Here is a 57,671-nt window from a genome sequence, read left to right as displayed (position 1 = left end):
CCGCATAATTTCACAACGACCAATTGTATCTGCTATACCGGAACACACGATAATGATACGCTCAGGCACTGGTTTGAGACCATTCCGGACTGGGAGAGAAACTATATTTATCAGTATACCTCGAGATCCGGAAATGACTGGTACGCAATGCCGGAGCTTCTGATCAAGCGTGCCATGGGCACCATTGCGGACACGGTAATTATACCTGCGGCAGATTATCTCGGACTGGAGGGTGAAGCGAGGATCAATCAGCCTGGTACCAGCGGTGCGAACTGGCAGTGGAGGATGCAGGAGGACGCTTTTACGGAGCATGAGAAGCAGGTGATGGCTGAGATTGTCGGTGTCTACGGGAGATACCAAAAGGCTAATCCAAAGCCGGAGCCAGCAAAGGAAAAAGAAGCAGAAACTGAGGCAGAGGTGGAAGCGGAAGCACAGGCATCTCCGGAGGCAGAAAAAGAATAACAAAAACAGAGCTCCGGGCAGTGAAATCTGCCCGGAGCTCTTGACTTCTCAAGATGTTTATTTGTTTCTTTAAACTCTTTTTTCCTTTGGACGCTTAATTTACCGAGAAGGTTGCAGGTACCTCATTACCGGCGAGGTCCTTGACATAAACCTGCAGTGTATCGGTTTTCATGGAAAACATGACCGTCCCGGTGGATTTGTTGACATCGGTCGGGCGAATGTTGTCGCCATCGCCGTCGATCGCATAAATGGAATCAAAGTCCACGCCGGACTGGTTGTCACTGACGGTAAACTCAATGTAGCCAGCGCCAAGGTTTACGGAATCCTCATCAATGACCGGCGGGGTTTCATCCAGCAGATTGACCTGTGTGCGGCAGGTTTTAATCATGCCGTTTACAGAGGTTGCGGTTACGGTCAAGGTACCATTATCATCCAGTATTGCTGTATAATCAGATCCATCCTTGGTGAGCTCGATGGGCTCGCCCTCGAGAGTTGCCGTCAGATTTTTTAATGGCAGCAGTCCGCCGGGCTTTACAGAAACGGTGGCGGTTTTGTAATCGGTCGTATTGGGATCCGAGACCTCTACGGAAGGTGAAGCGGTCACAAGTAAAAAGATGATGCCGTTGATTACAATGTACGGAACCAGGAAACCGAACAGGAAACGCAGGATGCCGCTGCCGCTCTTTTTCTGCAAGCTTCTTCCGTAGGTATCGTATTTAAGATTCTGATAGGAAGACTTTCTGGACATGTTTCTCCTCTTTTTCACATCATTATGAATTTAATCAGTATAACAAAAACAGCCTTGCCTTACAAGGTTGAACTTGCTATACTGATTTTATCATAAGTCAGTTTCGATTTTCTTTTGACTTCACGTCAAATTTCTTAAAGTCAAAATCGAATCCCGTAAACTTTTCACTATGATTTTAATGATCCTATAAGGATCTTAATTTGTTTATTTTATATTCAAGATCCATCATCAGATCCACATTTTATCTTATCATACAGGAGGCAAAATGAGCGACGAACGCAATGAGCAGATCTCTCTCCCGGAATCAGAGCCGCAGCATGCGGAGGCATCGGAGAGCGCCCAGGATATGAAACCGGTTCGTAAGACGACTCGTAAAACCACGACACGGAAATCCGTTTCCAAAAAAGCTAAAGACAAGCAGGATTCCAATAGCAACGACTCCGATCCTCAGGATGCAGATCAAAATAGTCCGGAGCAAAATAGTCCAGACAGCAAATCTTTAGTCAAAAAGCATCCGGTAAAGCATACTTCGACTGAAGATGATCCCGTTGATGGGCATCCGGATCCAAAAGAAATCAAATCCGTAACAAAATCTACTACCAGACGGAGCCGCAGTACAAAAAAGGCGGTGAAGAGTGCAGAAGACGCTGTAACCGATACTGCAGCCGAAACAGCAGGCAAGCTGGATCCGGTGGATGCCAGGCAGGAAGGCGCAGAAGATTTCCATGCCAAAGGTAATGGGGACTCTGCTGTAGAAAGCAAGGGTGGAAATACAGGATTGGAGACATCTGCCACAGCTTTGGATGTGAATGCTTCTGTTTCCGCAGCTTCCACTGACAACGCTTCTATCGAGGCATCAGTGCCTGCAATAGCGACACCTGCTGAAAGCGCTTCCACTATTGAGTCAGCGATGGCAGCTTCGGTAGACGCGGGATCTGCTTCCGTGGCGTCTGCTTCTAACGGAACGGGAACAGCAGCGGCATCGAAGGAAACCGCAAAAAGACCGGTGCGGAAGCATACTACCCGGAAGCAGACAGTGAAGGAGTCGACGATTCATCGGACACAAGAGTCCGGGGATGCTGCAGTGTCAGGAGATGTCAAAGCATCCACACAGGAGGATAAGCCGGCGAATAAAGCGGACGCGAAAAAACACACGGTACATATCATTCGCAGAAAACACCCGGTAGCGGCGGCAGAAGCGGCGCCCACAGCACAGACGACCACAGCTTCTGCAGCAACCGGAATTGCAGCTTTACCGGCGAACCGGGCAGACAGCCAGATTCCGGAAGCGATACGTAGGGATGTACCGGAACAGGCAGTGGAAAACGCGTCAGAGCCTATAGAGGGTCCACGGACAGAGGACACGGCGGGAGAGCAAAAAGAGGATGCACGCGGAAATACCGCGCCGGAGGAGAATAAGGGCGAGAATGAGCCTTCCATCATGCGGGATCCCAATGCCAAAGCGTGCGGCGGTATCCTGGAGGTGATGCAGGATGGATTTGGCTTTATCCGTTCCGAGAATTTCCTGCCGGGAGATCATGATGTCTATGTCAATCCGCAGATGATCCGCCGATATAACCTTAAGACCGGAGATATGCTGCGCGGGTATTCCAAAACCAGAAATCCCAATGAGCGCTATGGCGCGCTTATGTATGTGGAAACCGTTAACGGAATTTCTCCGAGAGATGCGGCGCGGCGTCCGGATTTTGACCGTTTGACACCGATTTTTCCGAATCAGAGGATCCGGTTGGAAACCGAGGGTGTTAAGGCACCGACCTCACTCCGCATCCTGGATCTCCTGGCTCCGATCGGCAAAGGACAGAGAGGTATGATCGTTTCGCCGCCTAAGGCTGGTAAAACCACACTTTTAAAGCAGGTTGCCAAGGCAATTGTACGGAATGAGCCCAAGATGCATCTGCTCATTCTCCTCATTGATGAGCGTCCGGAGGAAGTTACGGACATGAAGGAGGAGGTTGAAGGCGGTATGGTGCAGGTCATTTACTCCACCTTTGATGAGCTTCCGGAGCATCACAAGAGAGTTGCGGAGATGACGATCGAGAGAGCCAAGAGGCTGGTGGAGCAGGGAGAGGATGTTACCATCCTTTTGGATTCCATTACAAGACTTGCGAGAGCTTATAACCTTGTGGTTCCGGCATCCGGCAGAACCTTGTCCGGAGGTCTGGATCCTGCAGCGCTGCATATGCCAAAGCGTTTCTTTGGTGCAGCTAGAAATATGCGGGAGGGTGGCTCGCTTACCATCCTTGCAACCGCACTGGTGGATACCGGCTCCCGTATGGATGATGTAATTTATGAGGAGTTTAAGGGTACCGGCAACATGGAGCTTGTGCTGAACCGTGAGCTTCAGGAGCGGAGGATCTTCCCTGCGATTGATATCCTTAAGTCCGGAACACGCCGGGATGATCTGCTTTTGACGGAGCTTGAGCAGAAGGCGCTGGACATCATTCACAAGGAAACCTCAGATGAAAAGAAGGGCTCTGCGGAGGATGTCATTAATCTGTTTGAGCGCTCTCAGAATAATAAGGAAGTCTGTGAGTTCCTTGTAAATGGTAAGCCATTTACAAGACCCGCGGCTCCGCAGGGGAAGCTTGTCGTAAAGGTGAACCGCAGGATCTGACAAAAACTTAGGGCGAGCCGCATGGCGGTATCGCCCGGGTAGCAATGACCGGGCTTTCCGCTTTACAGACATGTTTGGACCATGGGCAGTACCGCCTGTGTATAAAGTTTGCCGGGATAAGTTAGTCGAGAGAGATCACGAGGCATATAAATTAACCGGGAGGGGCTTGCCTTTTCAGATGCTTTATGTTATCTTGATTAGGCTTATGCTGGTTGTTGTACAGAATCAGCAGAGAAACTTAAACTAAGTGACCGGTACTCCGGTCAACGAGAGCGCATGGTTGGAAACCATGCAGAAAGAGGTAAATCATGAGAGAGGGTATTCATCCTAAGTATTACCAGGCGACCGTTACCTGCAACTGCGGTAACACTTTTGTAACCGGATCCACAAAGCCGGAGATCCACGTCGAGGTTTGCTCCGCTTGCCATCCGTTCTATACCGGCAAGGAGAAGTCCGCTTCTGCTAAGGGTCGTATTGATAAGTTCAATAAGAAGTTCGGTCTTAATAAGTAATTATTGCAGGTTACAAGACATGAGAGACAGGGGATACGCTGAGGCGTGTCCCCTGTTTTGATATTACAATCGCCAATGTCATATAAAATTCATATGTGCTTTATTGAATTGTCCTTGCTATTCGGTTACACTTAGTAGCATGGAAAATACAGAAAATATCAAAAACAAGACAATAGATGCGGCTAAGAAGTCCTGCTGTCAGATCTACAGCGGAATTGGCGGACAGGCCGTGATTGAAGGCATCATGATGAAAAACCGGCAGGAGTATTCCGTGGGAGTGCGTAAGCCGGATGGCACGATTGAAGTAAAAAAGGACAGCTATACATCTCTTACAGACCGGTATCCGGTGTTGAGACTTCCGTTTATCCGGGGCGTTTTTTCCTTCTTGGATTCGATGATCCTTGGCATGCGCTGCCTTACCTACTCGGCAAGCTTCTTTGAGGATGATGAAGATTCCGAGCCATCGGGGCTTGAGCTCTGGCTGGACAAGGTCTTTGGAGAGAAGGTCGAGCAGGTGATTTCCGGGATTACCGTTGCATTTTCCTTTGTGGCGGCTATCCTGATTTTTGTGCTGCTGCCGACGCTTGCGGTAAGCTTTTTAAAACGATTCATTGCGTCGGAAACGGTCATCGCACTTCTGGAGGGTCTGCTCCGTGTGGCGATTTTTATCCTTTATATCAAGCTTGTTTCCCGCATGCCGGATATCCGGCGGACCTTTGAGTATCATGGAGCGGAGCATAAGTGCATCAACTGCGTAGAGCACGGACTGCCGCTTACGGTGCGCAATGTGGCTGCGTCCTCCAAGGAGCATAAGCGCTGCGGCACAAGCTTTATTGTTTATGTCATGCTGATCTCCATTCTGTTATTTATGGTGATCCGTGTGGACAATCTTATGCTTAAATTCTTAAGCCGTATTATCCTGATTCCGGTGATTGCCGGTGTTTCCTATGAAGTACTCCGCTTTGTCGGTCTGCATGACAACTGGTTTACCAAGCTTCTGTTTATCCCGGGGATGTGGATGCAGGGGCTTACCACCAAGGAACCGGATGACAGCCAGATTGAGGTTGCCATTGCGGCAGTGGAAGCGGTGTTTGACTGGAGAGCCTTTGAAAGGGACCATTTCGGACTGGAGGCAGAATGACCTTTAGGGAGATGCTGAAGCAGGCGGAGGCGCGCCTTACAGAAGCGGGTGTCACGGATGCCGGGTATGATGCGAGAGTCCTGCTGGAGCGGGCGTATCATCTTGATACGGCAAAATATCTTGCGGTGTCCGGAGAGACGCCGGAGGAGTATGTGAGAGACCCCGCAGTGAGACAGGCTGCGGCAGAAACATTCGCCAAGGACCTACGGAAGCGGGCGGAGAGGATCCCGCTGCAGCAGATCCTCGGCGAGGTGGAGTTTTACGGACACGTATTTAAGGTGAATGCATCTGTCCTCTGCCCTCGTCAGGACACCGAGGTGCTTGTGGAAGCTGTGATCCAAGATCCTGCGCCCGGTAGTGCGTTGCTGGATCTCTGCACCGGGAGTGGATGCATTGTAATCAGCATCCTTGCAGCCAGGGAGATTTCGCATGCATTGGGAATCGATATTTCCGAGGAAGCATTGAAGGTTGCGGAGTTTAACCGAAGACAGGTGCTGGAGCCGGAAAAACAGGACAGGCTTACGTTGCTGCGTTCGGATCTTTATGAAGCAGTGCCGGAGTATCTCAGAGAGCGTAAGCTTCCGGGCTTTGACATCCTGGTATCCAATCCGCCGTATATTCCAAGCAGGGTTGTGGATACGCTGGAGCCGGAGGTCCGGGAGCATGAGCCGAGGCTTGCACTGGATGGTGCCGAGGATGGGCTTCTGTTTTACCGGAGACTTCTTAAGGATGCCAGATCGTTTCTTAATCCGGGCGGTCGGATCTATTTTGAGATCGGCTACGATCAGGGCGAGGCAGTGCGCCGGATGATGGAGGACAAGGGATTTCATGATGTGGAGGTCATACGCGATTTCGGCGGTAATGACCGGGTGGTAAAGGGATATGTTTGAACGATTAAAAGATATGGAGAGACATTATGAGGAAATCATGAAGTCTCTCACGGAGCCGGATATTGTATCCGACATTACAAAATATACAAAGCTTATAAGAGAGCAGGCGGAGCTTGAGCCGATTTACAAGGCATATAAGGCATATTGCGAGGCGGAGGCACAGGAGCAGGATGCGCTTACGCTGCTTGCGTCGGAGCAGGATGCGGATCTCCTGGAGATGGCAAAGGAAGAGCTGCAGGATGCCAAACAGAAACAGGCGGAGCTTGCGGACAAGATCAAGCTTCTTTTGATTCCCAAGGATGAAAACGATGATAAAAACATCATTATGGAAATCCGCGGCGGCGCCGGTGGCGAGGAGGCAGCGCTTTTTGCCTCGGAGCTTTACCGGATGTACATTTCCTATGCCGAGCGGCGTGGCTGGCGGACGGAGCTTGTGTCTGTCAATGAAACCGGTCTGGGCGGATTCAAGGAAGTCGTGTTTATCGTCAACGGCAAAGGGGCATATTCGCGCCTTAAGTATGAGGCAGGAGTGCACCGCGTACAGAGAGTGCCGGAAACAGAGAGCGGCGGCAGGATCCATACCTCTACGGCAACAGTTGCTGTTATGCCGGAGGTAGAGGATGTCCAGGTCGAGATCAATCCGGCAGATATCAAGATGGAGGTATTCCGATCCTCCGGTGCCGGTGGACAGCATATCAACAAGACCTCCTCTGCGGTGCGGCTGATCCATATCCCGACGGGACTTGTGGCAGAGTGCCAGGAGGAGCGTTCGCAGCTTCAGAACCGGGAAAAGGCAATGCGGCTCCTGCGTGCAAGACTGTATGAAATCGAAGCGACAAAGCAGCATGAGCAGCTGGCGGATGAGAAGCATGAGCAGCTGGGAACCGGCGATCGTTCGGAGAAAATCAGAACCTATAATTTTCCGCAGGGACGGGTGACGGATCACAGGATTAAGCTCACATTGTATTCGATTGATGACATTATGCATGGCAATCTTGATCTTGTCATTGATCCGCTGATTACGGCGGATCAGGCCGCAAAGCTTGCAAAGCTTGACCAGGATCAGATTCTATAGGATAACGCAGGAAGTGTGATGACAGTGGAGAATAATACATCAGGCAGGATGGAACAGGCGGGAGAGACTAAGGGCAGAAGTCGGGCAGCAGGCAGGAGACGTGGCTCCCGTCGACCCGGAGAGCAGAAAAAGCATCGCAGTGCGCCTGTCCTTATCGCGCTGCTCTTACTTTTGCTGATCGGCTGTATCGGTGGCGGATATGTATACGTAAAAAAGTATATGCCGACCAAGGAGCGCGCTGATCTGAATGAATATTTTGATAATGTTGCAGGCAACAATATCCTCATTTATCTTAATCAGGAAATTGTAAAAAATGATAAGGGCTATCTCGTCATCGGCAGATACCAGAACGGGCAGGTCTATCTCCCGTTTGACTGGGTTATCGGCACTCTGAATCGCAGATTCTACTGGGCATCGGATGTAAAGCAGCTGTTTTACTCCGAACCGGAGGAAACCATCAAAATTTCGGAGGGGGATCCGGCGCAGGATGGTGCGCAGGCCTTTTTTTGGGATGGCAAGGACCTGTTTCTCAATGTCACGCTGGTTTCCCAGTACACAGATATCCGCTATCATGCCCATACCGATCAGACCAACAAGCGTATTTTTATCTTTGATAACGATACCCCGGAGAAGCAGGCGACACTGAAAGGAAAGGAAAGCGTCCGCGTGCTGGGCGGTGTCAAGAGTCCGGTGCTGACAGACCTCGCCAAGGGAGATACCGTTACGGTGCTGGAAACGCTGGAAAACTGGAGTAAGGTTTCCACCAATGATGGTTATATCGGCTACCTTCGTAATAAAAAGCTCTCGGAAATTACCGAGGTGACTCCGGAGGACAATTTTACCGCACCGGTATTTAAGCATATCCTGCGGGAGGACGGCAGCAAGGTTGTAATGGGCTTCCATCAGATCACGACGGCAGCAGGTAATGCTACATTTGACACGGTTACCGCCAATGCAGGTCCGATGAATGTTATCGCTCCGACCTGGTTCGTGCTGACCACCAGTGAGGGAGATTTCCTGAGCTATGCTTCAGAGGACTATGTTTCCAAAGCGCATGCCAAGGGCTATCAGGTCTGGGCAACGGTCAACAACTTTGATTCCGGTAAAATCGATACCTCGGTGCTGCTGCCAAACTCTGCGTTACGCGAGCAGCTGATCAACGGGCTTATATCCACCGCCCAGCAGGTTGGTATTGATGGGTTGAATATCGATTTTGAGCAGATCCCCCAGTCACTCGGCAGAGACTATGTGCAGTTTATGAGAGAGCTCTCGATCGCCTGCCGTAAAGCCGGAATCATACTCTCGGTGGACTGCTATGTACCGTATAATTACAACAGCTATTATGATATCGGGGAGCTTGGCACATTTTGTGATTATGTTGTAATTATGTGCTATGATGAACATTACAGCGGAGGTGAGGAAGGCTCCGTTGCTTCCATCAGTTATACAGACCGCGGCATCCAGGAAGCGCTTAAAAACATCGCTCCGGAGCAGATCATTATTGCGGTTCCATTTTATACGAGAGTCTGGATTACACAAAACGGAAAGACCACATCGGACGCGATGGGGATCAAGCAGGCAAAAGAATGGGTTACCTCCAAGGGCATCGAGCTTAAATGGGATGAGACGACCGGGCAGAATTATGGAGAAATCCAGGACGGTGACAGCGTAAAGAAGGTCTGGATGGAGGATGAAGATTCTCTGAATCTAAAGATTAAGCATATCCGCGAGGCCGGTGTCGGTGGTGTTGCCGCATGGAAGCTTGGCCAGGAACCAACAGGCTTCTGGGATATCCTGAACCTCAATATGCAGGAGATTCCGGAGCCCGGTGCCAACGGATAAAATGTAGATTAACATGATAAGATATGTCAAAACCGACATATTCTGAGTATTGTTTGCAGATGGCAGAAGCAAAAGCGAAAGCAGTGCATGTATGCATCCTGCTTACAGAAAATTTCAGGAAAGAAGATACAGATTATAATGGAAACCATTGTTAAAGGCATTGAAGGTGTGAAGCAGGCAGCGGAAATTATCCGCCGCGGAGGGCTGGTTGCTTTTCCGACAGAGACGGTCTATGGTCTCGGCGGCAATGCGCTGGATCCCGAGGCATCCAAAAAGATTTACGCGGCAAAGGGCAGACCGTCGGATAATCCGCTGATTGTGCATGTCGCGGATATCGAGCAGGTAAAACCGCTGGTAAAAGAGTTTCCGGAGGGTGCGCTCAAGCTGATGCAGACCTTCTGGCCGGGACCACTCACGATTATCATGCCAAAGTCCGACATTGTTCCGAGGGAAACCACCGGAGGTCTTGACACGGTAGCCATTCGCTGTCCGAGAAACCAGTGTACGCTTACATTTATCAGGGAAGCAGCACTCCCCATTGCGGGTCCCAGTGCCAATACCTCCGGGAAACCAAGTCCGACAGAAGCTTCCCATGTGCTGAATGATTTAAACGGAAGGATCGACATGATCCTGGATGACGGACCGGTCGGCATTGGCGTGGAGTCGACGATTATTGACCTTACGGGTGAGGTACCGACACTACTTCGTCCGGGCGCGATTACGATTGAGGAGCTGGAGACGGCTCTTGGCACACATGTGGAAATCGACCCGGCGATCATTGCCAGAGGTGTCAAGGAGGGTGTGCACCCCAAGGCACCGGGCATGAAATACCGGCATTATGCGCCGAATGCAAGGATGTCGCTGGTAACGACGAAGCTTCTGAAGGAAAAGGATTACCAGGTAAGCCCGGAGGAGCGGAAAGCTGCAGATCGGCAGATTGCGGATTGCATCAATCAGAAAACCATGCGGGCGGCTGCGGAAGGGAAACGGGTCGGAGTCATTTGCTGTGAGGAAACCAAAGCGCTCTACCATACATCCTGCGGCGACAAGAGCGTTGATCTTAAGGTGATCGGATCCAGGCAGGAGCCGCTTTCCATGACGCACAATCTGTTCCGTATCCTCCGGGAATTTGATCAGGATGCGGTGGATGAGATCTATTCCGAGAGCTATGGAGACCAGGGAGTGGATTTTGCGCTCATGAACCGGATGCGTAAGGCTGCCGGCATGTCGGAAATTGTTATAGAGTAACAGCATGGAACGATCTTTCAAACGATCGTAAAGCTATCATAAAGCGTAACAGGATCTGGGGATCTGGAAAGGATTACGGTATGGACTCCGGTAAAAGAAAAGATTATATCACGTGGGATGAGTATTTTATGGGTGTTGCGGAAATGTCCGCAAGACGCTCCAAGGATCCCAGTACGCAGGTCGGAGCCTGCATTGTCAGCAATGATAATAAAATTCTGTCCATGGGCTACAATGGATTTCCCAACGGATGCTCGGACGATGATTTTCCATGGACCAAGATCCATGCTGAGGATGATCCCTATGATGCCAAATATTTCTATGCCACGCATGCAGAGCTCAATGCGATTTTAAATTACCGCGGTGGTTCTCTCGAGGGTGCCAAGCTCTATGTCACGCTGTTTCCGTGCAATGAGTGCGCCAAGGCATTGATCCAGGCGGGGATCCGGACCTTGATTTACCGTTCGGACAAGTATGCGGATACGCCAAGCACCAAGGCTTCCAAGCGAATGCTGGATGCGGCAGGTGTCCGTTATTATCAGTATCAGCCAAGCGGCAGAAAGATCGAGCTTGAGCTGTAGGCTAAGAGAGGGCACAGTGCAATGTTTATAAAAGGAGAAACCAAGGAAGCAAGAGACCGGCGTGTGCAGGAAATTGTAAAACGTCTGGATGCACACTATGGCAGTCATCCGCCGATTTTTCTTAAAAATGAAAACCCCTGGCAGCTTTTGTTTGCTACCATCCTTTCCGCGCAGTGTACGGATGCGAGAGTCAATATGGTAACAGAATCATTATACCGGAAATATACCTGCCTTGAGGACTTTGCCAAAGTCGATATCAAGGAACTCGAGCAGGATATCAAACCCACCGGCTTTTACCATAATAAGGCAAAAAATATCAAGGCATGTGCAGCGGCGCTTCTGGAGCGGCATGGTGGCGTAGTGCCGGATGATATTGAAGCACTTACCAGACTCCCCGGAGTCGGACGTAAGACAGGTAACCTGATTCTGGGAAATGTATATCATAAACCATCCATTGTGGTGGATACGCATGTAAAACGGGTATCCAACCGTCTGGGGCTTGCAGATTCTGCGGATCCGACCAAAACGGAATATCAACTGATGGAGGTGCTGCCGGAGGATGTGTGGATCCGCTGGAATACCCACATCATTTCCCTTGGGCGCGCCATCTGTCACTCGCAGAACCCGGAGTGCAGTGTATGTTATCTGAGAGATTTGTGCCCCTCTCGTGACGGAAATGACCCGGAGACCTGGAGACCGGCATCGGAGCGGAAAAAAAGAGGAGTCACGTATGACGGATTGTGATATGTGCAGCAACTTCAGCTATGATGAAGATCTGGACGAGTGGTGCTGCGAGGCGGATATGGATGAGGATGATATGGCGATGCTCTGGAATCATCCGCATGCGCATTGTCCGTTCTGGCATTCCGCGGATGAGTACCGGACAGTGAAGCATCAGTCAATAGGGCATCTGCCGGGATACAGCGACGCAGGACATTTTACAGCACCGCATACAGATTTTGACGATGACTATGATGGTGAAGCGTAGGAAGTGAAAAACGAAACCAAATCCTTCACAAAATAAAATCGCACAAAATAAAATAATAAAGTGAGTGAAGTATGACGGAGCCAGCCGGATTTCCTGTTAAAATCCGGCTTGACAATTTCTGAACATATGATAATATACTCATATGAACAGAGATTCATTATAAAAAAGAGGTACGACATGTCAGAATTTATGGATGAACAAAAATTTAATCATCTGATTCAAAATGTATCTGAGGATGAACTCTGTGATCTTGCGGAGCTGTTTAAGGTTTTTGGAGACTCTACACGAATCAAGATCCTTTATGATCTGTTTCAAGGGGCAAAAAACGTAACAGAAATCTGCGAGGATCTTGAGATGAACCAGTCGGCGATTTCTCATCAGCTTAAGATCCTTAAAACCTCCAAGCTGATTTCCTCACGGAGAGAGGGAAAGGCGATCTATTACATGCTTGCGGATGATCATGTCAAAACCATCATTGCCATGGGTAAGGACCACATTGAGGAGTAAGATCCGACTCATCGATGATGTGATGTGAAAGAAGGCAAGTGCTTTCATTGCTGTTTTACTGCCAGATCAAGGCAGAGAAATGGAGAGCTTTATGAAAAAGAAGTTTAAGTGCGACATTGACTGTGCTAACTGTGCTGCCAAGGTGGAGGATGCCATCAAAAAGCTGGATGGCGTAAATGATGCCAAGGTGAACTTCATGATGCAGAAATTTACGTTGGATGCCGATGATGCACGTTTTGATGAGATTTTAAAGCTTGCAGTGGAAACCGGCAGAAAGATCGAGCCGGACTTCTCCGTAGAAGTCTGAGCTGCAGCATCTTACCTGCTCTATGTATATTGCGGCGCGGAATCCCTGAAAGGAGCCGCGCCTTTTATCTATCGCTATCTATAAAAAGGAGATACCTATGACGCCTAAGCTCAAACAAGAACTCCGGAAGATCCTTACAGGCATCGGAATTTTCTTTGTACTGCTGATTCTTGATAAAACTGGTGCGGTTCCAGTCGTTTTTCACAACCGCCTGTTAAGCTTTTTATTGTATCTGATTCCCTATTTTATCTGTGGATACCCGGTTGTTCGCAAGGCGCTGCTTGGGATCAAAAACCATCAGCCGATGGATGAGTCGCTGCTTATGGTGATTGCGACCATAGGCGCATTTGCCACAGGGGAAAACTCTGAGGCCTGTGCGGTCATGGCGTTTTATCAGGTGGGCGAATGGTTTCAGAGCTATGCTGTCGGTCAGTCCAGGAAAAATATCGCGGATCTTATGGATATCGTCCCGGAGGAGGCCAATGTCGAGCGGGCAGATGGCACCGTGGAAACGATAGACCCGGATGAGGTCTCTGTAGGCGATATCCTGGTGATCAAAGCGGGAGAAAAGATCCCGGTGGACGGCGAGGTGCTGTCTGGTGAATCCATGGTCAATACCGCAGCATTAACCGGTGAGTCTGTGCCACGTTCGGTACATCCAGGAGAGCAGGTGATTTCCGGCTGTATCAATGGCGAGGGACTGCTCCGGGTTAAGGCAAGTAAGGAATTTGAGGATTCTACAGTTTCCAAGATTCTGGAGCTTGTGGAAAACGCATCGGAAAAAAAGTCCAGAACCGAAAACTTCATTACACGATTTGCGAGAGTGTATACACCGATCGTTGTTTACGCGGCAGTCGCGCTCGCCATCATTCCCTCGATCCTTACAAGAGATCCTGCGACGTGGATTTACCGCGCCTGCACGTTCCTCGTGGTATCCTGCCCCTGTGCGCTTGTGATCTCCGTACCGCTTGCGTTTTTTGGAGGGATTGGGGCCGGCAGTAGAAACGGTGTACTGGTCAAGGGATCCAATTATCTTGAGCTTCTGGCACGGCTGGATACCGTGGTTTCCGATAAAACCGGGACGCTGACAGAGGGAAATTTCAAGGTTTCAGAGATTTTGCCGGCGGAGGGTGTGGATCCGACAGAGCTTCTCCGGGCAGCAGCGCTCGCCGAGGGCATGAGCACCCACCCGATTGCGGTTTCCATCCGTGAGGCACTGTCTGCTGCATCAGACTTTGAGGTAAATACCCGTCTTGTGACGGAAACGGAGAATGTCTCCGGGCAGGGTCTGATCGCCAGAGTCCAGGGAAGAGCGGTGTATGTAGGAAATGCAGGTCTCATGACGGCGCACAGTATCAGCTTCCATAAGGCACAGGACCCGGCGGCGACGGTTGTTTATGTTGCCGAGGAGCAGCGGTATCTGGGCGCAATTCTGATTAAGGATCAGCTTAAACCAGAAGCAAAGGAAGCCATCCGGGAAATGAAGGCAGAAGGTGTCCGGAATATCGTCATGCTGACCGGTGATCGGCAGTCCGTCGGAGATGCTGTAGGTAAGGAGCTTGGGCTTGATACGGTTTATGCGGAGCTTCTGCCGCAGGATAAGGTCAGCAAGGTAGAGGAGCTTCTCAAAGGGCTGGACCAGTGCGGACATCAGCAGGGTAAGGCAGAGCTTGCCTTTGTAGGAGATGGCATCAATGATGCTCCGGTGCTTGCAAGAGCGGATGTCGGTATCGCCATGGGCTCTATGGGTTCGGATGCAGCGATTGAGGCGGCAGATGTGGTTATCATGGATGATGACCTCCGGAGGATCCCTCTTGCGATCCGGATTGCACGTAGGACAGTGGGGATTTCCACACAGAACATCGTCTTTGCTCTTGTAGTAAAAATCCTGATTCTGATCCTTGGTGCGCTCGGTATTGCCAACATGTGGGCGGCTGTATTTGGAGATGTCGGGGTTGCGATGCTATGCATCCTTAACTCCATGCGACTCCTCCGGATTAAACGGAGCATCGGAGCTGATCAATGAGCGCCTGCATACTATCGGAGAGCGACAGGTCCGAGCGATACACCAGATTGATGTCAGACTGAATCTGCTTTGTCTCCCGGAGAGAGAGGTAGCAGTTGTACCGGCTGGCTGGATTATGACAGTATTTCCGATTTTTCCGTAAGATGATCTGAAATATACTATAGCCTCTGTGGAATAGCCCGATCATTAACTTTCATGGAGGAGGGGCTATCCGTGGAAGAACTCTGGATATTGATCCAAGATCATTAGATGTGTAATATAATACATATATGGTAAAGGAGAAAAGTATGGATTACGCAAAGGAATCACTGAAAAAGCATTATGAGTGGAAGGGAAAAATCGAGATTAAGACACGCGCATCGGTATCTACATCGGAGGAGCTTGCCCTTGCCTATACACCGGGAGTGGCAGCACCTTGTCTTGAGATTCAGAAGGATGTCAATAAGTCCTATGAACTGACCAGAAGGTGGAACACGGTTGCAGTTGTTACCGATGGTACAGCAGTCCTTGGTCTTGGCGATATCGGACCCGAAGCAGGTATGCCGGTAATGGAAGGAAAATGTGCTCTCTTTAAGGCATTTGGAGATGTGGATGCCATCCCGCTGTGTGTACGCTCCAAGGATCCGGATGAGATTGTGCATACCATTGAGCTACTGCTTGGATCCTTTGGCGGCATTAATCTGGAGGATATTTCTGCTCCACGCTGCTTTGAGATCGAGGAGAAGCTGAAAAAGATTTCGGACATTCCGATCTTTCATGATGATCAGCATGGAACCGCAGTCATTACCCTTGCCGGTCTTATGAATGCGCTCAAGGTGGTGCATAAGGATATCAATGAGATTAAAATCGTCACCTCCGGCGCGGGCGCTGCAGGCATTGCCATTATTCGCCTGCTTATGGCAATGGGGCTTAAAAATGTGATCATGACCGATCGTCACGGTGCAATTTATGAAGGGAGAGACAATCTTAACCCGATTAAGGAGCAGATGGCTAAGATCACGAACTTTAATCATGAGTCCGGCTCGCTTAAGGATGTTATTAAGGGGGCAGATTGCTTTATCGGAGTTTCCGCACCGGGCACACTGACACCGGATATGGTTCGTTCCATGGCTAAGGATCCGATTATCTTTGCCTGCGCCAATCCGACACCGGAGATTTTTCCGGAGGATGCCAAGGCGGCAGGCGCGGCTGTAGTATCTACCGGACGCTCGGATTTCCCAAATCAGATCAACAATGTACTCTGCTTCCCGGGCATTTTCCGTGGAGCCTTGGATGTACGTGCATCGGATATCAATGATGCCATGAAGATTGCGGCAGCCAAGGCAATTGCCGGGCTGGTTTCTCCGGAGGAGCTGAATGCAGATTATATCCTGCCTAAGGCGTTTGACCCGAGAGTAAAGGATGCCGTGGCAAGTGCTGTAGCACAGGCGGCGAGAGAGTCAGGCGTAGCCAGGATCTGAGAGAAGTACTGCTCACTGGTAAAGTAGAGGATAGATTTGTATAAAGCTTATAATAGCGTAAAGATTATCATAGTATAAAGAGCATAAAAGGCCGTTCCGGATGTGCAGCGATGCAATCCGGGACGGCTTTTTTGTTACTGCTCCTGCTGTGTATAGTTTTCAATCTTTTCCAGATCCGGAGCTTTTTCTTCGTGATGCTTAAGGTACCATGCCTTGATTTTCTGGAAGGTTTCCGGGCTCAGGACGTGCTCAATCCGGCAGGCATCCTGCCCGGCAGTGTATGCGTTTACCCCGAGGTCCACGAGGACATTGGTAATTACCACATGCTTCTCATAGGTGCCTTTTGCAATCTGCATGCCGTCCTCTGTCAGGTGGATATATCCATGTTCATCCATCGTAATCTGCCCTTCCTCGCGGAGGCGCTTCATGGCGATGCTGACACTTGGTTTGGAAAAGCCGAGCATGTTGGCAATATCAATGGAACGGACAAAGGGATGATCCATGGAGAGCATCAGGATACTTTCCAGATAATTTTCGGAAGATTCATGAGTTTCATGTGCTTTCATTTCAAGTTTTCATCCTTTCTTTTTATATAAGAAGTATAACACAGTGGTCAATGGTATATATAGTTAAGATTAACTAACTTTTTTGAGGGATTCTATTGACATTAAAGTTAGTTAATGCTAATTTAATGTAACGAAAGAGTTAGCTGAATATAACTCTCGTATTTATTTACTTATGAAAGAGGGTAAAAGGTATGCCACTATCATTGTGCGGACCTGGTGAGTATCAGGTGATGCGTATTACCGGGGACGAGAAGATCCGACAGCACCTGGAGGCTTTGGGATTTACACCGGGCAGCAGCATTCGCGTGATCTCAAAAAATGGAAGTAATCTGATTGTGCAGGTTAAGGAATCCCGTCTTGCAATTGATGGAACGATGGCAAAGAGAATTATGGTCTGAGCGTTCATTGAAGAACGATAAGATAGAAAGCGTAAAAGCTTGGGAGGTATTTTGAGTATGACGCTGAGAGAAGTCCAGCCTGGACAGGATGTGGTTGTAACTAAAATTACCGGCGAGGGTGCCGTGAAACGTAGAATCATGGACATGGGCATCACAAAAGGCACGCCGATTCATGTGAGGAAGGTTGCTCCGCTTGGGGATCCTGTAGAGCTTACGGTCAGAGGCTATGAGCTTTCCATACGGAGGTTTGATGCTGAAATGGTAGAAGTGGAAGCAGGAAAGTAAAAGGAAGGAGACAAAGCACATGGCAATAACAATCGCATTAGCCGGTAATCCGAACTGCGGCAAGACAACACTATTTAACCAGCTTACGGGAGCAAATCAGTACGTTGGTAACTGGCCGGGTGTAACGGTAGAAAAAAAGGAAGGCAAGCTCAAGGGACACGAGGATGTTACAATTGCCGACCTTCCCGGCATTTATTCTCTCTCTCCGTATACGCTGGAGGAGGTTGTCGCGAGAAATTACCTCATTAATACAAGACCGGATGCTGTTTTAAACATTGTGGATGGTACCAATCTTGAGAGAAACCTGTACCTTACCACACAGCTTAAGGAGCTTGGAATCCCGGTCGTGATTGCTGTGAACATGATGGATGTGGTCAATAAAAACGGCGACATCATCCGGCTGGAGAAGCTCGGAGAGGTTATGGGATGCAAGACGGTAGAGATTTCCGCGCTTAAGGGTACTGGGATCAAGGAAGCTGCGGAGCTTGCAGTGAGGGAAGCCCGCACAGGGACAGATACTGAGGTTGTACATCATTTCTCGGATGAGGTACAGAATGCGATCCTACAGATTGAAGACAGGATTGCTCCGTTTGTTCCGGATGGCGAGAAGCGGTTCTTTGCAGTGAAGCTTTTTGAACGGGACGATAAGATCCGTGATGAGATGTCGGGAAATGGAAAAAATGTTGATGTCGAGGATATCATCAAGGAAGTGGAGAAATCGCAGGATGACGATGCGGAGTCTATTATCACCAACGAACGGTATCTTTACATCCAGAAGATCATCGGGCAGGTTTATACTAAGAAGCATGCAGGTGAAATGTCCGTTTCTGACAGAATCGACGCTATTGTAACCAACCGCTGGCTGGCACTTCCAATTTTTGCGCTTGTGATGTGGTTTGTGTACTATGTCTTGATCAGCACGATCGGTACCGGCGCAACCGACTGGGTGAATGATGTTCTGTTTGGCTCGGATCCCTGGTCGTTTTTCGGACTTGTTGAGCTTCCGTCTATTCCGGGAGCGATCGGCGCTTTGCTGGATGTGCTTGGCACGGGAGATGTGCTGAGAGGACTGGTACTGGACGGTATCGTTGCAGGACTTGGTGCGGTTCTTGGATTCCTGCCGCAGATGCTGGTGCTTTTCTTTTTCCTTGCCTTCCTCGAGGGCTGCGGATACATGGCGAGAATTGCATTCATCATGGATCGTATTTTCCGGAAGTTTGGTCTCTCCGGTAAATCCTTTATCCCGATGCTGATCGGCAGCGGATGCGGCGTACCGGGCGTCATGGCGTCCAGAACGATTGAAAACGAGCGTGACCGTCGTATGACGATTATGACGACAACCTTTATCCCATGTTCCGCAAAGCTTCCGATTATTGCACTTCTTGCGGGCGCGGTGTTTGGCGGAGCGTCCTGGGTTGCACCGTCCACGTATTTCCTTGGTATTGCGGCAATCGTTTTTTCCGGTATTGTGCTTAAAAAGACCAAGTGGTTTGCAGGTGATCCGGCACCATTTGTTATGGAGCTTCCGGCATATCATCTGCCAAGACCTGTGGACATCCTGAAGTCCATGTATGAGAGAGGCTCCTCCTTTGTTAAAAAGGCAGGTTCCATCATCCTGCTATCAACCATTGTGATCTGGTTCCTGTCCTCCTTTGGCTTTGGCCCGGATGGATTTGGAATGGTGGATATGGATACTTCCATTCTTGCAGCGATCGGACGAGCAATTGCATGGATCTTTACTCCGCTTGGATGGGCTGACTGGAAGTCCGCAGTTGCAGCTGTAACTGGTCTTGTTGCCAAGGAGAATGTTGTCGGTACCTTTGGTATCCTTTTCCATTACGATGGTGCAGAGGAGCTTGCAGAAGCCGGAGATCAGATCTGGAATCTGGTTCGTGCAAACTATTCCGGTGCGGCAGCAGGCTACAGCTTCCTTGCATTTAACCTTCTCTGCGCACCTTGCTTTGCGGCAATCGGCGCAATCCGTCGTGAGATGAACAACGGAAAGTGGACTCTGAGAGCCATTGGCTGGGAGTGCGGACTTGCATACTGCGCCGGACTTGTGATTTTCCAGCTTGCAGGACTTGTGACAGGAGAGACAACATTCAACGTATTTACCATCGTGGCGATCGCATTGGTTGCGCTTGGCATCTGGGGATTTGTAAGACCGTATCATGAGGCTACCGAGCTTTCCAGCAGTCTCAATGCGGCAGTAGAAAAGGACTTTGCCAGAAAGACGGCATAAACAAAACATGTAGTTTTGTGCCGGGACTTGCAAGTTTCCGGCACATGCAATAGAGTAAGCTTTGGAAGGAGGCAGCTATGGGTGATCTTATTATAGGAATTCTGCTTGTGATCCTTGTGATCGCGATTCTTCATAATATGAAGAAAAATCATGATAAATACGGGGCGTGTGCCTATTGCAGTTATGCGCGTTCCGGACACTGCGATCATGTCGGGCATAAGGAGCTGGACCTTGCTGCTTCAGAAAAGAAGCTCAATAAAACGCAGATGGAGATCCTTGCAAGACACAAACGGAACTACAATTCCAAATAAAGATAAGAAACGGAGAGATCCGCATCGGGAGGGGCTGTATTTGTTACCCCTCCCTTTTCTTTGTTCTTTGGGAATGTTTCTTTCATGCGGTCTTTCATGCGGTTCCGAAAAGATCAGGAAAAGCCGGATTAAAGAGCTGCATTTATTGAAAGAACTGTAAAATCTGTGCTACAATAAGGTATCTTTGCAAAAGGAAAAGGGAGATCGATATGGCTAAGAGCAAATACATTGCATACATTGGATCATATTCCTATACCGGGTCCGCCAAGGGCATTACCATCTGTGATGTGGATGTGGCGAAGGGAAGCTTAAAAAAGAGAACGGAAATTGAGGTTAACAACTCATCGTACCTGATTGCTTCACGGGATCACAGGACACTCTACTCAATTGCAGATGAAGGGGTTGTTGCATTCCGTATTTTACCAAACGGAGCACTGTCAAAGCTTAATACGAGAAACATCCGCGGTATGCGAGGCTGTCATCTGTCTCTGGATCAGAATGATGAATATCTGATGGTTTCCGGCTACCATGATGGCAAGGCGACCTTACTGAAGCTTGAGAAGGACGGTTCCGTCGGTCCGATCATTGATGGTGTCTATGACAAGGGGATCGGATCCGTTGCGGAGAGAACCTTCCGCCCGCATGTTTCCTGTGCGCGAATGACGGATGACCAGAAGTATATCCTTGTGGCTGATCTTGGAATTGACCAGGTAAAGGTGTTCCGTTTTGACAAGATGGACGGTAAGATGCGTCAGATCGATACGATCCGCTGTGAGCTGCAGTCTGCACCGAGATTTTTCCGATTCTCTCCGGACCGGAAATATCTGTATCTCATGTATGAGATCAAAAACGTCATTGATGTATTTTCCTTCCATGAAGGACAGACGCCGAATGATATTTCCTTTGAAAAAATCCAGACCATCAGCACGCATAATGACCCAAGCAACAGTCCGCTGATTGCTGCCTGTCAGATGCGCTTTTCACCGGACCCGGAGGCAAAGCACCTGTTTGTTTCCAATGCGGGCATTAATACTGTGACGATTTATGACCGTGATGTGGAGACGGGACTTCTGACCATGAAGGGTTCACTGCCGGTTTCTGGAGTATATCCCAAGGATTTCTGCATTTTCCCGGATGAGAAGCATATCGCGGTGGCAAACAATGAGTCCGGCACGATTACGTTCTTCTCCGTGGATTATGACAATGGTCTGCTTATAATGAGTGACCGGGATATTGAGGTGGATGAGCCTAACTGTATCTGTATTGTAGAGCTTCCGGAAAATTAAAGTTATGGCAGGAAATATATTTGGAAAACGTTTCAGAGTAACAACCTTTGGAGAGTCGCATGGTAAGGCGCTAGGCGTTGTGATTGATGGCTGCCCTGCGGGCTTAAGCCTCTCGGAGCAGGATATACAGCCGTATATGGACCGCAGAAAACCAGGGCAGAACCTCCGCACTACACAGCGTAAGGAGGATGACAGCATCGAGATCCTGTCCGGCGTGTTTGAGGGCAGGACGACCGGCACGCCGATTGCCATCATGGTAAGAAATGCGGATCAGCGTTCCAAGGACTATTCGGAGCTTGCCCATGTGTTCCGGCCGGGACACGCCGACTTTGGGTTTTATGAGAAATACGGCTTCCGGGATTACCGGGGCGGCGGCAGATCCTCCGGACGGGAGACCCTTGCGAGGGTTGCGGCAGGCGCCGTGGCAGCTAAAATTCTGTCCGAGCTGGATATTACGGTTGACGCGGAGGTAACGGAGCTTGCGGGGATTGATGTGACGACTCCCGCAGGGAGAGAAGCCGCAAACGACAGGATCCTGGCGCTCCGGGAGGAGAAGGACTCTGCCGGCGGTGTAGTAACCTGCTTTGTTAACAACATGCCGACAGGTATCGGAGAGCCAGTGTTTGACAAGCTGGATGCTATGCTTGCACATGCCATTATGTCGATCGGTGCGGTAAAGGCAGTGGAAATCGGCGACGGAACCAAGGTTTCCAGGGCACTCGGATCCGAGGACAATGATGGATTTGAGAGCGTGGTGCTGGAGGATCTGGATCTCACAGAAGATGAGGACGAGGAAGATACAGACAGCACCGCATCCGGGGCGGACAATGATGAGAGCGGCATGGCAGAGATTCAGATGACCTCCAATCATGCCGGAGGCATCCTCGGGGGCATGTCAGATGGCGCGGAAATTGTCCTCCGGGCATATTTCAAGCCGACACCATCTATCGCAAAGCCGCAGCAGACTGCCAATGAGGATGGAGAAAACATCACCATTGAAATCAAGGGCCGCCATGATCCGACGGTTGTGGAGCGTGCGTGTGTGGTTGTGGAATGCATGACAGCGATCACCATCCTCGATGCCCTTATGGACAACATGACCGCGCAGATGGACTATCTCAGGACAATTTATCAGTGAGGTGCTGCGGAATCGCCCGGTAATGCGGAGGAATCTCCGTGGATAGCTTGAGAACTTAAGCAATAGAGAGTATAATGCAAGAGCCTGTGAGCGTATCGCCCGCAGGCTCGATTTTATTTGTTCCGGCAAGGCATGATGGATATGCGCGGGATGCCGGAGCCTAAACTATCAGTAAAGAAAGGCTATGATTATGGCAGACAAGAAGCTTGTGGAGCAGATCACTCCTATGGAGGAGGATTTTGCCCAGTGGTACACAGACGTAGTCAAAAAGGCAGAGCTCTGTGATTACAGTTCCGTTAAAGGATTTATGGTCATCCGTCCGGCAGGATATGCACTATGGGAGAACTATATGCGGGTTCTCGATGCCGAGTTTAAAAAGACCGGTGTGCAGAATGTTTCCATGCCGATGCTGATCCCGGAGTCGCTTCTGCAGAAGGAGAAGGACCACGTCGAGGGATTTGCGCCGGAGGTTGCATGGGTAACCGAGGGCGGATCCAAGAAACTGGAGGAGAGGATGTGCGTACGTCCAACCTCGGAGACACTGTTCTGCGATTATTTCTCCAAGGTTGTAAAATCCTATCGTGATCTGCCGCAGCTTCTGAATCAGTGGGTTTCGGTTGTCCGCTGGGAAAAAACCACCCGTCCGTTTTTAAGAACCCGTGAGTTCCTCTGGCAGGAGGGTCATACCGTACACGCTACCGCGGAGGAAGCCGAGGAAAGAACCATTCAGATGCTCAACATCTATGCGGATTTCACGGAGAATTATCTTGCAATCCCGGTTGTACGTGGTCAGAAAACCGACAAGGAGAAGTTTGCCGGTGCAGTGGCAACCTATACCATTGAGGCACTGATGCATGATGGACAGGCGCTGCAGTGCGGTACCTCCCATAATTTTGGCGCGGATTTTGCCAAGGCATTTAATGTACAGTTCCTGGATAAGGATCAGAAGCTGAAGCCGGTTTATGAGACCTCCTGGGGTTATACTACGAGAATGATCGGTGCGCTGATCATGGTACATGGGGATGACTCCGGTCTTAAGATTCCGCCACGTATTGCTCCGACACAGATCTGTATTGTGCCGATCCAGCAAAAAAAGGAAGGCGTTCTTGATAAGGCGTATGAGCTGCGTGATGAGCTGATCAAGTCCGGATTCCGTGTAAAGGTAGATGACTCGGACAAGAGCCCGGGATTTAAGTTTGCGGATCAGGAGGTCAGAGGCATCCCACTGAGAATCGAGGTCGGACCTAAGGATATCGAGGCGGGACATGCCGTGCTGGTACGCCGTGATACAAGAGACAAAGTGCAGGTACCGTTTGAGAGTCTGACTGAGGAGACCGGCAAGCTGCTTGAGACCATCCAGCAGGATATGTTTGACCGGGCAAAGCAGTTTCTGGAGGATCATACTTCCGCCGCTCAGGATATGGACGAGCTTGTCAATATCGTAAATACCAAGCGTGGCTTTGTTAAAGCTATGTGGTGCGGCTGCCGTGAATGCGAGGATAAGCTGAAGGAAATGTCCGGCATCACCTCAAGATGCATCCCGTTTAAGCAGGAGCAGATTTCCGACCGCTGTGTTGTCTGCGGCAAGCCAGCCACCAAGATGGTTTACTGGGGCAGAGCATATTAAGACACATTACTAATCTAAGGATTTTGATCCAGTCTGGTTTCTCCGGACTGGATTTTTTGTTATAATCAGAGCATGAAGACGATCAGATTACCAATTGCAGTAAACAAAATTATTTCCCGGCTCGAGCATGCAGGCTTTGAAGCCTATGCGGTGGGCGGCTGTGTCCGGGACAGCCTTCTCAAGCGAAATCCGGATGACTGGGACATCACAACCTCGGCAAAGCCTGCGGAGGTAAAAAAGCTTTTCCGGCGTACGATTGACACCGGGATTGCGCATGGAACGGTAACCGTATTGATGAGCGGAGAGGATACACTTTTAACCGGAGAGCGGGGCTATGAAGTCACGACCTATCGGATTGACGGCGAGTATCTCGACGGCAGACACCCGTCCTCCGTGACGTTTACCCCATCGCTGCATGAAGATCTGGCACGCCGCGACTTTACCATCAATGCCATGGCATACAATGACCGGACGGGCGTGATTGATGATTTCGGAGGCATGGAGGACCTCGAGCAGAAGATCATTCGCGCGGTAGGAGATCCGGAACAGAGATTTACAGAGGATGCACTGCGTATGCTGCGGGCACTCAGGTTTTCCGCGCAGCTCAATTTTACGATTGATCCGGATACTTATCAGGCGATCCGGAAGCTTGCGCCAAATCTCTCGCACGTATCCAAGGAGCGGATCCAAACAGAGCTAACCAAGCTCCTGATGTCAGATCATCCGGATCATATTGCGCTGGTATCCGCAAGTGACCTTGCGCCGTATATTGCAGCGCATTTTGATGAGGCGTTTGATGTGCCGAGCGAGCTTGCTGCTCCCAGCCCGTATATACGGCAGTGGATGCCGGACGGACTGCCCGGGGAGAAGTATCTCAGGTGGGGGACCTTTCTGAGAGGCGTACCGGTGGATGCTGGCAGGATCCTGCGGGAGCTCCGGATGGATAATGACACGATCAAAAAGGCAAAGATCATTGCGGCGCTTTTCCAGGAGGATCTGCCGGAGAACATGTACGAAATCCGGAAAATTCTGTCTGTGATCGGATATGAAGCCTATGGAGCCTTCCTGGATGCGGATGAGTGCCTGTGCCGGGATGTCTTTGGCGAGGAGAGCGCATTCCGTGTAGAGAAAATCCACACTGTACGGAAACATATCCAGGCGATCAGGGAAGCAGGAGACTGCATTTCGTTAAAGGAGCTTGCGGTTAAGGGACAGGATCTGATCGAAGCCGGGATCCCCAAGGGACCGGCGGTTGGGGAGATGCTGCACCGTCTGCTGGAGGATGTGTTGCGGGTGCCGTCTCATAATACCAGAGAGATCCTTATGGCGATTGCCCGGCCGTAACAGAACAGAGATATTATGTATCGGGACAAGGTTGGATAACCAGCTTGCATTCGCCGATTTTATTGTGTATTTTGCCTGTAACAGTGCTTGCAATGGCTATGTAAAATCGGTAAAATTACAGATAGGTGTTTTTGATTTTAACTAAAACATAATAAATGAGGGGAGATATCAGGTATGTATCTGGATGATTACAAACGGTGGCTGGACGCCGATCTTAAAGATGTGGATCTCAAAACCGAGCTGAGAAACATTGAGGGAGATGACGAAGCCATCAAGGACCGCTTTGCGGTGAAGCTTAAGTTTGGTACGGCAGGTCTCCGCGGTACGCTTGGCGCCGGAACCAACCGTATGAATATCTGGGTCGTACGGCAGGCAACGCAGGGCGTGGCAGACTGGGTAAAAACGCAGGGCGGCAGCCAGACGGTTGCGATAAGCTATGACTCCAGACTCAAGGGCTGGAATTTTGCCAGAGATGCTGCGGGTGTCCTTGCAGCCAATGGCATCAAGGTGCGTATTTATGATGAGCTTATGCCGGTGCCGGCACTCAGCTTTGCAACAAGATATTATCACTGCAATGCGGGCATCATGATCACGGCATCACATAATCCGGCAAAATACAACGGTTACAAGGCGTATGGTCCGGATGGCTGTCAGATGACGGATGATGCGGCAGCCGTTGTGTATGACAGCATTCAGAAGACAGACGTCCTGACCGGAGCAAAGTATATGAGCTTTGCCGAGGGCGTGGAAAGGGGGCTGATTAAGTTTGTAGGAGATGACTGCAAGCAGGGACTTTACGAAGCCATTGAGGCTCGTCAGATCCGCCCGGGTGTTGCTGCAAGCTCCGGACTTAAGCTGGTATACTCTCCGCTTAACGGCACGGGACTGGTTCCGGTAACGCATGTGCTGAATGACATTGGCATCACCGATATCACCATTGTACCGGAGCAGGAGTATCCCAACGGATATTTCACAACCTGCCCGTATCCTAATCCGGAGATTTTTGAGGCACTGCAAAAGGGACTGGAGCTTGCCAAAAAGACAGGTGCAGATCTGATGCTGGCAACAGATCCGGATGCCGACCGTGTAGGTATCGCCATGAAGTGCCCGGATGGCAGCTATGAGCTGGTTTCCGGAAACGAGATGGGTGTGCTGCTTCTGGATTATATCTGCGCCGGCAGGATTGCGCAGGGTACCATGCCGGCAAAACCGGTTGCGGTTAAGTCCATTGTTTCGACACCGCTTGCCAACGAGGTAGCGAAGCACTATGGCGTAGAGCTTCGTGAGACACTGACCGGCTTTAAGTGGATCGGAGATCAGATCGCACAGCTGGAGGCTGCCGGGGAAGTAGATCGTTTTATCTTTGGATTTGAGGAGAGCTATGGATACCTTGCTGGCTCCTATGTAAGAGATAAGGATGCGATCATCGGATCCATGCTGATCTGCGAGATGGCTGCATATTATCGCTCGATCGGATCCTCCATCAAGCAGAGACTGGAGGAGATTTATACCCAGTATGGACGGTATCTTAATAAGGTCGACAGCTTTGAGTTTCCGGGACTTTCCGGTATGGATAAGATGGCGGAGATTATGGAGCAGCTGCGTAAGAACCCGCTGACAGAGATTGCCGGTAAAAAGGTAGTGAAGGTTACGGATTATGAGAAGCCTGAGGAAACCGGACTTCCGAGAGCCAATGTACTGATCTATACGCTAGACAGCGGTGAGACCGTAGTAGTTCGTCCATCCGGTACGGAACCAAAGATCAAGGCGTATTATACGACACTTGGCAAGGATCTTGCAGAAGCACAGGCAGAGAAGGATAAGCTTGCGGAGGCACTGAAGCCTGTTTTTGCATAAATATCTGCCTGCGTTTATATTGAGCCGTTTGTAATGATTCAGGAGTCTGGAAGCAGGCTCCTGATTTTTTATAAGATACGCTCAAGACACACATTTCATTAGAGGACGTTTATTAGAGAATGTTTCATTAGAGGAATCAAGCATGCTTACAATACGTGACTATACCGTGCTTCAGTGGCTGATTTTTTTTATGACATATGCGATCGGAGGATGGATTTTTGAATCGACCTATTGTTCCATCAAGAGTCTCCGGCTGATTAACCGCGGCTTCTGCCATGGACCCTGGATCCCGATCTACGGGACAGGCGCGACGCTATTGGTACTGCTGGCGTGGCCGTACCGGGAGCATCAGCTGATCGTTTTTCTGGTAGGGGTGCTGGGAGGCAGTCTGCTTGAGCTTGTTACCGGATATGTCATGTATCATCTGTTTCATCTTAAATGGTGGGATTACAGCAACAATCCATATAACTTCCATGGGTATATCTGTCTTTATGCCTCTATTGGCTGGGGCTTTGCAGCGCTGCTTATTACAAATGTCATACATCCGAGGGTGGCGGCGATCTCTGCGCACTGGACCTATACCGGATTTGTCGTGATCAACACGATGCTATATACACTGTTTATCGAGGATGTGATTTTTTCAATCATCGGAGCTATGGATCTCAGAAACCGGCTGGAGCAGATGGCGGAAAACAGTACAGAAATTGAGAAACTGAGAGGAAGTCTTACAGAGATCCGTCGGAGACTGGAGGAAACGCAGGTGACCGTATCCTTGGGAATGTCGGAGGCAAGAGAAATCGCGGAAACGGAGGGTACACGTGCCGCAGCGCGTGCTGTCGGAGAGGTGCTTAATGCGGAAGCCCGTAAATCACTGGAAAACCAGAGGAGACAGCTGGAAGTAAGACTTCGTCTCCTGTCGGAGGGCGGCAATGAGAAACTTGAGCATGGAACCGGCAGGATGGGCTGGTGGAGTAAGACCATGCTCCGTAATAATCCGACGGCAAGCTCATCCTGGAGGGGTTTCCAGGAGCTGAAGGCAGCCGCACTCAGAAAGAAGGATGCGGTAAAAGAACGTATGGATGGCAAAGGATAAGGATGATCTTCTGATAGACATGTTTCAAATATGAACCATTATACTTTCACTACATAATGAGGATTAAAATTGTATCAAAATTAAACAATTATCCATTGGCCTTGGTTGATTTTTATACCATGCTAATGGATAATTTAGTTACATTAAGTTTTGAGCTTCTGCTTCTTAGGAGGATACTGTGGATATTAAAACGGTTGCCCTGATTTTATTCCTTTTGATGTATGTGGTAATGATCGTCAAATCCGAATGGAAAATTTATGCCATCTGGGGCGTGGCGGCAGCATTTGTGGTTTTAGGCATTCTCCAGAGAAATCCGCTGTATATACTCTCGGTTGTAAACTGGAATGTACTGATGATGATCGGCGGAACCATGCTGGTTGTATGGTTCTTTATAGAATCCAAGATGCCAAATCTGCTCGCGGATATCATACTGGATAAGTGTCCCAATGTCATGTGGGTGATCATCCTGATGTCACTTTTTGCTGGAGCGGTTTCTGCATTTATCGATAATGTCGCAACCGTACTGATGATTGCACCTGTGGCGCTGGCCGTCTGCAAGAAACTTAATATTTCTCCGGTTTCCATGCTGATTTCCATTGCCGTATCCTCCAATCTGCAGGGTGCCGCAACGCTGGTTGGTGATACAACCTCCATTATGCTTGGTGATTATGCGGATATGAATTTCATGGAGTTCTTTGTGCTTCATGGACGTCCAAGTATTTTCTGGCCGGTTGAGCTAGGGGCTCTGATGACGGTGCCGGTGATGATGCTGGAGTTTCATCATCTGAATCAGCCTGTGGAGGCCCGTGAAAAAACAGTTGTCGAAGATATGTTTCCTACCTTTGCATTGTGCGGTATCGTTGTATGTCTGATTATCGCTTCCTTTATCCCAAATACACCAAAGATTACCAACGGACTGATTTGCTGCAGCATTGGTGTCATCTGTATGATTTATGACTACGCAAGACACCATGAGCGGAAAAACATCGTGCATGCACTGGCTTCAGTGGATACCGAGACACTGCTTGTACTGGGTGGTTTGTTTATTGTCATCCGGGGCATTACCGATGTCGGGATCATCGCGGATGCAGCCAATCTGATCATTAAGTTCGGTGGGGACAATTTGTTTGTACTCTATACCATTATTGTCTGGGGTTCGGTTGTGATTTCTGCCTTTGTCGATAACATCCCGTATGTAGCGACCATGCTGCCGATTCTGAGCGGTATTACAGCTACACTGGGGATTGAGCCGTATGTACTGTATTTCGGACTTTTAACCGGTGCAACCCTTGGAGGCAACATTACTCCGATCGGTGCCAGTGCCAATATTACTGCCGTTGGTATGCTCAAGGCAGGAGGACATGATGTCAGCTTCGGCGATTTCATGAAGATCGGTCTGCCGTTTACCCTGGTTGCAGTTATTACCGGTTATCTGTTTACCTGGTTCGTCTGGGCATAAAGACATATCGACATAAAGAATCTTGGGAGGTCACATGAAAAGCAGAGACAGACTTCTGATACTTGCGGATGATTTGACCGGAGCGCTGGACTCCGGAGTACAGCTTGCACGCAAGGGTCAGAATGTTGTGATCCTGACAGACCGGGACGTACCATTTCCGGAGGAGGCTTCCGCCGATGTCATGGTGATTGACACGGAAACGAGACACGTAGATCCCGGGACTGCGGCACAGATTGTGGAGACACTTGTCAGGATAGCAGCACAGCACGGTTATGAACGAATTTACAAAAAAACGGATTCTGGTCTAAGGGGAAATATCGGTGCCGAGCTGGAAGCAGTGCTTAAGGCAAGCGGCAGAGATCATCTTAATTTTATCCCTGCATATCCGGCAACGGATCGTAAGACGATTGACGGTGTGCAGTACGTAAATGGGCAGCCTCTGGCGGAAAGCATATTTGCGCATGACCCGATCAATCCGATCACGGTGAGCCGGGTGGATGAGCTGATTCATCAGCAGAGCCGGGTGCCTGCCGGACCCGCAGAGGCGCAGGGACAGGCAAAAAAAGGCATCGTGGTTTATGATGCGGAAAGCAATGAGGATTTGAAGCGTATCGCCGATGAGCTTGAAAAAGAAGATGATTTTATGCTGACCGGCGGATGCGCCGGATTTCTGGAAGTATTTCCGGTTGCAAAGCAGCAGACTTCGATACCGGAGATCAGGCTTACACAGAATCGGCTTCTGGTACTCTCCGGATCGGTCAATGAAATTACCCGTTCCCAGCTTACATACGCGAGGCAACAGGGCGGACTTTCCGTTCATGTCCCGATGGACCTGATTGTTAAGGGGAAATGGACCCGTAATGAGAAGCAGAGATATTTACATGAGCTTATCCAGAATGCCGGTGACAATCCGCTGATTCTCGTAGATACACTGGGAGAAATCTCCGAGGATCTCACACTGGATCCGGGACAGCTTGCGGAAGTGATCGCAGAAAATATGGGTTGTCTTGCAAATGAGATTGCGGATACATTGCCGTCGTATGTTATGATGATTATAGGTGGCGATACCTTGCAGGGCTTTATCCGGAGCCGGCACATCCAGGAGCTGCATCCAATCGCAGAGATTGATCCGGGGATTGTGGCAGCCTCGTATGAGGAGTCCGGTACGGAGCATTACATTATCACAAAGTCCGGAGCTTTTGGTTCGCCGGATCAATTGATTCGTATCCTTAACTGGATACAAAAGCATCAGAAGTAATGTCCTGGATCGCCGGGATTTTACGATAGAGTTTGAACTGTTCATTCTTTCAATATAAGGAGGAAAAAAGATGTCACTTGAGAAGTATAGTTTAAAGTTACCTAAGGCAGTGTTCAGCGGAACAGACTCCATGGACAACATTCCTGAAATTTTAAAGCAGAATGGTGTAAAGAAAGTTGCAGCATTTACGGATAAAGGTATTCGCACACTCGGTCTTTTTGACCTTGTGGAGGAACAGCTTAAAAAGGCAGAGCTTCCGTATGATATTTATGATGATTTTCCACCAGAGCCTAGCTATCAGGCCGTACAGAAGGTCATCGACCAGTTTAAGGGCAAGGGATATGACTTTATCGTTGCCTGCGGCGGTGGTTCTGTTATGGATACAGCCAAGCTTGCTTCCATCCTTGTGACAGACGAGTATGGCGTAAAGGAGCTTCTGGATGATCCGAAGCGCGCTAAAAAGTGTGTTCCGATCCTTACGATCCCGACAACAGCAGGCACAGGTGCAGAGTGCACACCCAACGCGATTGTCGGCGTACCGGAAAAAGAGGTTAAGATCGGTATCGTAAATGACAACATGATGTCCGACTATGTTATCCTTGATGCAAGACTTATCAAAAACCTGCCGAGAAAGATCGCCGCGTCTACCGGTGTGGATGCAATGTGCCACTGCATCGAATGCTTCACGTCCAACAAGTCAAACCCATTCTCCGATACCTTTGCTCTCCGCGGCTTTGATATCATCATGAACAACATCGAGAAGGCATGTGATGATCCAACGGCACTTACAGAAAAGAACAACATGCAGATCGCTGCATTTTACGGCGGTGTTGCCATCACCGCATCCGGTACAACTGCGGTGCATGCACTGAGCTATCCGTTAGGAGGCAAATATCATGTTGCGCATGGAGTGTCCAATGCGATGCTTCTGATTCCGGTTATGAATATGAATGCCGAGGATCCTGCATTCCGCGCAAAGCTTGCAGCTGCCTGGGATGTCGCTTATCATGGAGAGGAGCGTCTTGCTACTGTAGATGAGAAGGCAAAGGCTCTGATCGACTGGATGGATCGCATTGTAAAGCACCTCGAGATTCCGACAGATCTTAAGGAGTTTGGCGTTAAGCCGGAGGATCTTGATTGGCTTGTAGAAGCAGGACTGCAGCAGCAGAGACTGCTTGTCAATAATATGAAGCAGGTTACTGCGGATGATGCACGTAAGATTTACCAGCAGGTTATGTAATGGAGACGAAGATGAGCATAAAAACGCTGAGCGGATTAACTCCGGATGGACAGATCTACTTTGATGATGAAATGAAGCTTACGGAAGCTATGCTTCCACCGGGACCCTGGCCTACAGCACACGCACCTGCGCTGCTTGAGACCAAAGAGGGAACCATTCTCTGCTGCTGGTTCGCAGGCACCTATGAGGGCGGCGCGGACATTAATGTAGTGGTTTCCAGACTTCCCAAGGGTGCTGACCACTGGGAGGAGCCGGTGAATGTTTCCAACGAGAATGATTTCTCGGATCAGAATCCGTCCCTTTTCCTTGCACCAAATGGTGAAATCTGGTGCATGTATACCTCACAGCTGGGACGTCAGCCGGGTAAGGACAACATGCAGTACACTGCTGTCGTAAAGAAGCAGGTATCTACGGATGACGGACGCACCTGGGGAGCACCGGAGACGGTATTTGACGAGCCGGGAACATTTTCCAGACAGCCGATTCAGATTCTGTCCAACGGCAGGTGGATTTACGGAAACTGGATCTGCACTGACTCCGCAAGCGGACTGTCCGGCGATCCGAGCGCATTTCGCATTTCTGACGATGCCGGTAAGACCTGGAGGAGAGTGGATATGCCAGAGTCTAACGGCAGAGTGCATCCCAATGTTGTTGAGCTGGACGATCAGCCGGGTCATCTGATTGCATTTATGCGTTCCAGAGAGGCAGACTGGATTTACGCAAGTGAGTCCTATGACTTTGGCGATAGCTGGTCTGTGCCAAAGCCAACCGTACTTCCTAACAATAATTCCAGCATCACCGCGATGAAGCTTAAGAGCGGCAGACTCTGCATTATTTACAATCACTCCAGCGCACCGAAATCCTATACCAAAAAGGGTGCATGGCCGGGACTTCGCTGTCCGGTAACCATTGCCCTTTCTGAGGATAATGGTAAAACCTTCCCGCTGATCCGCAATGTCGAGCGTGGCGAGGGCTATGTAGGCGAGGAAAACCGCGGCAACAATATGCAGTATGAGTATCCGTACATTATGCAGGCTTCTGATGGCATGTTGCATGCTGCCTGGGCTTATAAGACCCGTAAGGGCGTGAAATGGATTACGCTCAGTGAGGAGGATGTCATTGGTAAGGTTAGAGGCGCCAGCACATATAATCCGACGAGCGGAGAGGTTGGGGCACACTGATCCGTGCCATTCCATCAAAATGAAATCTGTGTAATGCACCGATACATAAAAGGTGATACATCAAACGTATAAAAATGCGTTATGGAAAAGCAGTCCATGTGTTGGGCTGCTTTTTTGCTGCACGTATATCGTTTTTCCGGCTGGTGCTTCCGATACCGGTAAAAATCCAGAATTAAAATCCACAATGTAAGTGAGGACCAGAGATGCAGGGAAGAGCTTAAGCTATTGGAAAGAGTCAGGAGATGATGGAATAAAGAAATAGCCTGGAATATGTTCTTTATTGAAACAGAAATGTTTTAGATGTATATATGTTTCAAAATATATCATAGATATGATATGATACCTATAGAATCAGTAGTACGGAAACGGGAGAATTTGAACTTATGAAATACAAAATTCTTGGCGTGGCGCCTTATGAAGCTCTCAACAAGATGATGGAAAATATAGCGGCATCCATAGATGATGTGGAGTATCACGGATTTGTTGGAGATCTGGAGGAGGGTGTACGAATTGTCAAGGAGCACGAGAAGGATGGATTTGATGCCATCATTTCCCGTGGAGGTACAGCACAGATGATTGCCAGAGTGACACAGCTTCCGGTGATCTACATTTCCATGTCGGTCTATGATATCATCCGGGCAATGAAGCTTGCCAACAATTATCAGGAGGCCTATGCCATCGTGGGCTTTGAAAACATCACGGAAACCGCGCATCTGCTCTGCGATCTTATTGAGAACCGGACAGAGATTGTCACGATCCATGATGAGGCGGAAGCCAAAGATGTGCTGGCGGGATTAAAGGCAAGAGGCATTCGCATGGTGATCTGCGATATGGTCACACAACATACGGCAAATTTGCTGGAAATGAACTCGATCCTGATCACCTCGGGGACGGAGAGTATTCTGACGGCATTTCATAATGCCACTGAAATCTGCAGAAGGTTTGTGAGCATACAGGAGGAAAACCGTTTTCTCCGCAGTATCCTTAAGGACAATGGTTCCAGCACCATTGTAATGGAGGAGGATGGAACCATCTATCTGTCGACCTGGGATGAGACAGCGGAAAATGCCGATGTGTTTATTAAAACACTGCGAAAGGAAGTGCAGGTGGTTCTCAGGGAAAACGACAGAAAATTTTTCCGGACCATTGATAAGGTACTGTACTCGGTGAATGCAAGAAAGCTGTTTTATAAGGATAAAAAGTATGTGGTTTTTTACTTTACCGCATCCAAAATCCCTCTTGCGACAGGCAAATACGGTATTCACTTTAACGACAAACAAGAAATAGACGAGGAGTATTACAACAGCTTTTACAGTATTGCAGGTGCGATGGGGCTTCTGAATGAGAAAATAGAAGAGATCTGCAAGTCAAAGTATCCGGTTATGATTTTGTCGGAGGAGGGGACCGGCAAGAAGCTGATCGCCGGACGGATCTATGCCAAGAGCAGCTTAAGTGACCATCCGCTGATTACGATTGATTGCGGAATTATGGATGATCGGGGATGGGAATATCTTTTGAATCATTATAATTCGCCGTTCAATGACAATGATAATACGATTTATTTTGAGAATGCAGACAAGATCCCAAAGGATAAGCATCGGAGGCTGTTGTCGTCGATCCTGGATACCAATCTGCAGCGCCGGAACCGTTTGATTTTTTCTGCCGTGGACAGCAATGATGCAACGGTACGCCAGCAGATTGAGGATTACCGTAAGAAGCTCTACTGCGTCAATATCGGGCTGCCGGCGCTTAGCACCAGGGCGGAGGAAATCCCGCTTCTCGCAAGCTTCTATCTCTCCCGGTTAAATATGGACCTCGGACGGGAGATCATCGGACTGGAGCCGGGTGCGATAGCGCTTTTGGAGCAGTACAGCTGGCCGCAGAATTACCGTCAGTTCCAGCGAATCCTGGTGGAGGCGGCATCGGAAACCACAACCTCCTACATCAGGACCGGCACGATTGCGGAGCTTCTGGAAAAGGAACGAGCAACGACGTCTTATCAGATGCTGATGTCGGAGATGTCTGATAAAACATTTCCACATATGACGCTGGAGCAGATTACAAAGAATATTGTTGAACAGATTCTGAAGGACAATGGAGGAAATCAGAGTAAAACAGCCCGACAGCTTGGGATCAGCCGGACCACTCTGTGGAGATATATTTCTAAAAAAGAAAATGGGTAAAGACATTGATTGTATACATTGAACAAGTGGTGCAAAATAGAACATATTGAAGCTTGTTTTAGAATAATTTTATAAAATGATTATTTATGAAACACAATAAAAACGCAGTCTCGTTGAAGAAGCATGCAAATGCGAATAAGATGAGTACAGTAAACATTTAGGGAATATATGATCCTTCGGAAGAGAAAAGTGGACAGTATTCCTAAATGAGGACGTATTAGGAGGAGATATTATGAGCGTTTCAATGATTACTGCGTTAGTCATCATTATCTTCATGGTCATTTTGATCATGTGGGATAAACTTCCGTTTGGTGCACCACCACTGATTGCCTGTCTTTTGATGGTAATTTTCCAGGTCGTAGATATTAAGACGGCATTTGGAGGATTTGCCAATTCATCCATCATCATGCTTGCTTCCTTCATGGCGATCGTTGCAGGTCTCCAGAAGACGAGCTTCCTTGGCAAGTTTAAGAACACGATTTTTAATCTTGCTACCCGTGGAGGTTTTAAGGCGTATGTGCTGATTATTCTTGCTGTCATGCTTGGAGATTCCATCTTTGGTACCGGATCTACAGCATATTACGTACTGGTGATCGGCCTTTTGTCAACATTGCCGGAGAGCAAGGAATTACCCCCTTCCAGAGTTCTGATGCCTGCCGGATTTGCAGCAAACCATCCGCTGATCCCGATTAATGTTGCACTGCAGTATGGTATTGTTACAGCGGTTCTGCAGGCGTCCGGAGCAATGGCTAATGTTGATCTTGTGAAGTTCTCTATTGTAAACCTTGCGCTTTCCATCGGCTTCCTTGCATGGGCACTGCTTGCATATAAGACACTACCGGATCATCCGATTGCAGCGGCAGAAAAGCAGGAGGAAAAGGGTACAGATGAAGTAAAGCTGACTGCTGGTCAGGAAAAAGCGACCTATGTGCTGTTTGTGATTGCGGTTGTCGGCATGATCCTGCAGAGTAAGATCGGCGATGCCGGATATGCAATTACAGGTCTTGCGGTTGCAGGTCTCTGGATTGCAAAGGTTATGACATGGAACGAGATTCGTGATGCGATCAGCGCTCCGATCATCCTGATGTCTGCAGGTGTTATCGGTATTGCAGATGCCATGGGAAGTACAGGTCTTACCGATCTTGTTGGACAGACCGTTGCCAATATGCTTGGATCTAACGTAAATCCGTTTATCCTGATCTTCGCATTCTGCATCCTTACATCTGTACTTGCAACATTAACCGGTTCCACTATCGGTACTGTATATGTATTTGCACCGCTTGCAATTACAACCTGCATGAAGCTCGGTCTTGATCCGACAGCGGCTGCAGCAGCCATTGTTGTTTCCGGATGGTGCGGACATTTCCTGCCGATTGATGGTATGCCAGCAATGATTATGGGCGCCGGTGATTATAATATTGTCGAGTTCTGGAAATATACGGTACCTCAGTACTTTATCAGACTATTGTTCCTTACGGTTGGAGCAGTGCTGCTCTTCCCGATGAAATAACGTAACGTCATGCTGCGAAGCAGTCAGTGAAAGCAAAGGAGAGGAAAACATGATTATTGACAGTCTTGAACACATTGAAAATTATGCGCCGATCCTTCCAAATCTCAAAGAAGGCCTTGCTGCCATCAAGGCAGCACAGGCTAAGGGAGAGCTTGAGGAAGGTCGATATGACTTTGATGGCGGATTTTTTAAAGTGCAGAAGGGCGTGACAAAACCTTTTACCGAGGGTACCTTTGAAGCGCACAGAAAGTACATTGATGTCCAGATTATCCTGGATGGCTCTGAGGAAATTTCATGGAAGGAGCTTAAGGAGCTTACAGAGGTAATTCCGTATGATGAAGCAAAGGACATGGCGCGTTATACTGGTACTTTTGAGCATCAGATCAAAATTACAAAGGGCATGTTCTGGGCTGCATTTCCAAGCGATGGACATAAGGCCATTTCGCATTCCAAAGAGCAGCAGTCTTTTACAAAAATCATTTTGAAGCTTCCGGTTGAGAAGTAAACAGTATTTTTAAGACACGACATGAAATAATAAAGGAGGATTACGCAATGAAGCAAGTTGACATTAAGGGCATTATCGTACCCATCATTACTCCGATGCATGAGGATGAGTCCATCAACACCGATGTACTTAAGGAGCAGGTTGATCGTATGATTGACGCAGGTATCCATGCGATTTTCTGCTTCGGCACCAATGGTGAGGGTTACATTTTAAATGGCAAGGAAAAGGAACTGGTACTCTCTACTGTAGTTAAGCATGTAAACGGACGTGTACCGGTATATGCAGGCTCCGGATGCATCTCCACAAAGGAAACCATCGAGCAGTCCAAGATGGCTGAGGCCTGCGGCGCAGATGTGCTTTCTATCATTACTCCGTCCTTTGCAGCAGCATCACAGGATGAAATCCAGAGACATTACGAGACTGTTGCAGCAGCAGTTCCGGATATGCCGATCGTACTTTACAACATTCCAGCACGTACAGGCAACAAGATTGAGCCGAAGACGGTTGCCAAGCTTGCACAGGTAGACAATATTGTAGGTGCCAAGGATTCTTCCGGTGATTTCAAAAATATCCTTGGATATATTGATGCAGGTAAGACAAAGACCAATGGTAAATTCTCCGTTCTGTCCGGCAATGATCAGCTGATCATCTGGACTCTTAAGGCAGGTGGTACCGGCGGAATCGCAGGCTGTGCAAATGCTTATCCGCATAACATGGCCATGATTTACAATGAGTTTATGGCAGGCAACTGGGATGAGGCTAAGAAATATCAGGATGCCATTGCTCCGTTCCGTGCCAACTTCGCAGGTTGCAATCCAAACACAGTTGTAAAGACTGCAGTACGTCTGATGGGCTACAATGTAGGTCTCTGCCGTGCACCGTTTAACATGATCCCGGATGCTAAGATCGAAGCGATCAAAAAGAATCTGGAAGAGAACAAAGCCAATGGTATGTGGTAATTGCATCGGGCTTGATTTATCCTAAGCTGATTATCTAAATATCCAAATAAAATGCAGCAGGGCTGTCTGCGTATGCGGGCAGCCCTGCTGCATTTTATGCCAGTTTCGACCAGGATTGCTACTCTGATTTCTTTTTTTGGTGAACACTTTTTGCATTATAGTTTAACCGTTCATATATGAAACAAACCCAGAACTCTTACAGTAATAATGTTTAATAATTGGTCAAATAATGCAGCTGAACACATTGAATACCGGCGTTGTGGTTTGCTATTATAATAACAGATCAGATATTTCTTATTACTGACGCAAAGGATGATAGAGGATTGAGACAGGTCCCGCCTTGTGCCAGGCTTATTTTAGGAGGAGAATATGGCAGACAGACCAATCGTTGCGATTTCTATGGGAGATCCGTTTGGTAACGGACCGGAAATTTCTGTTAAAGCTTTAAATGATAAAACTCTTTATGACAGATGCAAGCCACTGCTGGTTGGCGATAAGTCCTCTATGGAGTATGCTCTTGCGGTAGCTAAAAAGGTAGACAACATTGACCTTAAGCTTAATGTTGTAAAGGAGCCGGAGGAAGGTAAGTATGAGTATGGTACCATTGATCTCATCGATCTTGGTATTGTTCCTGCGGATCAGATCCCAAATACACTGAATGATCCCAATGGTCCTCAGCCATTCCATATTGGTGCTTGCAAGCTGGGCGGTGAAGCTGCGTTCCAGTATGTTGTTTATATTATCAAGCTTGCTATGGAAGACAAGGTTGATGCAACAGTAACCAATGCACTTTCCAAGGAAGCCATCAATATGGCAGGACATCATTACTCCGGCCATACTGAAATCTATGCAGATTATACGCATACCAAGAAATATGCGATGATGCTTGCACATGAAGATCTCCGCGTAGTACATGTATCTACACATGTATCTCTTAGAGAGGCATGTGATCGTGTAAAGAAGGATCGTGTACTTGATTGTATCCATATGGCTAATGAAGCATGTAAGGCACTCGGCATTGCTAATCCTAAGATTGGTGTTGCCGGACTTAATCCGCACTGTGGTGAGGACGGCATGTTTGGCCGCGAGGAGATCGAGGAGATCCAGCCTGCCATTGATGAGGCACTGAAGGAAGGTATCAATATCCCGGAGAAAAAGCCGACTCCTCCTGATACTGTATTTTCCAAAGCCCTTGGCGGATGGTATGACATCGTTGTTGTAATGTATCACGATCAGGGACATATCCCACTTAAGGTTAAGGGCTTTGTTTACAACAAGGCAGAGAAACACTGGGAGGCTGTTGCTGGTATCAATATGACACTGGGACTTCCGATTGTACGAGTTTCGGTTGATCATGGTACAGGATTTGGTCATGCAGGAAACGGCAAGGCCAATGAACTGTCTCTTGTCAATGCTATTGATGCAGCACTGCAGATGGCATCCTATCGTAAGGCACAGAAGCAGCTGAATAAGTAAACAATGCTTCTTGAGATCAGAATATAAACATACGAAATCGGGAGAGCCTCCATTAAGGAAGCTCTCCCGATCTTTTTATAATTCTGATATCTAAAATCAACTGCTTTACATGTTGATGCGCAGGATCTTTGCAAGATCAAGAATCAGATCCGGTCGGCCAAAGCCGCCTGATTTTGTTATGCAGTAATAATAGGAATCCTGATACCGGAATCGGGAAATTACTGTTGCGGGCAGGAGCTCCTCCAAAGGCTCCAAAGAATTTACGGAGAGGTTCCGCATGACCCCCAGTACTGTATCGCCACCGGTAAGAAGCAATGTAGCTGTGACACCGTCATCAAGTAGTCGTTTTAACAACAAACCAAGATGATCAGCAACCTTCAAACGTTCTTCCTTCCGGACATCCGGTCTGCTTTTGGAGATTGCGGGCGGATTGACATCGAGAATCAGGATATGCTTCTGCTCGAGGGTTCGGATCCAGTCGTCTGTTAGTTTTTGCAGATTGTCTCCGGTGCCTATGCCATCTTCTAGCAGACGCAATGGAAGATGGATCCGTGGTATACCAAGCTTTTCAGCGTGATCCATCTGCAGCATAGAAACAGGATTTACAGATCCACAGAGCATCAGGAGGCGGTCCGGGTAGACCGGAGGCGGGGCTTTGGTGTCGGAGAGAGGTAGTAAATCAGCCAGTACCGAGGCAAAACCAGCACAACCGGCAAGTACGTGCAGTTTTTTCTTATTATAAAGCGAAACGGCAATTTTTTTTATGTCTGACTGACTTGCTGCATCATAGAGTATGATACCGGATCCGGACTCCGGGGCATCCTGGCTTTCAACAAGCGTGACGGGCATGGACGTGCCCTGTCGCAATATATCCGGGACACTGGAAATAAGTGTTGGTTCAAATGGATCCTCGCCAAATACAGATTTGGCTAGAGGCACGCCGTTCACATATTGTATCCCGTGAATGGTTGTTCGTCCCATTTCGGGAAATGCCGGAACAAAGTGAATGCATCCTCCTACAAGCTCTGCGACAGCCGCAAGCTCTGCTCCAACATTCCCTCTAAGCGCAGAATCTGTCTTTTTGTAAATATAGGGAATCCCTGCTTTTACAGCTTGTCCGGTAATTTGAGCGACGATTTTACCGGCTTCGTTACAAGAAAGGTGCCGTGTTTCTGTATCGACCACCAAAACCCGGACGTTTGCGTCCACGGCTGAAAAATCAATTTCCGGTGTGACGATCACAGATGACACAGCACCTTTTTTTGCAAATTGAACGCTTGTGTCCAGTGCGCCGGTAAAGTCATCTGCCAAAATCAGTAGTTTTACCATGCGCTGTCACCTCATTCCCTTCAGGAAGCAGCTTCACGCTGCGGTGCATCCGGATGAGAGTTTTGCTTCTTACCGCAGAGGTAGCAGTATGCAAGGAATATTACACCAGCGACAAGTCCGAGTACGTCGGAGATGTCCATCGGCAGGATGAACAATACAGCAATGACTCCCAGTACAATACGTTCCCAGACCTTCAGATCATGGAACATATACCCTGCAACGCAGCCTGCGAGACAGAAGGTAGCAAAAAGCAGCATTGCTGCTGACTGAGCGATTTGTATACCAGTGCCTTCCAGCAGGAGTGCCGGACGATATACAAACATAAATGGTACGATGAAGCCGGTGATGGCAAAGGTAAATGCCTTCCATCCGGTTTTCCATGCCGAGCCTCCGGCGATACCTGCTGCGGTAAAGGATGCAAGACAAACCGGCGGGGTGATCTGTGCTACTACGCCAAAATAGAAGATGAACATATTAGCAACCAGCGGGGAAATGCTTAATCCCTGGATGGCGGATATGAACAGTGTATTAGCAATCAGGTAGGCTGCCACAGTAGGCAGTGCCATACCCAGGATGATGCAGCCGATTGCCGCAACGAGCAGTGCAATAAACAATGAGCTGTTACCGGTACGGTCGATGATCTTGGCAATTTTTACTGCAATACCGGAGCGGACAACAATTCCGATCATGATACCGCAGGCAGCTGTCGGAATTGCGATATTTGCGGCCTGACGGATACCATCCAGCATTGTCAGCAGGAACTTCTTGCCACTCATGCGGGTATCCTTTGAGATAAAGCTGATTGCAACAGCGATCACTGTGCAGAGGATGCCGGCTCTCGGCAGAGACATACCTTTAATGATCAGAGCAACGAGCACAACAATGGGGATCAGACGATAAAGTCTAGGCAGGATTGGTGCACCATCATAATGCACATTGGGGTTTTTACCAATGTGTTTTTTTCTGGCAATCAGATGTACGACCATCAGAGCAGCGATGAAATAGCCAAGGGCCGGTATGATCGCAGCTGCTGCAATATGGATATACTGGATACCAATGATTTCCGCCATGATAAAGGCACCAGCACCCATAATCGGCGGCATGATCTGGCCTCCGGTGGAGGCTACAGATTCAACTGCGCCTGCTTCCTCGGGAGAGTATCCGGTCTTTTTCATAAGCGGAATAGTGAATACACCAGTACCGGTAACATTGGCAACGGCAGAGCCGGAAATCATACCCATAAGACCGGAGGAGATGACAGCGGCTTTGGCCGGACCACCTACGGTCTTATCACTAAGCTTTAAACCTGCATCTGTTAATACAGAGCCACCTCCGCAGTTGGCAAAGAAGCAGCCGAACATCAGGAAGTAGAACAAGGTGTTAAGTGATGTCCCGAGAGGAGAGCCAAAGATACCATTTTCTCCGAGGGACAGAGTTTCAATAAAGCGACTGTAGCTGATGCCCTGGAAATGGAAGATTCCCGGGACAAACTGGCCGAACCATGCATAGGCAATGAAAAAGAGGATGACCCAGAACAACGACATGGATACCACGCGGCGTACAGCTTCCATAACGCAGATCAGGAGCAATGTACCGGCAACGACATCGTCGGTTTTCATCTTATCTACAGAATACAGTCGGTAATTCAACGCCTCTGCATGAGAAGCATAATAAATAAAAATGTATATGGTAGCTGCAATCAGAAATCCATCATAAATCCACCATGCCTTGCTGTGGTTTTTAGACTTATCTTCCATCGGATTCATAAGCCATACAATCAGCATGGCAAGACACATATGAAGCGGAAGTTGAAACCATGGATCCAAAGGCTTGATCAGCTTGATGTAGAGCTGAAATACCACCCAGAAAAGAGAAAGCGCAATAATTGCGGAACGGCGCCATATAGGCGCCTTCCGCATGATTTTTGCTATTTTTGTTTCATCATCATCCTGTTTGGCCAGCTTTTTACCGAGCTCATCAGCCTTGGACAGCTTCGGTTCCTGTTCCGATTTCTGTAAGGTTTGATTTTTATTATCGCTCATAGCCGAACCTCATTATTTCATATAACCCATTTCCTTATAGTAACGCTCTGCACCTGGATGAAGCGGGCATCCGCCGATCTTCTGAGATTCCCAGGCTGTCTTCGGATCCCATCCGGACAGAGAAGCATACTCTGCAACCAGTGCATCACGATTTTCAGAGAGCACCTTGGTGATCTGATAAACTGTATCCGCATCAAGGTTGGTGTTTGCAAACAAGCAGTCCGGAGATCCCGGAAGAACCAGATCCTTGTCCTGTCCCTTAAAGGAATTTGCCGGAATCGTGATCTTGTCATATCCTTTTTTATCGACAAACCAGTTCACAAGATCATCACCCCACTGCAGGAAGGTCACATCACATGTGGTGGCAATCTGTGCCATCGTGGAAGAAGCGGAAGATGTGTGGTCAATGTAGAAATCAATCTGACCATCGGCAAGTGCTTCGGCATTTTGGTCACCGCCCTGATTGGTGATGGAACCGCCCCAGCTCTTGAGATCATCTTCGGTTACGCCAAAATACTCGAGCAGGAGATAAGCACCTTCTGCGTCCATGGAACCCTTCTGAGAGCATCCGATTCTCAGCGGCAGTTTCTTTTCAAAAACTTCCTCGATTGTGGATACGTTGTTATCCTTGAGAAATTTGTTGGAGATACAGTTGATATAAGCAACCTGTGTCAGACCGCCGATCACTGCAGCATATCCATCGGTCGGCTCACGATCCAGAGTACCGGTTTCCAAAGCCCATTTGGCCGGAGCACCATTTACAAAGGAAAGATCTACGTTGTTTTCCTTGAAAATGTAAGGAGCTCCCATGCCGCCAGGATAGGACGGATCTACGTTTACTTCCTTAAAGCCTCCCTTTTCCTCCAGAACCTTGGACATGGCAACAATCATATTGTAAGATCCGGATCCTACCTTATCAGACCAGAAATTCAGTGTGGTGTTACTGAAATCGGTATTTCCGGAACTTCCGCCAGCATCCTTGCTTTCTGCCTGTGAGGACTCTGCTGCTGCAGCCTGCGTAGTAGCGGGAGCTGCCTCTTTACTTGCGGCGGCTGTGGTCTGTGAGGTACCTGAGGATCCGCATCCCGCCATGCTGGCTGCCAGCAAAGCTGCCAGTCCGATTGCTGTTGCCTTCATGAAATTTTTCTTCATTTGAAACTCCTCCCTTTCTTGAGTGTTCATAAATTTAACGATCTGACGGAAATTCCTAGCCGATTTTCTTAATGATCGTTCAGAACTTCGCCGTATGAGATAATACTACTAATAATATTTGAAATATTCTATTAATTTTATGTATATTGACGTTTAAATTATGAACGTTATAATAAATACATGATAATTATTACTATATATTGAGAAAAATATCTGAAATTTTAGATTGTATTGAGACTGTATTTGGCGTGAGTTCAATTTTTTTTTTGGGGGGGATGCACCATGGATAAACATTCAAAGACTCGGATTCTCGGGATTGCTCCTTATGATGGGTTAAAATCACTCATGGAGAGGACAGCGCTGGAATTTCCGGATATTGAGCTTACTGCGATGTCTGGTGATTTGCAGGAGGGAGTGACCAAGGCACGCAGCAATTTCCATGCGGATTATGATGTCATAATTTCCCGCGGAGGTACAGCACGTTTGCTTCGGGAACAGGTGGATATTCCGGTAATTGAGATACAGCTTGCGGAGTATGACATTCTCCGGGCAATTCATCTGGCTGAGAACATTAGTGATCGCTTTGCTATGGTTGGATTTCCAAATATTACCATGGCGTTTCAGAATCTCTCGGAGATGGTCAAAGCTGCACCGCGCATTTTTACTGTGGATCGGGCGGATGATGTGGATCCTACGATGGATGAGGTTTACCGCCTGGGATACAGAATCGTACTCTGTGATGTGGCCGCAAATACTTCGGCAAAGCATCATGGACTGAATGCGGTTCTGATCACATCCAGTCAGGGAGCGATCCGTAAGGCATTTGTTGATGCATGCACGCTGTGCCAGAATGTGCGCAGGCTACGTGATGAAAACCATTTTTTCAGGGAAATTATTAACCGGCAGAGCAGTGAAACGCTGATATTTGATGAACAGCAGAATCTGATCTTTTCTAATTTAAGGACAGAGCAAAGCGCTGAGCTTTTGAATATATTGAAACAGGAGATGAAAACACTGGAGAAAGATAAAACAGTGCGGATTGTAAAATATATCAGCGGCGGAATTTATAGTATTAAGGCACAGCGTCTATTGTCAATGGAACGTGAGTATGCGGTTTTTTTTATTACGAGAAGCAGAGCACCTCTTTCAGGAAGCCGCCAGGGGATACGATACTTTACGGAACAGGAGGCAAGGCAGGAGTTCAGCAGCAGTATCTTTGTTAATGCTTCTGATGTTCTGGGCAGAGAAGTAGACTTCTTGAGACTGGCGGATTCCAGACAGCCGGTTGTATTGCTTGGAGAGGAGGGAAGCGGCCGAGAGTCCGCGGCAAATCTGCTGTATTTCCGCTCAAATCACAGTAATCATCCATTTGTCTGTATCCGATGCCAGCTTTTAACACCTAAATCAAGAGAATTTCTTGCTTCAAGCCATAATTCTCCTTTTGCAGACTCAGATCTTACGATTTATTTTTCCGGAATGGAAAATCTGCCTGTAGAAGTTTTTGAGCAGATGATGGCACTGCTCAAAGACATGGATGTTGCTGCCCGCAATAAGCTGCTGTTTTCTGCAACAATTCATGCAGGTGCAGTTTCCAGGCAGGCAATCCAGATCATGGACCGTCTCGGATGCCTAAGACTCAATCTGCTGCCGCTGCGCGAGTTGAGAGAACATATTCCGGCTTTGGTTAATCTGTTTTTAAGTCAGCTCAGTATCTCTGAGGCTGTTGATGTGGCGGGGATAGAGAGTGGTGCATTGGAGATGCTTAAAAATTTTGACTGGCCCGGTAATTTTGCTCAGCTGAAACGTGTTATGCGGGAATTGGTGTCAAGAAGCAGCGAAACCATTACATTGGCAGAAACTGCACGGATTCTGTCTATGGAGTCGCGGGAGGTTTTGGCTAATGTATCGCCGGCTGCAGAACAGGAACCGATGCGCTTGGACCGTACACTGGATGAGATTAACCGGGACATTGTGCGGCGAGTTCTTAAAGAATGCAAACAAAACCAGACATTGACGGCAAAGCGACTGGGCATATCCCGCACTACAGTCTGGAAACTGATGAAACAGTAGCGAGGCTGTTATTATGGACTGCAGGATTATATACATTATAAGCTCTACATGCGGTCCAGGCATTTATGAAGCCATTCCAGATAGGATTCCTCGCGCAGGATCGCTCCCTCCAGGACCATGTAGTCTCCATATGCCTGGGTGCAGATTTCGGGCGGAACATTACCGTAGGTGTCAGACATGATATGCATGAGCTTTGCGAGAGATTTCTCGTGCTGCAGTACAGCGTTGTCAAGATGCTGAGATAGCTCTTGCGGAGTCATATTTTCGCAGAAATACATACGTAGCCTAAACACATCCTTGGGCGTAGGTGCGAGAGGTTCATCCTCCGAAAGCCACGCTGCAAATTCCTTTTTTCCGGCATCAGTGATGGTATACATCTTTTTTTCAAATTTATCGGTAAGATTGACGAGTTCGCAGGTGATCAGCCCCTCCTCTGTAAGGCGGTTCAGCTCTGGATATACCTGGCTGTGCTTGGCATGCCAGAAATTTGCAAGTTTATTATTGTTGAATTCTCTGGTGATATCATATCCGCTCATAGACTGACGATTGATCAAACCGAGAAGTGCATACTTAAGTGTCCGCATATATCCTCCGGAAAACACCGGATCCTGTAAGTTAGATACTTACAGGATCTATGGGCCATAATTATTTTCATACAATATCTTAGCAAAAAATAGCAGTATTTCATACATCTGTATTACGTGTATCTAATTTCGGAATTTGATTCTTCTTGTCCGCCAGATGGAAATTCTGACCGGCCTTTTTGCGACGTTTCTGTAGGTGAGTGAAGCTCCAGTATATTCTGACCCAGATATTTATTGGCATAGTCCAGCACATAGTAACTGAATTTTAAGCGGTCTCTGGTGATGGTGCTGCTTAAGTCGTGTCCGAGGACATCTGTAATTTTGTGAATTTTGTTTAGCATAGTGTTTCGGTGGATATAGAGTAATTCCGCAGCCTGGCTGGTGTTTCCCTCGCAGTCCAGGTATGCCCGCAGACTGTTTAACAGATCTGTTCCGTACTTTTGATCATAAAGGATCAGGGCAATTAGTTCATTATTACACAAGTGAGCGGGATTCTGACTGGCAAGCTGCGCACCCTCTCCACTCAAAGCCATCTCGACAATTTCATACATGGCATAATCTTCATAGTAAATAATCCGTTTCTCCGGAGAAATTTTCCGTGCAAGCCGAAGCGCGTCATGGATCTGATGGTAGATCGGAGGCATTGAGGTAAGGAATTCTGAAGCATTTCCGATGGATGCATAGCCATTATATTGCTTTAAAATTTCCAGAAGCTGCAGTTGATTAAATTGCAGCCGGCTGCTGCGTTTCCGCTTCTTAACCATAAGTATGATGTCTCCCCGGTAGGTTGTTATATTGCTATAAGGAAAGATGTATTCCAGCTGGGAAATGATATAGTTCCAGGGAATGCTGGCATTCGCATTGGATGCGCTGCGTTCAAAATGAATCATCAGCAGGTGATAATAGCGTTTTACTGCCAGTTTTACCAGCTTAAGCCGTTGATTAAGTTCCTTCTGATCAGTCAGGCGTGCTTCAATCAGGTCAGCGACTAAACTTCCGAGTGCAGCATTGGCACTATAATCTGCACCTGCTTCCGTAAACATATATTTTGAAATATAAGAAGCCAGGATTTTAAGAAGCTCACCGTAATATGCATCAGACTCCGGACCATTAAGAGTCATGATCAGACGTGCTACCAGCTGATCATGGTATCGAATCAAATGAACCATGTTGTAATTATTGCTGGCAGAGGATACGTACTGCATCCAGTCAACACCCGATTGCACGGGAGACTCCCGGTGGATCATTTCGATAGTTTCAAAAGAGAGATATCCATTTGCGTGTAGTTCCTGAGCTATGGCATCTTGTACGTGAGGGTTGTATATAGCGGCTATTTCTTTAAAACCGGCGTTAATTAAAAGAAGCGTTGCATCAATTTTTTCTGCTCCCAGCCGGAGAAGCTCTCCCACACCGGCATTATGATAGAGAACATTATCCAGTTGCTTCAGCCAGATGTGAAAGGAATGCATGTAATCATGGACATCGTTATAAAGAGCGCAGGGCTTGGAATTACAGGCGATCAACCGGATGTTTTTGGGAATGCATCCCTCCTGAAATAATGCAGGACAATCCCCGGAAGAAATGACCAGGTAGTCTGATTCCGCATCAAATGCGCCGTGCTGTATACGGGATAAAACATCTGCAGACTTGCCTACATAAAGATAACCCGGACACATGGTTGCTGCATCGGGATCTACAAGACAGATCCCCTTATCAATGGATAGATAGTCTTGTTTTGTATTGCTAAAAATGATACTTCCGTCAAGGTGATGAATTAACAGCAGAGTGGGAAACAATTCCATAAGATCTCCTCTCATTTTCAGGAAATATAGTACTCATTATAGCGGATTCATGTGCAAAGTGCACTTATTAAGATCATAAATCCTATGCGTACAGGAAATTGTTTTAACAAAGAAATATCTGTTAATATATTAACAACATTTTGGGATAACTTTCTTAAAGAGGGGGATTTGTATGTTAGCTGCAGTAGGATTTATCCTGATCGTAATTATGGTAGCTCTCATTATGAGCGGAAAAATTGCGCTACCGCCGATTCTGATTTTGCTTCCGGTGATTGCGTCTCTGGTTCTTGGGTATGGATTTAAGGATATCAAAGGATTTCTGGATACAGGACTTGGAAGCGTATTAAACACTGCGGTATTGTTTTCCTTTGCTGTGATTTACTTTAATGTTCTGGGCGATGCAGGCATGTTTGATCTGATCGTTGGTAAGGTTATGCGGTATATCGGCAATTCTATACCGCTCGTATTGATTATGACATGTCTTCTGACAATGATTTCTCATTTGGATGGTTCTGGTGCAACTACCATGTTGATTACCATACCAACCATGCTACCACTGTTTCAGAAAATGAAAATTAAACCAACCTGGCTGCTCTTTTATGTTGGTCTGGTATCCGGCGTGGAAAATATGCTGCCATGGACTTCTGCACAGGCTCGTGTTGCAGCGGCCACGAATGTGGATGCGTATGAGATATGGAGGATGGTTCTGCCGATTCAGATCGTTGGATTTGTAATTTTACTGGCCAGCTGCTTTTTTATCGGCAACTATCTGAAACGCCAGGGCTGTGGAGTATCCGATGAGGAGTTTGCAGAGCTGAAACAGGGAATTGTCAAGGAAAAGGAACCGGTTCTCAAGGTATCTAAGACGGTTATGGCGATCGACATTATTATGACAATTGTGCTGGTACTCGCCATGCTGCTTAAGCTGATCAACACAAATCTCGCCTTTATGGTAGGTTTGTCCATCGCATTGATTTTGAATTGCAAGAGCGCTAAGGAGCAGACTGCACAGATTAAAAAGCATGGTTCCAATGCGCTCAATATGGTAATGATGATTTTTGCCATTGGCGTACTGGTTGGTACACTTAAGGATACCGGCATGATGCAGGCAATGACGGATGCTTTGCTTGGCATCCTTCCGAAATCTGCCGGCAGGCATATTCCGATGATTGTTGCATTGTTCTCGGTGCCGTTGTCCATGGCAGTAGGATCAGATACGGTATATATGGTCATGACTCCTATTTTTGGACAGATGGCAATGGCGTATGGCGGAACGATGGAGGCAGCGGTTATAGGCGCATTGATAGGATCCTGTATCGCAGCCAATCTCTGTCTGGTTGGTCCGACACCGTATCTTGCGCTTGGACTTGCAGGTGTGGATATGAAGGATAATCTTAGGGCTAATTTCCTGCCTACATGGATTCTGGGCATTGTACTGGCGCTTGTTGCGGGAGTATTAGGAGTCATTCCATTCTGATCTTAAAATCTGGCGGATCAGGTTACTACAAAGGTGTCGCCTTGTAATGAGGAGGACACCTTTTATATTTCCTGATATGTGTGCAAAGTGCACTTTACAATCGTGTGGGTTTGATTATGTCAACGGAATACTTTGCTGTTTACAATATAGATACATGAAGAAAGGAGCGATGCTTTATGTCAATACGTGACTGTGCATTGCAAAGCGATGCATTTTGTAAATTGAAGCATGCATATGATAATCGAGAGGAAGCGGCATCCGCGTTTCGGAAGCGAGGAGGTAAAGTCATTGCCGAGCTTGGTTGTGACATTCCGGACGAGATGATTATCGGTGCAGGGATGATGCCGATCCGTATCTATGCAGAGGCAGAGAAACCATTGATAGAAACAAATCAATATCTGGAGTTTTCCTTTGATCCGATCGTAAGGGCTCAGTTTAAAAAAATTGTTGATGGTACGTATGCTTCTCAGGCTGATGCAATCGCTATATCCAATAGCACAGACGTTGTCATCAGAGCATATTTGTACTTAAGAGAAGTTAAGAGAGTAGAACCTCATAAAAACATTCCGGACATTGCATTTCTGGACTGGTTGTTTACAAGAGAATTAATTTATCAGCAGCGAAATGAATTTGTAGTGGATCTTTTTAAAAATGATGTAGAAAGATGGTCGGGTAAAAAGCTGAGCGAAGATGATATCCGGGCAGGGGCAAGGATCTGTAATGCAGATAAGGATGCATTGCGCAGGATTGGTGATTTACGTCATGGAGAAGACATTCGCATCAACGGATCAGAGGCGCTGGTGATCATCGGCAGTGCATTTTTTATGGATCGCAGCGAGCATGCGGCTCTTGTACAAGAAGTGGCAGAAGAAGCCAAATCCTGGCCGGTTATTTGTGACCCCAGAGTATTTTATACCGGATCCAATCAGGAAGACACCAGGTTGTATGATCTGATTGAAAGTAAGGGACTTGTGATTGTTGGAGAAGATACCGACTGGGGAGATCGGTATTATGACAGGAATTTTAATTTTTCGTATACAACCAAAAGGGCAATTGTAGATACCTATATGCTGAGAGAGTTTTCCAGCAAGAAATCCTTTGTCAGTCAGAGAGTAGAGGCATTGAATCGGGAAGTTGCTAAAACTCATGCGGATGCTGTTATTTTTTATAACAATGAGTATGAGGAATCAGCGAGCTGGGATTATCCTAGTCAGCATCAAAGTCTTATTGCACAGGGAAAGCAAACGGTATATTTTGCCAAAATGAAGTGGCCGATGGAAAAGAATGAAACTCTTGATCAGAGAATACAAGAATTTTCAGATGCACTCAAAGGGAGGCAGAAATCATGAATGAAGTAAAACAATCTTCTGCAGCGCCGATATCAGAGGAACGGTCAAAATCCAAGGCGGTAAAAAAGCTGAAGGCAACAGCCGCTGCGAGTGCACATCAGAAAGAGTGGTTTTCCGAGCTTAAAAAGAGGGTTTCGGATGGAGAGGAGTTTGGATATCTCAATGCCGATGTACCTATGGAAATTCTTTGTGCTATGGATATTCCGTTTGTTGTCAATCAGTGGTGGGCTGCAATATGTGGAGCCAAGAGGATGACGAAGAAGTATTTTGGATTGCTTCGGGACGCTAATTACCGGGATGATTTGTGCTCTTATTGCGCTACGGCATTTGCAGAATCCCTGGATCCGGATGACCATAAATTTGATGCGGAAGGTCATCCACTTGGTCCCTGGGGAGGGCTTCCAGACCCGACCATTGCAATTACCAGATTGACATGCGACTGTCAGTCCAAGATTTTTGAGCTTTTTGCTAAAAATCACAATGCTGATTTTTATGTAATGGAAAATACCATCGCACGGAAAACTCCGCTGAACTGGTATGAGCTTGCGCCGGATCATTGGGAGGAACTCTATGATAAAGACCGACTGGATCTTGCAGTAGAGGACCTCAAGAGATTAATTGCTTTTTTGGAGTGGAAAACGGGTAAGCAGTTTGACATTAATAAGCTGGAGCACGTAATGAACCTGATCAACCGTCAGGAGGGATATTATAAAAAGATCAGGGATCTGATTGCAGCCTGCCATCCGGTTCCGGTAACAGTTGTGGATACGATCAATGCAGTAATGCAGGCACAATGGCAGAGAGGTACCCAGTGGGCAGCGGATCACGCGGAGAGCTTGTATTATGAAATTAAGGAATTAGCGGATAAGGGTGAAGCGGCAGTGCCCAATGAAAAATACAGGTTGATGTGGATCGGACGTGGGATCTGGCACGATTTCAGCTTTTATCAGAATTTTGAAAAGAAATATGGCGCGGTTTTTATGTGGTCAATGTATCTTGCAATGGGGGCGGATGCATATATCCGAAATCACGTAGCAGATGACCCGTTGAGAGCACTTGCAGCCAGATATATCGGTATGGAGGATTTTCTGCATATGCCGCCATGGAACAGCTCATGGTACGTACAGCAGGCAAAACAAAATGACATCGACGGTGTTGTATATATGGTTCCCGGAAATTGTATGCAAGCGGTGGAAGGGAGTTATTTTATAAAGAAGGCGTTGGAGGAAGCAGGATTCCCGGTATTGATTTTCCAGGCAGATCCCGTAGATCCACGTAAATGGAATGCAGATACTATGACAGACCTTGTGGATAAATTTATTGAGCAGCAGGTAATTCCATCTGCAGAAAAACGAAAAGCTAAACAGTGAGAGTTTAAGGAGGTAGAATAAATGGCACCATTAACGGGTTATCGCGTACTTGATATGACACAGTTTGAAGCAGGCACCGTTTGCACGGAAACACTGGCGTGGCTCGGCGCAGAAGTCCTTAAAGTAGAGAGACCGGGCAAGGGTGAGCTTGGAAGGTATACTGCCAAGGAACCGGGAGTGGATTCGTATGGTTTTATTGCGATGAACATGAATAAAAAATCTATCACATGCAATGCCAAAACGCCGGAAGGGCTGGAAATTTTAAAAAAGCTCATTAAAAAATGTGATGTTGTTGTGGAAAACATGGGTCCGGGATCGATGGATCGTCTTGGTTTAACGTATGAGGAATGCAAAAAACTCAATCCAAAGATTATTTATGCCAGTCTGAAAGGCTTCAACAGAAAAGGAAAGTATGCCAATTATCCGGCTTTTGACCCGATCGCTACGCATACCGGAGTCATGGTATCTGCAACCGGACTTCCGGAAAAACCAATCAAGTGCGGTATTTCTGTAGCAGATTCCGGTACGGGCAAGGAACTCGCCGGTGCAATTGTTGCGGCGCTCCTGCAAAGAGAACGCGAAGGCATTGGACAGAGAATTGATATTGCAATGCAGGATTTCATGATTACGTTGAGCCGTTCGCAGTGGGAACCATATTATATGAATGGGAAGCCCAATAGAAGGGTTGCCAATGGTATGCCGTTGGAAGATGTTGCCCCATCTGATACTTATCCATGCAAGCCGTTTGGTCAGAATGATTATGTGCATATCTATACGAGCCGTCATCCGGGATCGCATCAATGGGATGAATTATGTGATGTAATTAACAGACCGGATCTTAAAGAAGCGGTTTGTCCCGAGTGTAAGGATCCGTATGCAAGATTTGCCAATAAAGATCTTGTTGATACTGCCATTAAGGATTGGCTCAAGAATTATACTAAGGAAGAAGCAATGGAGATTCTTGCCAGCCATGATATTCCTGCGGGCGCACTTCTGGATGTAAAAGATATCACGGATGATCCGCAATATGAGGAGACTGGAATTATGGTTACCGTAGATCATCCACAAAGAGGCAAGGTGAAATATCCGGGATTTGCTCCACAGATGAGCGGATTTAAGATTACTTACCAAAGCAGTCCGGCGCTTGGAGGATCTGATGATGAAGTATATCATGATCTTCTCGGAATATCTGAGGAAGAAATTGCGTCGCTTAAAGAGAAAAAGGTAATATGATAAGGGATTTCCTCAAAAACAAACCCCGCCGGAACTGTTTCGTTCCGACGGGGTTTACTATTTCTATTAAGGAAAGAACTTTATTAGAAGGGGGGAGAAATATAAAGTTCTATTTGTCAAAGGGGGTCTCCACAGCCATCCCGGCTGTGGAGTATGAGTATGAAAAGCTTTTTTGTTGTTACATCTCTGTAACTGTTTATAATATACCGGAACTTTGTGTCTGAAATATGTCTCGCCTCTAAAATAAGTCTAAAAATTATTAACAAAAAATGAAATTGAGAAGCTCTTTAAAAACGATGGTGTTTCCGTTATACTTAGTAAGACTATAGTATAAATCGAGGATCAGGTACCGGAGAGCAATCCGGGTCAGCCTGATGGAGGATAGAATGTTTTCACTTATTTCAAACGATATTGGTATCGATTTAGGTACCTCCAGTATTCTGATCTATATCAAAGGGAGAGGCGTGGTCTTGAAGGAGCCGTCCGTTGTTGCAGTCAATCGGGATTCCAACAAGGTTCTGGCGTATGGAGAGGATGCACGGCTGATGCTGGGCAGAACGCCGGAAAACATAGTGGCGGTCCGTCCTTTGAGACAGGGCGTGATTTCCGACTATACCTTGACGGAAAAGATGCTGAAGTATTTTATTACTAAGGCTGTCGGCAAGAGAACGCTGCGGAAGCCGAGAATCTCCGTCTGCATCCCGTCCGGTGCGACAGAGGTGGAAAAAAAGGCAGTCGAGGATGCTGCATATCATGCAGGCGCAAGAGAGGTGATTATCATCGAGGAGCCGGTGGCAGCAGCAATCGGTGCGGGCATTGATATTTCCAAGCCTCAAGGCAATATGATTATTGACATCGGCGGTGGCACCTCGGACATTGCGGTGATTGCCATGGATGGACCGGTAGTTTCCGAGTCCATTAAGGTTGCGGGAGATGATTTTGATGAAGCTATCTTAAGATATATGCGTAAGAAGCATAATCTCTTGATCGGTGAGCGGACAGCTGAGGATATCAAGATTAATATCGGATGCGCTACCAAGCGCCCGGAAAATGTGACCATGGAGGTTCGGGGCAGAAACCTTGTAACAGCACTGCCTAAAACCGTGGTTGTAAGCTCGGATGAAATCATGGATGCACTGCTTGAGCCGGCAAGCATGATCGTGAACGCTGTGCATAATGTCCTGGAGCGGACTCCGCCGGAGCTTGCTGCGGATGTATACGAACGCGGAATTGTCATGACCGGCGGCGGTTCTCTTTTATATGGACTTGACAAGCTGATGCAGGAAAAAACCGGCATCAACACCGTGCTTGCTGAGGATCCGCTGACTGCCGTTGCAATCGGTACCGGTAAGTTTATTGATGTCGCCAATGGCGAGGACGATGATCTTTAATTAAAATCTTTTTAACTGGAAAGGATGCATGGAACATTTCACAGGATATATTGACCATATTATTTTCAGAAGTGACAGTACAGGCTATACGGTAATGATCGGAATTGAGGAGGGGCACGAATATACCCTGGTCGGAACCGTACCCGGGCTGGAGGCTGGAGAAAATATTGAGGCTGATGGACATGAAACGGAGCATCCAATCTATGGTAAGCAGTTTGTCATTGACTCCTACAGGTCGGTTACTCCCAAAACACAGGAAGCGGTAGAGAGATATCTTGGCTCCGGTGCCATTAAAGGCATCGGGGCTAGTATGGCTGCCCGGATTGTTAAAGCATTTGGGGATGATACCATGAGGATCATTGAGGAGGAGCCGGAACGGCTTGCCGAGGTTAAGGGGATTTCCCAGCGCAAGGCAATAGACATTGCATCCTCAGTAAATGCCAAAAAGGATATGCGGGAAGCGGTTATGTTTCTCCAGGAGTATGGCATTTCCGTAAATCTTGCCGGCAAAATCTATGCGCAGTATGGAAATGAGATGTATGATCTGATCCGCCAGAACCCTTATAAAATGGCGGAGGATATCGAGGGTCTCGGGTTTCGCAGCTGTGATGAAATTGCAAAGCGTGCCGGTATAGGTGAGAACTCCGATTTCCGTATCGAGTCCGGCATTCAATATGCGCTCATGATGGCAGAGGGAAACGGACATAGTTATCTGCCGCTCGAGGAGCTTTGGGAAAGTGCGGATCAGCTTCTGGGAATCCATATTGACGATATCCGCCATTACCTTATGAATCTCCAGATGAACCGGAGAATCGTGGTCAAGGACAATAAGGTTTACCGGTCCATCTTGTACTATACAGAGCTTCAGGTCGCGATGCAGCTTAATGATCTTAACATTGCGGCGGGGCAGGAATTTGATCCGCAGATTGAAGCTTTAATCGATGAGATCATGGACGCGGAAGGGATCGAGCTGGATCCGCTGCAGCGGCAGGCAGTTTCCATCGCGGCAAATTCCGGTCTGCTTGTGATCACGGGAGGACCCGGAACCGGTAAAACAACTACAATTAATACCATGCTGCGCCTTTTTGAAAAGCAGGGCAAAACGATCCTCCTGGCGGCTCCGACGGGCAGAGCAGCAAAGCGTATGTCTGAAGCGACAGGCTGGGAGGCAAGGACCATTCACAGGCTGCTGGAATATCAGGGAAGACCCGAGGAGAAGGGAGACCGGGAGACAGGGGCGGAGACTAAAACCCGCGGGCATTTTGAGAGAAATGAAACCAATCCGCTGGAATGTGATGTCATCATTATTGATGAGATGAGTATGGTGGATATTTTTTTGATGAACTCTCTTTTAAAGGCGATTACGCAGGGAACCAGGCTGATTATGGTGGGAGACGCCAACCAGCTGCCATCCGTAGGCGCCGGCAACGTGCTTCGGGACATTATCCAGTCGGAGGTGGTCCGAGTGATCAAGCTTACCCACATTTTCCGGCAGGCAGCTGAGTCCGATATTGTGGTCAATGCGCATAAGATCA

At 47.9% G+C, this 57,671-nt stretch carries 48 protein-coding genes (2 of these 48 cut by a window edge); 41 read left to right on the top strand and 7 right to left on the bottom strand.

All coding sequences use genetic code 11. The features are described 5' to 3' along the window. Nucleotides 1-462: the end of a 4-alpha-glucanotransferase gene (malQ, locus tag ACTNEN_RS08665; protein WP_441205878.1), read on the top strand. 1,131 nt of this gene lie to the left of the window's left edge; only the last 462 of its 1,593 coding nucleotides appear in the window; the start codon falls outside the window, past its left edge; it ends in the stop codon at nucleotides 460-462. A 94-nt stretch (nucleotides 463-556) separates the two neighbouring features. Here malQ and ACTNEN_RS08660 read toward each other — a convergent pair whose 3' ends face one another. After that, on the bottom strand, nucleotides 557-1,210 hold the full coding sequence (locus tag ACTNEN_RS08660) for a hypothetical protein (protein WP_441205876.1): 654 nt from the start codon (nucleotides 1,208-1,210) through the stop codon (nucleotides 557-559). Between the two features lie 943 nt (nucleotides 1,211-2,153). Here ACTNEN_RS08660 and rho point away from each other — a divergent pair. The 14 genes from rho to ACTNEN_RS08590 all read left to right on the top strand — a co-directional run bounded on the left by rho (nucleotide 2,154) and on the right by ACTNEN_RS08590 (nucleotide 16,419). Further along, nucleotides 2,154-3,845, top strand: a complete 1,692-nt coding sequence (rho, locus tag ACTNEN_RS08655; RefSeq protein WP_441205977.1) for a transcription termination factor Rho — start codon at nucleotides 2,154-2,156, stop codon at nucleotides 3,843-3,845. Between the two features lie 308 nt (nucleotides 3,846-4,153). Further along, on the top strand, nucleotides 4,154-4,357 hold the full coding sequence (gene rpmE, locus ACTNEN_RS08650) for a 50S ribosomal protein L31 (RefSeq protein WP_441205874.1): 204 nt from the start codon (nucleotides 4,154-4,156) through the stop codon (nucleotides 4,355-4,357). 244 nt (nucleotides 4,358-4,601) lie between these two features. Further along, a complete protein-coding gene (locus ACTNEN_RS08645) occupies nucleotides 4,602-5,498 on the top strand; it encodes a DUF1385 domain-containing protein (RefSeq protein ID WP_441205975.1) in 897 nt (298 codons plus the stop codon). Next, nucleotides 5,495-6,388 (top strand): peptide chain release factor N(5)-glutamine methyltransferase, encoded by an 894-nt coding sequence (gene prmC, locus ACTNEN_RS08640; protein ID WP_441205873.1) that lies wholly within the window; start codon nucleotides 5,495-5,497, stop codon nucleotides 6,386-6,388. Before ACTNEN_RS08645 ends, prmC begins: the two co-directional genes overlap by 4 nt. Continuing rightward, nucleotides 6,381-7,463 (top strand): peptide chain release factor 1, encoded by a 1,083-nt coding sequence (gene prfA, locus ACTNEN_RS08635; protein ID WP_441205872.1) that lies wholly within the window; start codon nucleotides 6,381-6,383, stop codon nucleotides 7,461-7,463. The genes prmC and prfA overlap by 8 nt, the downstream gene beginning before the upstream one ends. 18 nt (nucleotides 7,464-7,481) lie before the next feature. Next, complete coding sequence (locus ACTNEN_RS08630) at nucleotides 7,482-9,305, top strand: glycosyl hydrolase family 18 protein (RefSeq protein WP_441205870.1); 1,824 nt, start codon at nucleotides 7,482-7,484, stop codon at nucleotides 9,303-9,305. Between the two features lie 138 nt (nucleotides 9,306-9,443). Next, the gene (locus ACTNEN_RS08625; protein ID WP_441205868.1) at nucleotides 9,444-10,553 is read left to right on the top strand and encodes an L-threonylcarbamoyladenylate synthase; all 1,110 of its coding nucleotides are present in this window, start codon (nucleotides 9,444-9,446) and stop codon (nucleotides 10,551-10,553) included. A gap of 80 nt (nucleotides 10,554-10,633) precedes the next feature. Then, entirely contained in the window at nucleotides 10,634-11,131 is a 498-nt protein-coding gene (locus ACTNEN_RS08620; protein WP_441205866.1) for a deoxycytidylate deaminase, read from the top strand. Between the two features lie 21 nt (nucleotides 11,132-11,152). After that, nucleotides 11,153-11,875 carry an endonuclease III gene (nth, locus tag ACTNEN_RS08615; protein ID WP_441205864.1) on the top strand — a complete coding sequence of 241 codons (723 nt, stop codon included), beginning with the start codon at nucleotides 11,153-11,155 and terminating at the stop codon, nucleotides 11,873-11,875. Beyond that, nucleotides 11,862-12,119, top strand: a complete 258-nt coding sequence (locus tag ACTNEN_RS08610; protein ID WP_441205863.1) for a DUF6472 family protein — start codon at nucleotides 11,862-11,864, stop codon at nucleotides 12,117-12,119. The genes nth and ACTNEN_RS08610 overlap by 14 nt, the downstream gene beginning before the upstream one ends. A 177-nt stretch (nucleotides 12,120-12,296) precedes the next feature. Continuing rightward, nucleotides 12,297-12,626 carry an ArsR/SmtB family transcription factor gene (locus ACTNEN_RS08605; RefSeq protein WP_441205862.1) on the top strand — a complete coding sequence of 110 codons (330 nt, stop codon included), beginning with the start codon at nucleotides 12,297-12,299 and terminating at the stop codon, nucleotides 12,624-12,626. 91 nt (nucleotides 12,627-12,717) lie between these two features. Next, a complete protein-coding gene (locus tag ACTNEN_RS08600) occupies nucleotides 12,718-12,933 on the top strand; it encodes a cation transporter (protein ID WP_441205860.1) in 216 nt (71 codons plus the stop codon). A 97-nt stretch (nucleotides 12,934-13,030) separates the two neighbouring features. Continuing rightward, a complete protein-coding gene (locus tag ACTNEN_RS08595) occupies nucleotides 13,031-14,959 on the top strand; it encodes a heavy metal translocating P-type ATPase (protein WP_441205859.1) in 1,929 nt (642 codons plus the stop codon). Between the two features lie 287 nt (nucleotides 14,960-15,246). Continuing rightward, on the top strand, nucleotides 15,247-16,419 hold the full coding sequence (locus ACTNEN_RS08590; protein ID WP_441205858.1) for an NAD(P)-dependent malic enzyme: 1,173 nt from the start codon (nucleotides 15,247-15,249) through the stop codon (nucleotides 16,417-16,419). A gap of 134 nt (nucleotides 16,420-16,553) precedes the next feature. Here ACTNEN_RS08590 and ACTNEN_RS08585 read toward each other — a convergent pair whose 3' ends face one another. Next, nucleotides 16,554-16,985 (bottom strand): metal-dependent transcriptional regulator, encoded by a 432-nt coding sequence (locus tag ACTNEN_RS08585; RefSeq protein ID WP_441205857.1) that lies wholly within the window; start codon nucleotides 16,983-16,985, stop codon nucleotides 16,554-16,556. Between the two features lie 191 nt (nucleotides 16,986-17,176). Between ACTNEN_RS08585 and ACTNEN_RS08580 the strand changes: the two genes are divergently transcribed. From ACTNEN_RS08580 to ACTNEN_RS08490, 19 genes are all read left to right on the top strand, one after another. Beyond that, nucleotides 17,177-17,383: a FeoA family protein gene (locus tag ACTNEN_RS08580; RefSeq protein ID WP_441205856.1), complete on the top strand. Its 207-nt coding sequence runs from the start codon at nucleotides 17,177-17,179 to the stop codon at nucleotides 17,381-17,383. A 57-nt stretch (nucleotides 17,384-17,440) separates the two neighbouring features. Next, nucleotides 17,441-17,668, top strand: coding sequence for a FeoA family protein (locus ACTNEN_RS08575; protein ID WP_441205855.1), 228 nt, complete (start codon nucleotides 17,441-17,443; stop codon nucleotides 17,666-17,668). Between the two features lie 19 nt (nucleotides 17,669-17,687). Next, nucleotides 17,688-19,910 (top strand): ferrous iron transport protein B, encoded by a 2,223-nt coding sequence (gene feoB / locus ACTNEN_RS08570; protein WP_441205853.1) that lies wholly within the window; start codon nucleotides 17,688-17,690, stop codon nucleotides 19,908-19,910. A gap of 77 nt (nucleotides 19,911-19,987) precedes the next feature. Then, complete coding sequence (locus tag ACTNEN_RS08565; protein ID WP_441205852.1) at nucleotides 19,988-20,221, top strand: FeoB-associated Cys-rich membrane protein; 234 nt, start codon at nucleotides 19,988-19,990, stop codon at nucleotides 20,219-20,221. A gap of 209 nt (nucleotides 20,222-20,430) precedes the next feature. Then, nucleotides 20,431-21,507, top strand: coding sequence for a lactonase family protein (locus tag ACTNEN_RS08560; protein ID WP_441205850.1), 1,077 nt, complete (start codon nucleotides 20,431-20,433; stop codon nucleotides 21,505-21,507). 4 nt (nucleotides 21,508-21,511) lie between these two features. Further along, nucleotides 21,512-22,645, top strand: coding sequence for a chorismate synthase (gene aroC / locus ACTNEN_RS08555; protein WP_441205848.1), 1,134 nt, complete (start codon nucleotides 21,512-21,514; stop codon nucleotides 22,643-22,645). 190 nt (nucleotides 22,646-22,835) lie between these two features. Beyond that, nucleotides 22,836-24,272: a proline--tRNA ligase gene (gene proS, locus ACTNEN_RS08550; RefSeq protein WP_441205846.1), complete on the top strand. Its 1,437-nt coding sequence runs from the start codon at nucleotides 22,836-22,838 to the stop codon at nucleotides 24,270-24,272. A 72-nt stretch (nucleotides 24,273-24,344) separates the two neighbouring features. Beyond that, nucleotides 24,345-25,616: a CCA tRNA nucleotidyltransferase gene (locus ACTNEN_RS08545; protein WP_441205845.1), complete on the top strand. Its 1,272-nt coding sequence runs from the start codon at nucleotides 24,345-24,347 to the stop codon at nucleotides 25,614-25,616. 174 nt (nucleotides 25,617-25,790) lie between these two features. Beyond that, nucleotides 25,791-27,473 carry a phospho-sugar mutase gene (locus ACTNEN_RS08540; protein ID WP_441205843.1) on the top strand — a complete coding sequence of 561 codons (1,683 nt, stop codon included), beginning with the start codon at nucleotides 25,791-25,793 and terminating at the stop codon, nucleotides 27,471-27,473. A gap of 142 nt (nucleotides 27,474-27,615) precedes the next feature. Further along, entirely contained in the window at nucleotides 27,616-28,566 is a 951-nt protein-coding gene (locus tag ACTNEN_RS08535) for a putative ABC transporter permease (RefSeq protein WP_441205841.1), read from the top strand. Nucleotides 28,567-28,744: 178 nt separating this feature from the next. Continuing rightward, nucleotides 28,745-30,025 carry an SLC13 family permease gene (locus ACTNEN_RS08530; RefSeq protein ID WP_441205840.1) on the top strand — a complete coding sequence of 427 codons (1,281 nt, stop codon included), beginning with the start codon at nucleotides 28,745-28,747 and terminating at the stop codon, nucleotides 30,023-30,025. Between the two features lie 34 nt (nucleotides 30,026-30,059). Continuing rightward, nucleotides 30,060-31,283, top strand: a complete 1,224-nt coding sequence (locus ACTNEN_RS08525; protein WP_441205838.1) for a four-carbon acid sugar kinase family protein — start codon at nucleotides 30,060-30,062, stop codon at nucleotides 31,281-31,283. A 70-nt stretch (nucleotides 31,284-31,353) separates the two neighbouring features. After that, nucleotides 31,354-32,523: an iron-containing alcohol dehydrogenase gene (locus tag ACTNEN_RS08520; protein WP_441205837.1), complete on the top strand. Its 1,170-nt coding sequence runs from the start codon at nucleotides 31,354-31,356 to the stop codon at nucleotides 32,521-32,523. A gap of 11 nt (nucleotides 32,524-32,534) precedes the next feature. Then, nucleotides 32,535-33,704, top strand: a complete 1,170-nt coding sequence (locus ACTNEN_RS08515; protein WP_441205835.1) for a sialidase family protein — start codon at nucleotides 32,535-32,537, stop codon at nucleotides 33,702-33,704. 383 nt (nucleotides 33,705-34,087) lie between these two features. Continuing rightward, nucleotides 34,088-35,887 (top strand): PrpR N-terminal domain-containing protein, encoded by a 1,800-nt coding sequence (locus ACTNEN_RS08510; protein WP_441205833.1) that lies wholly within the window; start codon nucleotides 34,088-34,090, stop codon nucleotides 35,885-35,887. A 232-nt stretch (nucleotides 35,888-36,119) separates the two neighbouring features. Then, entirely contained in the window at nucleotides 36,120-37,397 is a 1,278-nt protein-coding gene (locus ACTNEN_RS08505) for an SLC13 family permease (protein ID WP_441205831.1), read from the top strand. Between the two features lie 49 nt (nucleotides 37,398-37,446). Then, nucleotides 37,447-37,902, top strand: coding sequence for a YhcH/YjgK/YiaL family protein (locus ACTNEN_RS08500; protein WP_441205829.1), 456 nt, complete (start codon nucleotides 37,447-37,449; stop codon nucleotides 37,900-37,902). A 47-nt stretch (nucleotides 37,903-37,949) separates the two neighbouring features. Next, nucleotides 37,950-38,861 carry a dihydrodipicolinate synthase family protein gene (locus ACTNEN_RS08495; protein WP_441205827.1) on the top strand — a complete coding sequence of 304 codons (912 nt, stop codon included), beginning with the start codon at nucleotides 37,950-37,952 and terminating at the stop codon, nucleotides 38,859-38,861. Nucleotides 38,862-39,230: 369 nt separating this feature from the next. Next, nucleotides 39,231-40,337, top strand: coding sequence for a PdxA family dehydrogenase (locus tag ACTNEN_RS08490; protein WP_441205825.1), 1,107 nt, complete (start codon nucleotides 39,231-39,233; stop codon nucleotides 40,335-40,337). A gap of 105 nt (nucleotides 40,338-40,442) precedes the next feature. Here the strand turns inward: ACTNEN_RS08490 and ACTNEN_RS08485 are convergent, their stop codons facing one another. The 3 genes from ACTNEN_RS08485 to ACTNEN_RS08475 are packed head-to-tail and all read right to left on the bottom strand — an operon-like array spanning nucleotide 40,443 to nucleotide 44,860. Beyond that, complete coding sequence (locus tag ACTNEN_RS08485) at nucleotides 40,443-41,666, bottom strand: four-carbon acid sugar kinase family protein (protein ID WP_441205824.1); 1,224 nt, start codon at nucleotides 41,664-41,666, stop codon at nucleotides 40,443-40,445. A gap of 20 nt (nucleotides 41,667-41,686) precedes the next feature. Beyond that, nucleotides 41,687-43,708 (bottom strand): TRAP transporter fused permease subunit, encoded by a 2,022-nt coding sequence (locus ACTNEN_RS08480; protein ID WP_441205822.1) that lies wholly within the window; start codon nucleotides 43,706-43,708, stop codon nucleotides 41,687-41,689. Between the two features lie 12 nt (nucleotides 43,709-43,720). Continuing rightward, nucleotides 43,721-44,860 (bottom strand): TAXI family TRAP transporter solute-binding subunit, encoded by a 1,140-nt coding sequence (locus tag ACTNEN_RS08475; protein ID WP_441205820.1) that lies wholly within the window; start codon nucleotides 44,858-44,860, stop codon nucleotides 43,721-43,723. Nucleotides 44,861-45,142: 282 nt separating this feature from the next. On the opposite strand from ACTNEN_RS08475, the gene ACTNEN_RS08470 reads away from it, so the two are divergent. Beyond that, nucleotides 45,143-46,930 carry a PrpR N-terminal domain-containing protein gene (locus ACTNEN_RS08470; RefSeq protein WP_441205819.1) on the top strand — a complete coding sequence of 596 codons (1,788 nt, stop codon included), beginning with the start codon at nucleotides 45,143-45,145 and terminating at the stop codon, nucleotides 46,928-46,930. 44 nt (nucleotides 46,931-46,974) lie between these two features. Here the strand turns inward: ACTNEN_RS08470 and ACTNEN_RS08465 are convergent, their stop codons facing one another. Beyond that, nucleotides 46,975-47,514 carry a PadR family transcriptional regulator gene (locus ACTNEN_RS08465; protein WP_441205818.1) on the bottom strand — a complete coding sequence of 180 codons (540 nt, stop codon included), beginning with the start codon at nucleotides 47,512-47,514 and terminating at the stop codon, nucleotides 46,975-46,977. Nucleotides 47,515-47,627: 113 nt separating this feature from the next. After that, nucleotides 47,628-49,316, bottom strand: coding sequence for a PucR family transcriptional regulator (locus ACTNEN_RS08460; RefSeq protein ID WP_441205816.1), 1,689 nt, complete (start codon nucleotides 49,314-49,316; stop codon nucleotides 47,628-47,630). 172 nt (nucleotides 49,317-49,488) lie between these two features. Here ACTNEN_RS08460 and ACTNEN_RS08455 point away from each other — a divergent pair, with 172 nt between their 5' ends. From ACTNEN_RS08455 to recD2, 6 genes are all read left to right on the top strand, one after another. Next, on the top strand, nucleotides 49,489-50,793 hold the full coding sequence (locus ACTNEN_RS08455; protein ID WP_441205814.1) for an SLC13 family permease: 1,305 nt from the start codon (nucleotides 49,489-49,491) through the stop codon (nucleotides 50,791-50,793). A 176-nt stretch (nucleotides 50,794-50,969) separates the two neighbouring features. Beyond that, nucleotides 50,970-52,142 (top strand): 2-hydroxyacyl-CoA dehydratase, encoded by a 1,173-nt coding sequence (locus ACTNEN_RS08450; protein ID WP_441205813.1) that lies wholly within the window; start codon nucleotides 50,970-50,972, stop codon nucleotides 52,140-52,142. Next, the gene (locus ACTNEN_RS08445; RefSeq protein ID WP_441205811.1) at nucleotides 52,139-53,512 is read left to right on the top strand and encodes a 2-hydroxyacyl-CoA dehydratase subunit D; all 1,374 of its coding nucleotides are present in this window, start codon (nucleotides 52,139-52,141) and stop codon (nucleotides 53,510-53,512) included. Before ACTNEN_RS08450 ends, ACTNEN_RS08445 begins: the two co-directional genes overlap by 4 nt. Nucleotides 53,513-53,533: 21 nt before the next feature. Continuing rightward, on the top strand, nucleotides 53,534-54,745 hold the full coding sequence (locus ACTNEN_RS08440) for a CaiB/BaiF CoA transferase family protein (protein ID WP_441205809.1): 1,212 nt from the start codon (nucleotides 53,534-53,536) through the stop codon (nucleotides 54,743-54,745). 386 nt (nucleotides 54,746-55,131) lie between these two features. Beyond that, the gene (locus ACTNEN_RS08435; protein WP_441205807.1) at nucleotides 55,132-56,136 is read left to right on the top strand and encodes a rod shape-determining protein; all 1,005 of its coding nucleotides are present in this window, start codon (nucleotides 55,132-55,134) and stop codon (nucleotides 56,134-56,136) included. Nucleotides 56,137-56,164: 28 nt separating this feature from the next. Beyond that, nucleotides 56,165-57,671 carry the 5' portion of an SF1B family DNA helicase RecD2 gene (recD2, locus tag ACTNEN_RS08430; RefSeq protein ID WP_441205805.1) on the top strand. The gene runs 815 nt beyond the window's last position, so only the first 1,507 of its 2,322 coding nucleotides appear in the window; its start codon is at nucleotides 56,165-56,167; its stop codon lies off the right edge, out of view.

Source organism: Oribacterium sp. HCP28S3_H8 (assembly GCF_052064775.1).
GTDB lineage: Bacteria > Bacillota > Clostridia > Lachnospirales > Lachnospiraceae > Oribacterium.
Note: the sequence above shows the minus strand (reverse complement) of the source record. Positions and strands in the feature narration are given on the sequence as shown.

Coding starts and splice junctions, on each gene's coding strand:
- ACTNEN_RS08660 (WP_441205876.1), bottom strand. CDS start 1,210: ATGTCCAGAAAGTCTTCCTATCAGAATCTTAAATACGATACCTACGGA.
- rpmE (WP_441205874.1), top strand. CDS start 4,154: ATGAGAGAGGGTATTCATCCTAAGTATTACCAGGCGACCGTTACCTGC.
- ACTNEN_RS08645 (WP_441205975.1), top strand. CDS start 4,602: ATGATGAAAAACCGGCAGGAGTATTCCGTGGGAGTGCGTAAGCCGGAT.
- prmC (WP_441205873.1), top strand. CDS start 5,495: ATGACCTTTAGGGAGATGCTGAAGCAGGCGGAGGCGCGCCTTACAGAA.
- prfA (WP_441205872.1), top strand. CDS start 6,381: ATGTTTGAACGATTAAAAGATATGGAGAGACATTATGAGGAAATCATG.
- ACTNEN_RS08630 (WP_441205870.1), top strand. CDS start 7,482: ATGACAGTGGAGAATAATACATCAGGCAGGATGGAACAGGCGGGAGAG.
- ACTNEN_RS08625 (WP_441205868.1), top strand. CDS start 9,444: ATGGAAACCATTGTTAAAGGCATTGAAGGTGTGAAGCAGGCAGCGGAA.
- ACTNEN_RS08620 (WP_441205866.1), top strand. CDS start 10,634: ATGGACTCCGGTAAAAGAAAAGATTATATCACGTGGGATGAGTATTTT.
- nth (WP_441205864.1), top strand. CDS start 11,153: ATGTTTATAAAAGGAGAAACCAAGGAAGCAAGAGACCGGCGTGTGCAG.
- ACTNEN_RS08610 (WP_441205863.1), top strand. CDS start 11,862: ATGACGGATTGTGATATGTGCAGCAACTTCAGCTATGATGAAGATCTG.
- ACTNEN_RS08605 (WP_441205862.1), top strand. CDS start 12,297: ATGTCAGAATTTATGGATGAACAAAAATTTAATCATCTGATTCAAAAT.
- ACTNEN_RS08600 (WP_441205860.1), top strand. CDS start 12,718: ATGAAAAAGAAGTTTAAGTGCGACATTGACTGTGCTAACTGTGCTGCC.
- ACTNEN_RS08595 (WP_441205859.1), top strand. CDS start 13,031: ATGACGCCTAAGCTCAAACAAGAACTCCGGAAGATCCTTACAGGCATC.
- ACTNEN_RS08590 (WP_441205858.1), top strand. CDS start 15,247: ATGGATTACGCAAAGGAATCACTGAAAAAGCATTATGAGTGGAAGGGA.
- ACTNEN_RS08585 (WP_441205857.1), bottom strand. CDS start 16,985: ATGAAAGCACATGAAACTCATGAATCTTCCGAAAATTATCTGGAAAGT.
- ACTNEN_RS08580 (WP_441205856.1), top strand. CDS start 17,177: ATGCCACTATCATTGTGCGGACCTGGTGAGTATCAGGTGATGCGTATT.
- ACTNEN_RS08575 (WP_441205855.1), top strand. CDS start 17,441: ATGACGCTGAGAGAAGTCCAGCCTGGACAGGATGTGGTTGTAACTAAA.
- feoB (WP_441205853.1), top strand. CDS start 17,688: ATGGCAATAACAATCGCATTAGCCGGTAATCCGAACTGCGGCAAGACA.
- ACTNEN_RS08565 (WP_441205852.1), top strand. CDS start 19,988: ATGGGTGATCTTATTATAGGAATTCTGCTTGTGATCCTTGTGATCGCG.
- ACTNEN_RS08560 (WP_441205850.1), top strand. CDS start 20,431: ATGGCTAAGAGCAAATACATTGCATACATTGGATCATATTCCTATACC.
- aroC (WP_441205848.1), top strand. CDS start 21,512: ATGGCAGGAAATATATTTGGAAAACGTTTCAGAGTAACAACCTTTGGA.
- proS (WP_441205846.1), top strand. CDS start 22,836: ATGGCAGACAAGAAGCTTGTGGAGCAGATCACTCCTATGGAGGAGGAT.
- ACTNEN_RS08545 (WP_441205845.1), top strand. CDS start 24,345: ATGAAGACGATCAGATTACCAATTGCAGTAAACAAAATTATTTCCCGG.
- ACTNEN_RS08540 (WP_441205843.1), top strand. CDS start 25,791: ATGTATCTGGATGATTACAAACGGTGGCTGGACGCCGATCTTAAAGAT.
- ACTNEN_RS08535 (WP_441205841.1), top strand. CDS start 27,616: ATGCTTACAATACGTGACTATACCGTGCTTCAGTGGCTGATTTTTTTT.
- ACTNEN_RS08525 (WP_441205838.1), top strand. CDS start 30,060: ATGAAAAGCAGAGACAGACTTCTGATACTTGCGGATGATTTGACCGGA.
- ACTNEN_RS08520 (WP_441205837.1), top strand. CDS start 31,354: ATGTCACTTGAGAAGTATAGTTTAAAGTTACCTAAGGCAGTGTTCAGC.
- ACTNEN_RS08515 (WP_441205835.1), top strand. CDS start 32,535: ATGAGCATAAAAACGCTGAGCGGATTAACTCCGGATGGACAGATCTAC.
- ACTNEN_RS08510 (WP_441205833.1), top strand. CDS start 34,088: ATGAAATACAAAATTCTTGGCGTGGCGCCTTATGAAGCTCTCAACAAG.
- ACTNEN_RS08505 (WP_441205831.1), top strand. CDS start 36,120: ATGAGCGTTTCAATGATTACTGCGTTAGTCATCATTATCTTCATGGTC.
- ACTNEN_RS08500 (WP_441205829.1), top strand. CDS start 37,447: ATGATTATTGACAGTCTTGAACACATTGAAAATTATGCGCCGATCCTT.
- ACTNEN_RS08495 (WP_441205827.1), top strand. CDS start 37,950: ATGAAGCAAGTTGACATTAAGGGCATTATCGTACCCATCATTACTCCG.
- ACTNEN_RS08490 (WP_441205825.1), top strand. CDS start 39,231: ATGGCAGACAGACCAATCGTTGCGATTTCTATGGGAGATCCGTTTGGT.
- ACTNEN_RS08485 (WP_441205824.1), bottom strand. CDS start 41,666: ATGGTAAAACTACTGATTTTGGCAGATGACTTTACCGGCGCACTGGAC.
- ACTNEN_RS08480 (WP_441205822.1), bottom strand. CDS start 43,708: ATGAGCGATAATAAAAATCAAACCTTACAGAAATCGGAACAGGAACCG.
- ACTNEN_RS08475 (WP_441205820.1), bottom strand. CDS start 44,860: ATGAAGAAAAATTTCATGAAGGCAACAGCAATCGGACTGGCAGCTTTG.
- ACTNEN_RS08470 (WP_441205819.1), top strand. CDS start 45,143: ATGGATAAACATTCAAAGACTCGGATTCTCGGGATTGCTCCTTATGAT.
- ACTNEN_RS08465 (WP_441205818.1), bottom strand. CDS start 47,514: ATGCGGACACTTAAGTATGCACTTCTCGGTTTGATCAATCGTCAGTCT.
- ACTNEN_RS08460 (WP_441205816.1), bottom strand. CDS start 49,316: ATGGAATTGTTTCCCACTCTGCTGTTAATTCATCACCTTGACGGAAGT.
- ACTNEN_RS08455 (WP_441205814.1), top strand. CDS start 49,489: ATGTTAGCTGCAGTAGGATTTATCCTGATCGTAATTATGGTAGCTCTC.
- ACTNEN_RS08450 (WP_441205813.1), top strand. CDS start 50,970: ATGTCAATACGTGACTGTGCATTGCAAAGCGATGCATTTTGTAAATTG.
- ACTNEN_RS08445 (WP_441205811.1), top strand. CDS start 52,139: ATGAATGAAGTAAAACAATCTTCTGCAGCGCCGATATCAGAGGAACGG.
- ACTNEN_RS08440 (WP_441205809.1), top strand. CDS start 53,534: ATGGCACCATTAACGGGTTATCGCGTACTTGATATGACACAGTTTGAA.
- ACTNEN_RS08435 (WP_441205807.1), top strand. CDS start 55,132: ATGTTTTCACTTATTTCAAACGATATTGGTATCGATTTAGGTACCTCC.